The sequence below is a fragment of the Savagea faecisuis genome, assembly GCF_042675605.1.
GTDB classification, from domain to species: Bacteria; Bacillota; Bacilli; order Bacillales_A; family Planococcaceae; genus Savagea; species Savagea faecisuis.
The window spans coordinates 678-58348 of record NZ_JBHTJF010000021.1 but is presented as its reverse complement, the minus strand read 5'-3'; the positions used below and the strand labels follow the sequence as shown (position 1 = coordinate 58348).

Genomic DNA, 57671 nt, shown 5'->3' with positions numbered 1-57671 from the left:
CTGTCTTTCCAACAGAGTGCGACGGGTCGATTTGCACTTCGACATGCAATTGATGATGTTCTAACAAAACGGACGTTAAAGAGTCTTGGCCCAAATAACCTACGAACTGTTCATCACGTTGTAAAGTCGTTTTTTCTTCATTCGCTAACGTGACGATTAACGTCCCAGACTGAACTTCATAGTGAACCGCATCCGCATGGCTTCCTTTTTGAAGCGGCGCAATTTGATCGAGAAACTTCTTCCCGAACTCAATCACTTTCCCGCCACGTTTCGGGTTGTAGCTGTCGCCTTGTTCGTATCCAGGTTCTTCTGGAATAATGTCAGAGCCGTACAATGCATCGTATAAACTTCCCCATCGCGCATTCGCTGCATTCAATGCATAACGTGCATTATCGAGCGGTACGACGAGTTGGGATCCTGCTTGTTTCGCAATTTCATCGTCGACATTTTTCGGGTCAACAGGCTCCGCACTTTTCGGCTCTTCTAAGTATCCGATGTCTTTTAAAAACTGACGATACTCTTCTTTTTGCGCACGCCAATCATTTTTTTCATGCCACGATGAAATTTGACGCTGTAATTCATCTCTTTTTTCAAGTAATGCACGATTTCGCGGTGTGAATGTCGTAATGAGCTTCTCAAAATGTGTCCAAAATGTTGGCGCTTCCATTTGTAGCCCTCGTAACACATGCTCATTCACCCAATGATACAAAGTTTTTTCAATCTGAATGGAACCGTGATCTACATATTCCATATTCTCCTCTCCTTTCCATCAATGAAAAGACTCCCCACCCTCACCGTCAATGATCATGTGGGCGTGGATGGGCAGTCTTTCAATGTATATTAACCTTCATGCTTTCCAACACAACGCTCACATTCTGTATGAAGTGATTCAATTTCTTCACGAATCGGTTGGCCACATTGTTGACAAATTTTTTCTGAGTATTTGTAAGTTGTATTCATCATAGTTCATCATCCTTTTTTTATAGTAGTGAATCACCTCCACTTTCGAGAAGGCGATTATGTTGTTTGACCATTAAAACTGCTCTGCTTCTGTCGATCCTGCCATCGCTGTCGTTGAAGACATGCCGCCGCTAATGACTTGAGTTACTTCATCGAAGTATCCTGTTCCTACTTCACGTTGGTGACGAGTTGCTGTGTATCCTTTTTCTTCACTTGCGAATTCCGCTTGTTGTAATTTTGAATACGCTGCCATTCCGTGATCTTTATATTCGTATGCAAGTTCGAACATGCTATGGTTTAACGCATGGAATCCTGCTAACGTAACGAATTGGAATTTATACCCCATTTTCGCGATATCTTGCTGGAAGCTTTCAATTTCTTCATCAGATAATGCTGCTTTCCAGTTGAATGAAGGTGAACAGTTGTAAGCAAGCATTTTGTCTGGGTACTCTGCGTGAATCGCTTCCGCAAACTTGCGTGCTTCATCGATATCTGGCGTTGCTGTTTCACACCAGATGAGATCCGCATACGGTGCATAAGCGAGTCCTCGTGAAATCGCTTGGTCGATGCCAGCTCTCGTACGGAAAAATCCTTCCGACGTTCGTTCTCCTGTAATGAATGGGTGGTCGTTTTCATCAACATCGCTCGTCACCATGTCAGCCGCGTTTGCGTCTGTTCTTGCGACGATGACTGTCGGAACGCCCATCACATCTGTTGCGAATCTCGCTGCGATGAGATTACGAATTGCGTTTTGAGTCGGAATTAATACTTTTCCTCCTAAGTGACCGCATTTTTTCTCACTCGCTAACTGATCTTCTAAATGGACGCCTGCTGCTCCTGCTTCAATCATCCATTTCGTCAGTTCAAAGACGTTTAACGGACCTCCGAACCCTGCTTCCATATCTGCTACAATAGGAGCGAACCAGTCAAAACCGTCTTCGCGTCCTTCCGCTTGATCGATTTGATCCGCTCTTTGGAACGCTTGATTAATTCGTTTAACGACTGCTGGTACACTATCTGCTGGATATAAGCTTTGGTCTGGGTACATTTGACCCGCTAAGTTTGCATCTGCTGCAACTTGCCAACCACTTAAGTAAATCGCTTGAAGTCCTGCTTTTACTTGCTGAACCGCTTGGTTTCCAGTTAATGCTCCGAGCGCATTAATGAAATCTTCTTCTTGTAAAGATTCATATAATCTTTCTGCCCCACGGCGAGCGAGTGTATGTTCAATTTGAACACTTCCTCTTAAACGAACGACATCTTCTGCTGAGTATGGACGTTCAATTCCTTCCCATCGAGGATTCGTTGACCATTCTTGCTGTAATTGTTGAATTTGTTCTTGACGACTTGTCATGTCATTTCCCTCCAAATCATTTTCAATGTATTAAACTGTTTTACAACAGCTATGTTTCTTGTATACTAATCTATAACAGAATTTCATTTCTGTCTTCATTTTCCGACAGAACGTTGTAAAATGAGATGAAATAGTCTATTTTCAGATAACTCAAATAATCTGTAGTAAGACAGATGATCGAAAGGGGATAAAGATCAATGAATGAATCAATTGAACAACTACTCATGATGCTCAGTGAATGGATTCCGAGTGAAGCTTCTATCGCCATTACCGATGAACAGCAGTTTTTGCAATTTTATTCTGGACGAATCGATTTACAATTAAAACGAGGGATGCCGATTTTCGATGGGAGTATCGCAAGTGAAGTATTGAAGAAAAATGAAATTGTTCAATCCGTCGTTGAATCACCAACGACTGGCGAAACGTATTTCGGAATCGGCTATCCGATTTCTTTCCACGAAGAGCGCTTCACGGTCGTCATCGTTTTACCAGTAGCTTATGCGACGAAAATGAACGAACCGATCACATTCATTACCGGTCGACTCGACGACTGTTGGTATCCGATCGCTTTTCACGATATTACCTATTTCGAAAGCTTCGAAAAGAAAACATGGTTCGTCGCTAATGGAGAGACGTATCAAAGTATGTATAAATTAAAAGAACTCGACTATATATTACCGAGTTACTTTTTAAGAGTTCATCGTTCTTATATTATTAACGTCCATTTCATTAAAGAAATTTCACGAGACGTGGCGTCAAAACTTCAAATTGAAATGAACGATCAATTTACAATTCCCGTCAGTCAAACGTACGTCCCTCATTTACGAAAAAAATTAGGGTTTTAAATAAAACAAAAAGAAAGAGCAGATGGAATGAATATTTTCCAATCTGCTCTCTTTTTTATAATGGCATAAATGATAGTAATACGTAATTCATCATAATCGTAAATACGACGTAAGCTGAAGCCATCAATATATTTTTCGTTAACACTCTTCCTTCTTTTCCAATCATCCCAATCATAGCGGTCGCACTAATAATGTTGTTAATCGACAACATCGTCCCTGCGCTCGCTCCCCCCATTTGCGTTGCAAAAATAAGATCTTTCGGTAACTGTAACTGCTCGGCTGCTACTTCTTGAATCGGCGCAAACGTTAATGTCGACACGGTCGCGCTTCCTGTAATAAACGTTCCAAGCAAACCGAGAAGCGGTGCCATGATGAGCCATACACTTCCGAAATGATCCATCAACGTATAGGCAATTTGTTCCGGCATGCTCAGTTGACCGATCATGTTCATAGAGGAGTTAGAAAATAATTGCACGAACATTAACGTAATGATTAAAACAAGACTCGGCCTCGACACTTTTTTAAAGGCAGTGGAAACCGATGTTTTAAAATGACGAACCGATTGTCCCATCACGACAATTCCGAGTAAAGCTGCAATGATTAAAACGAGACTTGGCGAATAGAAAAAATCTACTTCCGCATGAATATTCGCTTGCCCTAAAATATTTTCCCATACGTATTTTTTCTCCTGTAAAAATTGTTGAACCGGTGCTACTGTGCGTGTTAATAATAAAAGAACGACGACAATTGCATACGTTGACCAACTGCGACACACCATACTGTATGAAAGTGTCGTCGTTGGTACAGCTTCTTTCGGAACGAATATTCCTTTTTTAATGAATACGATGGCGAAAATAAATACAGTAATCGGTGCTAAAATCGAGACGAACTCAAAGCCGACATAATGAATATAAACGTAACCGAATATCGCATAACTGATACCGACCATTAAACTGAATACGACATAACGTTTAATCATCGCATACTGTTTCGTAAATAAGACGTGGTAAAAAATGATGAGGAGCAACGGAGTTATAGCAATATTCAGAAAATCAAGAATCGATAACACTTGTGAAATTTCTTGAAATGCTCCCCAATTCGCTTGTTTTATATTACTAAATCCGATAAAGGTCGGAACACCGACAGCCCCAAATGGAACGGCTGCTTTATTCGCCATTAACGTTAACACGACCGCAGCGAAAGGTGAAAATCCGACTGCGATTAAAATTGGAGCAGCGATAATGGCCGGTGTTCCAAACCCTGCGACTCCTTCTATGAGAGAGCCGAATAAAAATGCGATTAAAATGAGCAAAATATTCAAGTCCGTTGAAATAGCAGTGAAACTTTTTTCAACCCATCGAATCGCCCCTGTTTTTTCTAGCGTCTGTAGTAGTACAGTTGCGCCAAATAAAATAAAAATGATAGCAAATGCTTTAAATACCCCTTGAATCATCGAAGCCCCAATGACAGTCATCGACATTTTCCAATAGTAAGCTGCACCTAAAACAAAAAGTAAACTAATACTCATCCCTTTTAATGCATTCATTCTTAAAAAAACTAAACAAATAAGTGGTACGATAATTGCCGTTGAAGCGATCCAAAACATGACATCATCCCTTTTCCGATATGGTTCCTCTTTTCTAAATTGGTATGTTGTCAAGTTTAAAACGTTATTTTTCTTTGTCAACCCCTCATTCATCACAGCTCAGACGAGTTATTTTTCAAAAAAACTGCGTACCCTTTGATATATAACAGTTACAGTTCTTTTTGAAATTTAAATTTTTTCTTGAAAATTTTTTTGAAATTCATAGAAATGATACGAGGTTGACAAAAAAATAACACTCAATCATCCATTCTATATAAATGAAAAAAACCCTTGCCACAAATAATATTGTGACAAGAGTTTTAAGCAATTAACCGATTGAACCTTCCATTTCGTAGTTGATGAGGCGGTTCATTTCGACTGCGTATTCCATTGGGAGTTCTTTTGTGAATGGCTCAATGAAGCCCATGACGATCATTTCTGTCGCTTCAAGTTCTGAAATTCCGCGGCTCATTAAGTAGAAGAGCTGCTCTTCCGAAACTTTCGAAACTTTCGCTTCGTGTTCGAGTGAAATGTTATCGTTTTTAATTTCGTTATATGGAATCGTATCTGATGTCGATTTGTCGTCCATAATTAACGTATCACATTCGATGTTCGCACGAGCGCCGTCTGCACGACGTCCGAATTCAACAATTCCGCGGTACGTTACTTTACCACCGTGGTGAGAGATTGATTTCGATACGATTGTTGATGACGTATTCGGTGCGAGGTGAATCATTTTCGCTCCAGCGTCTTGGTGCTGTCCTTCTCCTGCTAATGCGATAGAAAGTGTCATACCACGTGCGCCTTCGCCTTTTAAAATACATGCTGGGTATTTCATCGTTAATTTCGATCCGATGTTTCCATCGACCCATTCCATCGTTCCGTTCGCTTCAACGACTGTACGTTTCGTTACTAAGTTGTAAACGTTGTTCGCCCAGTTTTGAATTGTCGTGTAACGGCAGTATGCGTCTTTTTTCACGATGATCTCAACGACAGCTGAGTGAAGTGAGTTCGTCGTGTAAACAGGTGCTGTACATCCTTCTACGTAGTGAACGCTTGCGCCTTCGTCTACAATGATGAGCGTACGCTCGAACTGTCCCATATTTTCCGAGTTAATACGGAAATATGCTTGAAGTGGTGTATCTACTTTAACACCTGGTGGTACGTAAATGAATGAACCACCTGACCAAACTGCTGAGTTTAACGCAGCGAATTTGTTGTCCGTATTCGGGATGACTTTACCCCAATGTTCACGGAATAATTCTTCGTTTTCTTTCAATGCAGAGTCTGTATCTTTAAAGACGATTCCGAGATCTTCTAAATCTTCTTTCATGTTGTGGTAAACAACTTCAGATTCATACTGAGCTGAAACCCCTGCAAGATACTTCTGTTCCGCTTCAGGAATTCCTAATTTATCAAACGTACGTTTAATTTCTTCAGGAACTTCATCCCATGAACGTTCTGTCGCTTCTGACGGTTTTACGTAGTACGTAATTTCGTCGAAGTTTAATTCATTTAAGTCTCCGCCCCATTGTGGCATCGGCTTTGAATAGAAAATATCGAGTGATTTCAAACGATATTCTAACATCCATTCTGGCTCTTCTTTCATGCTTGAAATTTCTTCTACAATTTCACGCGTTAAGCCACGTTCTGAACGGAACACCGAAACGTCTTTGTCATGGAAACCATATTTATAATCGCCAACATCTGGCATCTTTTTAACCATTGTTATTCCTCCGTTCTTATTTTTGTTGAACGCCTTGTTCCATCGCCTTCCATGCGAGTGTTGCACATTTAATACGGGCTGGGAACTTCGCAACTCCTGATAGAGCTTCAGCGTCATCAAAATCTACGTCATCGTCCACATCTTCCCCGAGCATCATTTTCGAAAAATTGTCTGCATAGTGCAACGCTTCTTCGACTGTTTTGCCTTTGACGAGTTGTGTCATCATCGATGCTGACGACATCGAAATCGAACATCCTTCTCCTTCGAAGCGAGCATCTTTTACGACACCGTCTTCTACTTGAAGTGTTAAATGGATGACATCTCCACACGTCGGGTTATTCATGTCTACTGTAATATTGTTATCCTCGAGTACCCCTTTATTGCGCGGGCTTTTGTAGTGATCCATAATGACCGAGCGATACAGTTGATCGAGTTTGTTATTCATACTCATCCGAAATACTCCTTTGCCATCTTGAGTCCTTCAACGAATTGATCGATATCTTCTTTCGTATTGTACAAGTAAAAGCTTGCACGTGCTGTCGCCGACTGCTCTAACCATTTCATCAATGGCTGTGCACAGTGGTGACCTGCTCGAATCGCGATACCGTTCATATCGAGCACTGTCGCTAAATCATGTGGATGCACTTCTTGAAGATTGAATGTAATGAGTCCTGCACGACGCGTTGGGTCGAGTGGACCGTACAATTCGATTCCTTCAATCTCTTGCATACGTTCAATCGCATAAGCGACGAGCTCTTGTTCATGATGTGCGATATTGTCGAGACCGATTTCTTCTAAATAATCGATCGCTGCACCTAAACCGACCGCTCCTGCAATGATCGGTGTGCCCCCTTCGAATTTCCAAGGAAGCTCTTTCCACGTTGAATCATGTAAACCGACGAAATCGATCATTTCGCCACCGAATTCAACAGGTTCCATCGCATCGAGCAATGCACGTTTCCCGTACAATACCCCAATTCCTGTCGGTGCACACATTTTGTGACCAGAAAATGCGAGGAAATCACAGTTGATGTTTTGTACGTCAATTTTTAAGTGAGGAGCTGCTTGCGCTGCATCGACGACCATCACTGCGCCGTGTGCATGTGCAATTTCAGCAATTTCTTTCACTGGGTTGATCGTACCGAGCACGTTTGATGCGTAAGCGACGGAAACGATTTTCGTTTTGTCTGTCACTTGAGCTTTCACTGCATCTAGCGTAATCTCGCCATCTTCTGTTAACTCGATATATTTCAATGTCGCTTTTTTCGCTTTTGCGACTTGTTGCCACGGAATGATGTTGGAATGGTGTTCCATGTAGCTGATGACGATTTCATCGCCTTCTTCTACATTCATCATGCCGTAACTTTGAGCGACGAGGTTTAAAGAAGTCGTCGTACCACGTGTGAAAATAATCTCCGCTGCTTCATTCGCATTGATGAAGGCGCGCACTTTATCGCGCGCTCCTTCATATGCGTCTGTCGCTAAGTTACCGAGTGTGTGTACACCGCGGTGAACGTTCGCATTCGATGTTTCGTAGTAATGACTCACTGCATCGATGACAGCTTGTGGTTTTTGACTCGTCGCCGCACTATCTAAATAAACGACCGGTTTGCCGTTCACTTCTTCTTTTAAAATGGGAAATTGTTCGCGAATTTTGTTTGTTAACATTAGCGCACTTTCCTTTCGATAACCTCCGTCAACTGCTTCTTAACACCTTCAATTGGAAGTTTGCTCACAACTGGTTCTAAGAAACCGTGAATGATGAGGCGTTCTGCTTCTTCTTGTGAAATCCCGCGGCTCATTAAATAGTAAAGTTGCATCGGGTCTACACGACCGACAGATGCTGCGTGACCTGCTGTAACATCGTCTTCATCGATTAATAAAATCGGGTTCGCATCGCCACGTGCTTTTTCGCTCAACATGAGTACGCGTGATTCTTGTACAGCGTTTGCGCGTGTTGCACCTTTTAAAATACGGCCGATTCCGTTAAAGATCGACGTTGTCGCATCTTTCATTACACCGTGTTTCAAAATGAAAGCATCCGTATCTAAACCGATGTGTACGATATCTGTCGTGAAGTTTTGTTTTTGATCTCCGCGACCGATCGTTACCATTTTGAAGTCACTTGAAGAGTTATCTCCTACTAAGTGTGTAATGTTTTCTGCGATTGTATCTGAATCGTTCATTAAGCCGAGTGCCCATTCGATACGTGCATCGCGGCCTGTTACTCCGCGGCGTGTCACATATGTCGTGAATCCTTCAGCTAAAACGTCTACTGCTCCGAAAATAACTTTTGCATTATCTTTCGCTACAACTTCAGAAACGATATTTGCTAAACCTTTCGCTTCTTCTACTGTCGATAAGTAGTTCTCCACATATGTGACAGAACTGCTTTCTTCTGCAACGACTAATGTATGGTTAAAGAGGCTCGCTTCAGCATCGTCATGTAAATACAATACTTGAATCGGCTCTGTAATCTCAACGTTACGTGGTACGTAAAGGAATACGCCACCGTTCATTAATGCAGCGTGCAATGTCGTTAAACGGTGTTCGTTCACTTTCACTGCTTCTGTCATATAATATTTTTGAACGAGATCTGCATGTTCGCGTGTCGCTGTGAAAATATCCGTCAAAATAACACCTTGTTCTTTTAATTCATCTGACAATGAAATGTAAGCAGGTGTGTTGTTATGTTGGATGTAGAGGTTTTGTTGTTTCTCTACGTCTACTAATTCTTTCGCTTCACCGACAAGCTCTTCTAATGAAGAGAACGTTGCACTCTCGACTGTATGTTTAGGGAATTGTGTAAAATTCCATTTATCGATTTTCGTTTTATCTGGTGTTGGCATTGCGACATGCTCAACTTTATTCAATGCGTCTGCACGGAAGTCCGCCATCCAATCTGCTTCGTTCATTGCTTTTGAGAAAGCGCGGACGTCTTGCTCGGTCATGTTGATTTTTGTTTCAACCGTCATCCTTATTCGTCCCCTTTCTTAAGCTTCTTCGCCGACTGTCTCGTCTTCAATGCCGAGTTCTTCTTTAATCCAATCGTATCCTTCTGCTTCTAATTTTTGAGCGAGTTCTGCTCCACCTGATTTCACTACTTTACCTTGCATCATCACGTGTACGTGATCTGGTTCGATGTAGTTTAATAAACGTTGGTAGTGAGTGATCATCAATGCGCCGAATCCTTCTCCACGCATTTTGTTAATGCCTTTTGAAACGATTTTCAATGCGTCGATGTCAAGACCTGAGTCAATCTCATCTAAAATCGCAAATGTTGGCTTGATCATCATCATTTGAAGAATCTCGTTACGCTTTTTCTCTCCGCCTGAGAATCCTTCGTTTAAATAACGTGTCGCCATTTGCTCGTCCATTTCTAACAATTCCATCGTTGCGTCGAGTTCGCGGATAAATTTCATAAGTGAAATTTCGTCCCCTTCGTCACGACGTGCGTTAATTGCTGAACGTAAGAAGTCTGCGTTTGTTACTCCTGCAATTTCGCTTGGGTATTGCATTGCGAGGAAGAGACCTGCTTTCGCGCGCTCGTCAACTTCCATTTCGAGCACATCTTCTCCGTCTAACAAAATTGTACCTGATGTTACTTCATATTTTGGATGACCCATAATTGCCGATGCAAGTGTCGATTTACCTGTACCGTTCGGGCCCATAATTGCGTGAATTTCGTTCGTGTTAATGCTTAAGTTAACACCCTTTAAAATTTCTTTCCCTTCAATAGCAACGTGAAGGTCTTTTATTTCTAATGTCGCCATTTCATTACCTCCATAATGATCACGATGAACGTTTTCGTTCATTCTTATTTTAGTATCATTCTAATCTTAACCCATTTGAGTAGTAGTTGCAAATCATTGAGAATCGTCTTTTCTCAATCGTCCAAAACCTTTAAAACCATTGACAAATCAGCATTTACATGTTTTGCATCTCATTAGAATTATCAATTGTTTTTCTTTAACTGATAATCAGTCCTTATCATTGCGAATTGCGCGCATGCAAAAATTACTCCGTCAACTTTTCTACTAAGTGCGGAACGGATTGAAAAGCATATATTTTATGCGTAATTTCACCATTTTTTTGAATGAGCAAACAAGGGACACTTTCAATTTCATAGTCATATGCGACTTGTTCGACATAATTCAAATCCGCTTCACCGATCGGAATATTCGGCACGACTTGTTCGGCAATGGTAAGCATTTTCGATGCGACTTGGCACGTCCCACACATTTTCGCATGTAAATAAAACGCCGACTTCTCATCGCGCTCTAAAGAACGTTGAAAATCTTCCAATGTCCATGACTCCATTTACAATCCTTCTTTCTTTTTAAACGTCGTCTTCATAATCGAGCTTAATACAAGCGGGGGTATGTCTGCAACTTCGATGACTGGAGGTGGAACGTGTAAATGCGTCGCATCAATAAATAACGCATCGAATTGGGCACGCAAGCGATCTCCGCTTTTGTCTCGGTCAAAAAATGTATACAATGCAGCTCCTTCATACGGTTCAACAAGTTGCTCTAAATCGTACTCGCTCATCGTTCCATTCGTACAGACGATTTCAATGTCCGGATAGACCCGATGAATCGCTAAACGATCCGAACGGCCTTCGACGAATAAAATAATCCCTTCCATCCAATCACCCCTTTACAAAAAATATCGCATGTAGAATTCTACATGCGACACAAAATTATTCTCCGCTCGTCATTTTATCATAGTCTGTTGCTGACATTAATGACTCTACTTCTGTACGGTCTGATGGCTCAACGATGATCATCCACGCTTGCTCATATGGTGATTCGTTCACGTATTCCGGGCTGTCGTCTAGTTCTTCGTTCACTTCGACTACCTTCCCGCTAATTGGCGCGTACAACTCAGATACTGTTTTTACAGATTCTAAGCTACCGAACGGATCTCCCGTTTGAATCGTTTCGCCGACTTCTGGTAATTCAACGAAAACGATGTCGCCTAATTCAGATTGTGCGAACTGTGTAATTCCGAGGCGAAATTGTCCATTCTCTTCTTTCACCCAGACGTGCTCTTTTGAATAAACGTATTGTGTTGGTGTTGTCATCTTATTCCCTCCATGAAATAATCTTTATACTTTACGTAAGTGTGACATAGTAAATTTCAAATTACAAGCGACTCACTACGCCTTCCAAACGTTTTCAAACTCCGCTTCTTTAAAGCCTACCGTCACATGCTCGCCATCTGTCGTAATCGGACGTTTAATGAGCATGCCGTTCGATGAAAGAAGCGCTAATTTTTCTTCTTCTGACATGTCCGCTAAACGATCTTTCAAACCGAGTTCACGATACACTTTTCCACTCGTATTGAAAAACTTTTTAATATCTAATTGAGAACGGTCTAGCAACGTTTTCAATGTTTCAGCCGATGGTGTCTCATCGACAAGGTGCACCTCGTTAACCGTATGACCAGCTTCTTCTAACCATTTCTTCGCTTTCCGACATGTCGTACAGCGAGGGTATGTATAAAATGTAATATCCACATAAACCTCTCCCTTCATTTACGATTATTGTAACAGAAAGTAATACGATTGCATGAAAAAAGTGCTGCCCGAGAGCAACACTTTTTCAAATGACCGTCTAAATTATACGATATATTTTTCCGCTTCAATTAAACGAGCTGCCGCTTCGCGTTTTTTCGCGATGAGGTTATGTGGCTCGAAACGTGTTAATTTGCGTAATGCTGATAACATCATACGACGGTTATCACCATCTGTTGATGCGACAACGATTTCTTTCGCTTCCGCTTCAATGCGCGCTAACGCTTCTTGTGCGAAAATTTCTGTATATAACACTTTTTGTTTCGCTGCTTCTTCTCCGCTACGGTCGATCGCTTTTAACGTACGTGCAACTGCTGAGTCAATCGCGAATACATCGTTCGCAATGTTTGCGATGTTGACGAGAATTTCTTGTTCTGCGTCTAATTTTTTACCGTACGTTTGCGCTGCGAGTCCTGCTGCTAAAATACCGAGCTTTTTCGCATTTTCTGCAATGGCTGCTTCTTGTGCTAAAGGCTCGTTGCCTGGAGCTTCTGGCATCATCATGAGCAATTCTTCTTGTAAGCTTTGTGCTTTTTGAAGCAATGGAAGTTCACCTTTCATCGCTTTTTTCAAGAATGTACCCGGTACGATCATGCGGTTAATTTCGTTCGTACCTTCGAAAATACGGTTGATGCGTGAGTCGCGGTACATGCGCTCAACTTCGTACTCTTGCATGAATCCATATCCACCGTGAATTTGAACCGCTTCGTCTACGATATGGTCTAACACTTCTGAACCGACAACTTTGTTAATTGAACATTCAATCGCATATTCTGCAATTGCTGCTGCGATCGCTTTTCCGTCTTTCTGTTCTTCTGGGCTAAGCGCACCTTGACGCTCGTCGAAGTAACCTACTGTACGGTAAATTAAGCTTTCCGCTGCGTACAATTCGCTCGCTAATGTCGCGAATTTTTCTTTCGTTAAGTTGAAGCTTGAAAGTGGTGTATTGAACTGTTTACGTTGGTTCGCATACTCAATTGATAATTGAAGTGCACGTTTCGAGCTTCCGAGCGTACCTACTCCTAATTTGTAACGACCGATATTTAAAATGTTGAACGCGATAATGTGACCGCGACCGATCTCACCGAGTAAGTTTTCTACTGGAACTTCCGCATCTTCTAAAATGAGCGTACGCGTTGATGATGATTTAATTCCCATCTTCTTCTCTTCCGGACCGACTGAAACCCCTGGGAAATCTTTCTCTACGATGAATGCTGTGAAATGTTCACCATCGATTTTCGCATAAACAACGAATACATCAGCGAATCCTGCGTTCGTAATCCATTGCTTTTCACCGTTCAATACGTAGTGCGTACCTGCTTCATTTAATTTCGCTGTCGTTTTCGCACCGAGTGCGTCAGATCCTGAGCTCGGCTCTGTTAATGCATAAGCTGAAATCTTTTCACCTGTTACTGAATTCGGTAAATATTTTTTCTTCTGTTCTTCGTTACCGAATAAGACGATCGGTAACGTTCCGATTCCGACGTGTGCACCGTGTGTGATTGAGAATCCGCCAACAACTGCGAATTTCTCTGCGATGAGCGCTGAAGAAATTTTATCCATTTCGAAACCGCCATAAGCTTCTGGAACGTCCGCTCCGAGTAAACCTAACTCTCCTGCTTGACGCATTAATTTTACTGAATGTTCGAATTCGTGGTTTTCTAATTTTTCGACGAGTGGTAATACGTCGTTCATCGCAAACTGTTCTGCTGTGTTCGCGACCATTTTCTGTTCGTCAGAGAAGTCCTCTGGCGTAAATACGCTTTTATAATCTGTTTCCTCTACTAAAAATTGTCCACCTTTTACGAGTTTTGTCATTGTTGTTTCCTCCCTTTTATAACATTTCGAAGACGCCAGCTGCACCCATTCCGCCACCGATACACATCGTGACGACACCGAATTGCGCGCCTCTTCGTTTTAATTCATTCATCATTTTCACTGTTAAAATAGATCCTGTCGCTCCGAGTGGGTGACCGAGTGCGATCGCTCCACCGTTGACGTTCACTTTATCTGTATCTAAATCGAGATGGCGAATGACTTCGAGTGATTGAGAAGCGAATGCTTCGTTCAATTCCCAAATGTCGATATCATCTTTCGTCAACCCTGCGAGTTCTAACGCTTTCGGAACCGCTACGATCGGACCGATTCCCATCACTTCTGGTGGAACGCCTCCTACTGCGAAACTTCTAAATTTCGCAATCGGTGTTAAACCGAGTGATTCTGCATATTCACGGTCCATGACGAGCACACTTCCTGCTCCATCTGACGTTTGCGATGCGTTACCTGCTGTTACCGTACCTGTCATAGAGAATGCTGGACGCAATTTTGCTAAAATTTCCGTCGTCGTTCCTGGACGTACTCCTTCATCCATTTCAAATGGTACGACACGCTCTTCCCATTCGTTTTTGTCATTGACAAAACGGTGATGCACATCAACAGGTACGATTTCGTCATCGAATTTTCCTGCTTGAATCGCAGCGTACGCACGTTTATGCGACTCGACAGCGAATGCGTCTTGGTCTTCACGGCTAATGCCATATTTCACAGCGACTTGTTCTGCTGTATGACCCATTCCCATATAATATTCTGGCGCATGTTCGACGAGCGTCTTATTCGGACGAATCGTATGACCCGTCATCGGAATCATACTCATCGACTCCGCACCACCTGCGATGATTGCTTTCGCATGGCCGAGCATAATTCGCTCTGCCGCATAAGCGATCGACTGAAGTCCTGAAGAACAAAATCGGTTAATCGTAATCGCTGGTACTGTATCTGGCAATCCAGCGAGTGCTCCGATTTGACGCGCCATATTTAACCCTTGTTCTGCTTCTGGCATCGCACACCCAAAAATTAAGTCATCAATCGGTCCATCGTATCCGTTCGCGCGTTTTAATGTTTCTTTCACTGTGATTGCGCCTAAGTCATCCGGACGAACCGTCGCTAATGAACCGCGCCCTGCTTTTCCTACTGGCGTTCGTGATCCTGCTACAATTACTGCTTCACGCATATCGTCTCCTCCTATCTTAGTTGCGTAATGGCTTTCCTTTTAAAAGCATATGTTGCATGCGTTGTAATGTTTTCGGTTGTTGTAACAACTGTAAAAATGATTGACGTTCTAAGTCGAGTAAATATTGTGGGTCCACTTTCGTACCGAATGGTAAATCGCCACCTGAAAGTACTTTCGCAATATGTTTCGCAATCGTCATATCATGTTCGCTAATATATCCTGATAATTTCATAGCTTCTGCTCCGAGCATGAGTGCTGCATAACCTGATGCACCTGTCACCGCAATTTTCTCACGTTTTGGCGCTGTGTAGCCACGCTCGTATAAATCGAGAGCTGCCATTTTCGCATCGTAGAAACGGTGATCTGCGTTTAAGCTAATGCCGTCTGAAGGACGTAAGAAGTTCAACTCACGCGCTTCTTCTGCTGATGTCGATACTTTCGCTGTTGCGATCGTTTCGAACACTTTGTTTGCGATAAACTGGATGTCGACCGGCACGCCGTTCGGCAATCCTTGCATATGTTGATAAAGTAAACCGTAGTTTCCGCCTCCACCTGGGAGTAATCCGACACCGACTTCAACGAGGCCCATGTACGTTTCCATCGACGCTTGAATGTGCGCTGTCGGTAAACATACTTCCGTTCCTCCACCGAGTGTCATGCCGTGTGGTGCTGCGACGACTGGACGGCTTGAATATTTGATCTTCATCATCGTTTCTTGGAACATTTTCACTGTGTAATCGAGTTCGAATAGATTATCATCTTGCGCTTCCATTAAGATGAGCGCTAAGTTCGCTCCGACACAGAAGTTTTTCCCTTCGTTTCCGATGACGAGTCCTTTATAGTTTTTCTCTACCTCTTCAATCGACTTTTGAATCATTTGTAAAATATCTAAGCCGATCGCGTTCGATTTCGAATGGAACTCAAGCAATGCGACACCGTCACCGATATCGATTAAGCTCGCTCCGCTATTGCTTAAAATCGTACCGTTTTGTTTTTTCAATTTTTGAATTTGAATTTCTTTCGGATTCACTTGTTGCTTCGTAAATCCGTCTCCGTTGAAGTAATACGTATCGCCATCGATTTCTTTATAAAACTTCGGCTCTTTTTTATCGAGTAAGTTTTGGACGAGTGTCGGGATTTCGTACCCCTCATTGCGCAAACGTTCTACTGATTGCTCTACACCGATTGCATCCCACATTTCAAACGGTCCGAGGTCCCATCCGAATCCCCATTTCATCGCTTGGTCAATCGATACGATATCGTCTGCAATTTCTCCATGCAATTCCGCTGCATAAAGCAATGTCGGCATTAAACTTCTCCATAAAAATTGTCCTGCGCGATCATTCGCTTGCAGTAAGAAAGCTAAACGTTTCGAGCGGCTCACTTGCTTCGCCTGTTCGAGTGAAGGCGCTTTCAGTTTTTCGCGTGGTTCATACTCAAATGTTTCTAAATTTAATTGTTTAATTTCTTTACCATCTTTAAAGTAAAATCCTTTTTTTGTCTTCGCTCCGAGTCGTCCTTCTTCTAACATTTTCGTCATGAACGCCGGAATTTCGAACATTTTTTGTTCGTCTCCTGTCGTTTTGTCGTAAACGTTTTTCGCAACGTTATTAAATACGTCCAATCCGACAACATCTAATGTACGGAACGTTGCAGATGACGGACGTCCAATTAAAGGACCTGTAATCGAGTCTACTTCTCCAATCGAGTAGCCACCTTTTACCATCTCATCCACTGTGACGAGCAAGCCGTACGTTCCGATACGGTTTCCGATAAAGTTCGGCGTATCTTTTGCGATGACGACACCTTTTCCGAGTCGATCTTCACCAAATGTGTGCATAAATTTCACGACTTCTGGTGATGTTGATGATGTCGGAATAATTTCTAACAACTTCAAATAACGAGGGGGGTTAAAGAAGTGTGTCCCTAAGAAATGTTCTTTAAAGTCATCAGAGCGACCTTCAGCCATCGCTTCAATTGAAATACCTGAAGTATTCGAGCTGACAATCGTTCCTGGACGACGGTATTTTTCGATTTTTTCATATAATGATTTTTTAATATCGAGTCTTTCAACGACGACTTCAATGACCCAGTCAACATCTTTAATCTTTTCGAGATCATCGTCGATATTCCCTACTTCAATTAATGACGCGTTACGCTTCGTTGTGAAAGGTGCAGGCTTTTGTTTTAATGCGCGTTGCACTGCTTCTGACGCTAGTCGATTGCGCACCTCACGCGATTCTAGTGTAAGCCCTTTCGCTTCTTCCTTGTCTGTTAATGTCGTTGGCACAATATCAAGCAAAAGTACGGGTAGACCGACGTTTGCTAAGTGTGCTGCGATACTCGCTCCCATGACCCCTGAACCGATAACTGCTACTTTTTTCATTTGATAAGTCAATATCGTAACCTCCTCTATTTAATTTGAATGAACAATCATTCATTTTTATTCCAAAAAAATATAAGGTGTTCCTTTACTGCATTCAGTGTAAACGATTTCTTCCGAGTGCGCAACTATTTTCCACTATTCAAAACGATTTTCTTGTCCCTCGCTTCACTATCGTTGTATACTGAATGTAAGAGATTAAAGGAGGAAATGCAATGATTTCTATTGAAACAGAAGAACAATTTTACGATGTGATTCAAGGTGAAAATGTACTCGTCAAATTCCAAGCTGGTTGGTGTCCAGACTGCGTTCGCATGGATCACTTCATCGATCCCATTATGGAAAAATACGACATGTACACATGGTATGACGTCAACCGCGACGTACTTCCAGAAATCGCTCAAAAGTATGAAGTAATGGGTATTCCAAGCTTGCTCATCTTCAACAACAACGAAAAAACAGCACATTTACATAGTGCAAAAGCAAAAACGCCAGAACAAGTAACACAATTTCTCGACGAAGTTACGAAGTGAATATACATCCCTTTCGACTTTTCGTCATTGTCGGATTCATCTTTATACTTTCAGCATGTCAAAATCAGCAACTAAACTTTGACTACTACATTAAAGATTTACAAGATGACATCATTTATGAAATCGTTGACGAAACATCCATTCAACCATTTCAAAATCAATTTCAAAACGGTTCTCTTCTTCAAGATACAGCTGTTCAAAAGATGGAGTACGAATTCCACTTTCATAAAGAAAGCATTTCGTTCTATATAGAAGAACCTTACATTATTTTTGAACGAGCGGACGAACTGTTGATCAATGAACTTACCGTCCCATTGGAACCGATTCTTGAAGACGCTATTCTCTACGAACCTTAAAATCCCCATCCGAGACGATTTTTGTCGTCAGATGAGGATTTTTTTCATTTAATAAATCGCAATCGGTCCGTACGGGCCTTCAATCACTTCAATTTTCGTTTCAAAAATGGACGTTAAAATTTCAGGGTCCATAATTTCTTCCACTGTTCCATAAGCCGCAATTTGACCGTCTTTCATCGCACAAATGCGGTCAGAATATTTCGCCGCAAAGTTAATATCATGCATGACGGTCACAATCGTCCGCCCGAACTCTTGAGCGGCAGCGCGTAAATGTTCCATCATTTGTACGGAACGTGCAATATCTAAGTTATTAAGCGGCTCATCTAATAAGACATATTCCGTCTCTTGGCAAAGAACCATCGCAACATACGCACGCTGTCTTTGTCCACCTGACAACTCATCCAAATAACGATTTTCTAATTCCGTTAAATCTAAAAAATCGATATACTTCGAAATGATCGCTTCATCTTCTTTTGTCAATCGGCCATCCGAATAAGGAAAACGTCCAAAACCGACGAGTTGACGAACGCTCAGCCGCGTAACGAAATGATTTTCTTGGCGTAAAATCGTAATAATTTTCGCTAAGTCTTTCGATTTCGAAGAGCCGATATCCATATGCGCAACTGCAATTTGCCCTTCATCGATTGACAATAAGCGACCGATCATCATCAATGTGGTAGACTTCCCCGCTCCGTTCGGACCGATTAACGAAGTGAACCCCGCTTTCGGAATTTCGATATTTAATGGGCCAATTTTCACTTTTTCTGTATATTGTTTTTGAACTTCTGTAAGTTTTATCATAGCGACCTCTTCCTTAATACGACAATTAAAAAGATAATCCCACCGAATAACTCAATGATGACAGATACGACCGCTTGTGAATCGAAGACGTGATACATTAAAAAGTAAGCAGTCGTTAAAATACCGAATGCGAGTGCTAAAGCCATCGGGAATATGTAGCGATGATCATACGTTGGCGCCGCTTGGTAACTTAACGTCGCCACTAAAAATCCGTAAAATGTTAAAGGTCCGATGAGCGATGTTGAAATAGACATGAGTACCGCAACGAGTACGAGAATGTAAATGATGCTCGCTTGATAGTTCATCCCGAACGTCGTCGCCACATCACGACCGAGCGATAACACATTTAACTTTCGCGCAAACAAAAATAATAAAATCGCAATGACGATAATAATTGGAATGACGATTGGAAAATACGAAGAATCAGCATTGTTCACAGAACCGAGTAAGCGAGCTTGCAATAAATCGAACTCGGACGGTGCGAGCAATTTTCGCATGAATGTCGACACTGAACTTAAACCCGTTCCGATAATAATTCCAACAAGCAACATTAATTGCAGATCGCCATACTTTCCAGATAAAAGCCATCCGTACAAAATTAAACTCATACATACCATTAACACGACTTGGAATAAATAAGAACCGATTCCGACGAAATTAATGAGCGCTCCTGCCCCGAAGAAAAAGATTGTACCCGTTTGAATGACCGAATAGAGCGCTTCAAATCCGAGTAAAGACGGTGTAATAATGCGGTTATTCGTCACCGATTGAAACGATACGGTCGCTAAACTATGACAAACTGCCGCAATTAACATCGCGATTAACGCATCCACCCTTCTCATAACGACAGGGATAAAAGAGGGTGAACTGACAGGGACTGGATTATTGTAAACGAGTAAACCATAAGACGCCGTGAGACCTAATGCAATCAAAGAAATTAAGATGATCCAATAGCGTCTCACATCTTTTTTCGTGCGAAACGCTTTCGCAGAACGATTTGACTCATGTCGCTCAGAAGGCATCGCGATATGTTCTTGCTTCGTTGAATAAGGCATTGTACTCATGATACCCTCCTCGTTTTTCTTTGTCGTAATAAAATGACGATAAAGACGACAGCACCCATCGTTCCTAAAATTAAAGAAACTGGCACTTCAAACGGCATAATAATCGTTCGCGAAATAATGTCAGACACCATAATTGTCCCCATGCCGATGACGCACACCCACGGCAAATTCGTCCGTAAATCATCGCCCCTAAAGAGTGACACGATATTCGGCACAATGAGCCCGAGAAACGGTAAATTTCCAATGACTGCTGCAACCACTCCGACAGCGACCGCAATTAATGCATTCGCCAATAAAATTAACCCGTTGTAATTTACCCCTAAACTCGTTGAAATATCTTCTCCTAAGCCGGCTAAAGTCAATTTGTTCGCGTAAATGAAAATTAAAATCGTGACGATGACGATGATCCATAAATATTCATAACGACCGACTTGAACCGATGTGAAAGAACCGACGAACCAGTTCTCTACAACTTGCGACATTTGGAAAAACAAACCTAAAAATGTCGAAATCGATGAAATGACCGCTCCTAACATTAAACCGATAATCGGTACGATTAACGATGAACGTAAACGAACGCGGCGCAAAAATAAAAAGAAAATCATCGTTCCGATGAACGAAAATAAAATAGCGCCAGACATACGAAGAACTAAACTCGGTGCAGGGACGAGCAAGTAGACGAGCAACAGTCCGAGACCTGCCCATTCAATCGTTCCTGTCGTCGTCGGCTCAACGAAGCGGTTTTGTGTAATAAGTTGCATGACGAGTCCTGCCATCGCCATCGCCGCTCCCGTTAAAATGAGCGCAATCGTTCGCGGAACTCGTGTAATGAAGAACATTTCCCAACCATCTTCCTGGCCTCGAATGTCGTATACACCTGTAAATAATGAAATGACTGCTAAAATACTAACCACGAAGATGGCTAGTATGAAAGATTTCGTCCATATTTTACTCTGTTTAGAATACTGGAGCTGGGCGTCTTGCCCAACTCCAGCGATCGCATGTTTTCGCACGATTCGTTAACTCCTTTGCACTACTTCCCTAAAGAATCCGCCATGTTTTGGAAAATCTTCATAAATGTTTGTAGTGATTCGTTTGTGTACGTATCTGCTGGTGCGTATAATACGTGTTTTTCTGTAATAGCTGTTGTATTTTGTAAAGCTGGTGAATTTTCAATAACATCTTTTGCTGGCACAGCATCTTCTACTGAACTAACTGCTGCATCGCGGTCTAAAACGAAAATCCAATCTGGATTACTTTGCGCAATCGCTTCAACAGACACTTCATCCCCTTGATGATCTGCTGATGTGTTTTTCACTTCTAATGCGGGTACCCAACCGAAAATGTCGAACATCGGTCCCCAAACACGACCGTGGCTCGGCGCTGAGAAGCCGATATCTCCACCTGAAACGATGACACCCATCACTGTATCTTCTCCGTTGTACGCTTCTTTTGCAGATGCGATCGTTTCGTCGAAGTCAGCGACTAATTTTTCAGCTTCTTCATTTTTGTCAAAGATTTTTCCTAACATTGTCGTTGCGTCTTTTAATCCGTTTACTAAGTTTTCACCTGGTGTTGCCGCTTCTTCTGAAACGTCGAAGCTTAAGTCGATCACTGCTGCATTTGGCACTAATTTTTTAATATCTTCGTAATAGCTTCCGAAACGTTGTCCAACGATGACGAGTTCTGGGTCAACCGCTGCAATCTCTTCTAATTTCGGTTCGCGGTGATTTCCGATATCGACTACATTTTCATCCGCAACGTACGGTGAATCTGATGGCATAACTGCTTTTGGAACTGCTGCAAGTTCAATATTCCAATCCGCTAACGTTTCAAACGTACGGTTATCTAATGCGACGACATTTTTCGGATTAACAGGTACTGTCACCGTTCCGTGTGCATCTTTCACTTCAACTGTCGTCACTTCTTCTGTTGCATCTTCTTTATCTGTCGGTTCTTCTGTTTCTTTACTTTTGTCGTCTCCTGAATTGGAACACGCTACTAAAAATACGGCCAAAACCGTTAACATAAGAAAAGCTTTAAAATTCTTCATATCCATAATCTCTCCTAATTGGCATTTTGATTAGAACGAAGAACATTGCACGTCTGCAATCGACATCGGCAGATCTACTTTACATTCTCAGTGATAATTATTCTCAATGGAAGTGTAAAAAATAGACCGACGCGATGTCGGTTCCTTTTGTTCTACACCCTTATTGTAAAAAAGATTAAGAAAATACACTATGGACAAAATCACTTTACTTCTTTGCATTTAAAAAACAACATCTTCATTTTGTAGAGGTTCGACTCTACGAAGATGTTGTTTCGCATTATTTCATTAAAGAATCGCGGTAGCGCAATACGAGTGAGTATCCTGCTTCTTGAAAGGCTTCTGCGATTTGTGGTGTCCATTTTGGTACACGCATTTCTTCTTCTTTTAACTCGATGTCTACTTCACAATGGATTGCAGCGAGCTTATACGATATGTGCAACATCTCTTCATCTGCCGCAAGCTTCGTTTGAACACCTTTCGTCAACTCTTCTCGATGTGCTAGTACGCCTTCAATCGAACCGTACGTTTGAATGAGCTTCGTCGCTGTTTTCGGGCCGATCCCTTTCACACCTGGATAACCGTCCGCATTGTCTCCGATAAATGCTTTATAATCGATATATTGTTCGGGAGAAAATCCATATTCCTCGGTAAATCGCTCTTCCGTATATAAGTCATATTCGGAATATCCTTTTTTCACAATGGCGATCGTCACGTTCGGACGCAGTAATTGGAATAAATCTTTATCCCCCGAGACGATTGTAATGTCATACGTTTCGCTATATTTTTCGACGATTGAACCGATCACATCGTCCGCTTCGATATTGACGAATCCTGTATTGTAGTAGCCCATCTGTTCCGACGCTTCTCGTGTCATATCAAATTGTGGCACGAGTTCTGGCGCTGGCTCTGGTCGATGCGCTTTATAGCCTTCATAAATATCATTGCGGAACGTCTTCGCTCCCATATCCCAACAAACGACGAGATAATGAGGAAAAAATAACTTTTCCGCCGTCATGACGTGACGTAAATATCCTTGTACCGCATTCGTCGGCACACCCGCTTCATTCGGGAAAAAATTCCCCATCGCTGCCGTCGCAAAGTACGACCGGAACAATAACGCCATTCCGTCTACAATTAATAATCGCTCTTTCTGTTCATTCATGCCAATCCCTACCTCTTTCTACTATCTCGTCTAGTATACAGGAAGGGAGAGAGACAATCGAATGCTTCCATTTAATTAAAAAAATATACCGACAATGACAATTCCGGCAATGATAAGTCCTCCGATTGTTCCTACGAGTTCTACGATAAATTCCCCACGCTTCTTATTGAACTTCTCTTGAAAGCCATCAAGAAACTCCAAATCTTTTTGAAGTTCCGAAACTTCTTTTCTCAATGATTGCACTTCATGTTCTAACGTTTCAATTTGGGCTTGTTGATGAATGACGACAACTTCCGTTTCACGCGTCATCACTTCTGTACGCTCTCTTTCCATTCCGATCACTCCTATCGCTCTTTTCCTATGTACGAGCCATTTCACGGAAAGTTTCATAACATGACATTTTCTATGTTTATAATAAAGAAAAAAGAAAATGATGATGATATAAGGTTAGCGATGTAAAGACGTATATTCGCAAAATAAAACCCGTGCGATAATTTTCGCACAGGTTTCTTTATAAAATATCGTGATAATTTGGGTTCGCATCAATTTGTTGTTTGGCGAACGGACAGAGCGGAATAATTTTTTTATTCGTTTCACGCGCATAGTGCACGATGCGTTCGACTAGCAATTCTCCAACGCCTTGCCCTCTCAACTCATCCGACACGAAAGTGTGATCGACAATGATGCGATCTTTTCCTGTCGGAACGTAATGAATTTCCGCTATATTGTCTGATTCAGAATCTCCCACATAAAAGCGCTGTTTCCCTTCTTTAATCTCTACCATTCCAACACCCCTTCTCCTTAATTTTGTCCATTATTTACGCGTGTATTGTAAAGCACCGCTCGGACAACGTTCAATCACTTCTGCCACTTCATCTGCACTTGCTCGTTCTGGCTGAATCCAAGGACGATTTTCTACATTAAAAACAGCAGGTAATCCTTTCACACATTCCGCAGCATGTTCACAACGCCCAGCATAAAAACGAACTTCAATTTCATCCGTCTCATACGCTTTATATTTTTCTTTTGTCATGTACATAACCCCTCTCAAATGAAAATCATATTTTCATTATGATACCCACATATCTTGAATTCAAACCTTTCACTTTAAATATTTTTCATAATACGTTTTCCTTCTGCAAAGGTCGCAACACTCGAATATCCCGCTCGCTGTAAAGCGCGCTTCCCATCTTCGACATGACGGCCGAGATCATCAGGAAAATGCGCATCAGACGATAAAGTTAACGGCACTTCATAACGAGCAAAATAGTCTAACAAGGCATCACTCGGGCACGCTTCACGGACGGGATAGCGGTAATAAAGTCCAGCATTCCATTCACTCGCTACATCATATTGTGCCAAAACTTGCGCAACACGCTCATAAAATGAGTGTAATATAGAAGATTGTGGACGATGACCGAATACTTTTAAATTATCGACGTGCGCAATAAAAGAAAATAATTCACTTCTAGCTGCTTGTTCAATCGTCGTTGCGACTTCATCGTAAACGACCGATAAATCAAGATTTTCAAAGCGTCCTTGCGTTTCTGGATTATCAAATCCCCAACCACGCCAAAAATGAATAGAACCGATAACAAAATCAAAAGGATATCGCTTTAAAAACTGATGCAACTCTTCTTCTTGTTCCGGAAAATAATCTGCTTCAATGCCTAACCGTAAAGTGACTCCTTCTTTTTCCCATTTTGCTTGAACTCGTCGAACACCTTCTATGTATTGTTCAATCGACTCACTCATCACACTATTAAGCCACGTTTTTTGCATCGAACCGAGGGAAGGTGATGTGAGATCTAAAGCGCTCTCAAAATAAGAACGCATCTCTCGAAAGCGATATAGATGATCGACGATTCCTACTTCTGTCAATCCTCTCTCTTTCGCTACTGTTAAATAACGATTGAGCCACTCTTCACTATAGCACCCTTGTTCAAGACGTAGGCGCAATGCTTCCATCGCTCGTTCAAACGATTCCTTCGTCGTCCCTTTCTCTACTTGCAGAGCTTTTGCTGTTCGCTCTAACCAACGAAATGTGTAAGGACCTTCCTCCACATGAAAATGAAAATCAACCATCTCATTCGCCTCCTATTTCTATCCATTTTGTATACTCATTCCAATCGTTTGGTTCGGGAGCATTTATGAGAAGCCCGTCCACATCTTGCAATAATCCAACTTCATAAAAAGAAACACAGTTCCATTTCGTCGCGTCCGCTAATATCCAGCGGTGACGACTTTGTCGAATAAAACGTCCTGAAACGAGCGATTCATTCATTTCATAGTCATAGAGACGATTATCCTTCACACCTCCACATGATAAAAAAGCATGATCAATAACCATCGGGCGCAACTGTTCCAAAGTAACCATTCCAGAAACTGCACGTTGAGCAGTGTGTAATGTCCCTCCGAGCAAAATAACTTCCCCTGTCATTCTTCCCTCTTCGATTGCATCACTCCAACGTAGTGCAGCAGGCAATGAATTAGTAATGACCGTTAAACGTTCAATTTCTGAAATAAAATCAGCGATATGTACGGTCGTCGTTCCGGTATCAATCGCGATGACATCTCCACTTCGAATTAAAGTTGCTGCATATTTTGCTATAGCACGTTTCGCTTCATATTCAATTTCTAATTTGCGGACGTAAGCGAGTTCTTTTTGAACGATATGTTTCGGTACAGCTCCACCATGAACACGATGTAATTTTCCTTCTGCTTCTAGTTCGACTAAATCACGTCGCACAGTTTCTGGTACGACGCCAAGAACCTCTGCTAGCGAAGCGACATGCACACGCCCTTCTGCCGTTAGTCGTTTTTCAATATAATGCCAACGCTCCACTTTCGAATACATCATTGTAATGCGATCACCTCGCGATAAGGAATCCAACAAGTAAGCATCTCTCCGCGTTGATAGGAATGTGCATCTTGATGGAGTTGCTCAATGACAAATTGTTCTCCTTCACAAGCTAATGTCGTCCGCACAATGTTACCAGCCATCGTTTCTTCAACGACAGTCCCTCGCAAAACGAAAGAGTCCGGAATTTCTTGTAGACGAAATGCTTCTGGACGCATTGCATACATCGTCGCCTGAGCTAAAGTAGAAGCATCTCCTTCTAAATGATGAAGCACTTGTTCTTTTGTCCATACGTTATAATGACCAATGAAACGCGCCACAAACTCCGTAGCCGGTTGACGATACAATTGTTTCGGCGTTCCAATTTGTGCAATCTGTCCACTATCTAACAAAACAATTCGATCCGCTAAAGCCATCGCCTCTTCCTGATCATGTGTGACGAGAATCATCGTAATCTTCAACTGTCGTTGAATGTCGCGTAATGTCCGCTGTAAATGCTTACGAATTTTAGCATCCAATGCTGACAGGGGCTCATCTAATAACAACACACGTGGCCGTACGACGAGCGCACGTGCGAGAGCAACTCGCTGTTGTTGTCCTCCCGACAATTCATTCGGATAATGTGATGCACGATTTTCTAAACCGACGAGCGCTAACATTTCTTGAACTCGTGTGGCTCGCTCATCTTTTTTCACTTTTTGCATATCAAGGCCGAACGCGACATTTTCCGCTACTGTCATATTCGGAAAAAGCGCATACGACTGAAAGACCATACCGACACCACGGTCTTTTGGAGCGACATCGTTCATCTTCTCATCCCCGATATATACCGCTCCTTCCGTCACTTCCGTCAATCCTGCAATCATGCGAAGTAATGTACTTTTACCACAACCACTCGGACCGAGCAATGTTAAAAACTCTCCATCTTTTACCGTTAATTGAATCGGTGAAAGCACCGTTTGATCGCCGTAACGCTTCACAACATTTTCCAACGTAACATGTGCCATTTACATCGCTCCCTTTTTCATCTGTGAATGCATTAATCTTGCCGCTGCTCCAGTCAAACCGATAATTCCGACTAAATATACGACGACGATGGCACTCGCTAAATGTCCACTTGCACTCATTTTTTTCATTAAATACATTTGAATCGTTTCAAATTTCGACCCGACGACTAAATTAATTAAGACGAACTCTCCAACGAGAGCTGAAAAAGAAAGCAACGCTCCGACAAATAAACCTGTCTTTACAAGAGGTAAAATAACTTTGCGAAACGCTTGCCACTTCGTTGCTCCTAACAATTCTGCAGCATCCATTAAAGCTCGGGCGTTCAATCCATTCATCGTATTTTTTAAACTTTGATAAATGAATGGAACAACACTAATGACATATGCTCCACTCAAGATGAGGAGCATCGGAATTCCCGTACCATTATATGAACGCAATAAACCGACCGCCAAAATAATTCCTGGAAAAGCATATACACCAAGAATCAACAATTGAATCCAACGCTCATACTTCGGAAAATAGACGACGATATAGAGTAATGCAGGAACGATGACGACCATCGCTACAATAACCGAACCACCAGCTAACCATACGGTACGACCGAGCGCCTTCCAAAACATCGCATCGACAAATAAACGTTCATATGTTTGCAACGTCCAACCTTCAGGCAAGATTGACTGGTGCCACGTTGTCGCAAATGAATATAAAACCGTACCGATCACCGGTAAACTTAAATAACAAAACAATAAGATAAACATACTTTTCGGTAACCATTTCATTCAAGACGCCCCCTCGTTTTACGCAATGTCCACTCACTTAATACGAGCGTAATCACCATCACAACACCTAATAAGACAGCGATAGCACTCGCTAATTCTGGTTGCGCAAAAATATCACCAGAGAGTAATGCCCCAATTCGAATGGCGACTAAATTGTAATTACTTCCTGTTAAAGCGTATGCTGACGCATAAGCTCCCATCGCATTCGCAAACAAAATACTAAAAGTTCCGACGATACTCGGCCAAATAATCGGAATGCCAATACGGCGCCAAAACTGAAAAGGAGAAGCACCTAATAAACTGGCCGCTTCTTTCCAATCGTCCTTTAATCCTTCCATAACGGGATACAACAACAAAAGTGCTAAAGGCAATTGAAAATAAACGTAAATAAATAATAAACCTGTCCAACTATATAGAGAAAAAGAACCGATTGGTATACCCCAATGTTCAGCGAGAAGTAAAAACACGCCGCTATTTCCGAGTAACACGATAAATGCAAAAGCAAGAGGGATACCTGAAACATTCGATAACACATTTGTTACTAGTAGAGCTCGCGTACGAAAAGCCTCTCCAAATAAAGACATCGCATAGACCGCAAACAATGTCACAACGAGAGCGATAACGGCAGAGACGAATGATAGCTGAATACTATTTTGAAATGCTTGCAAAATGAAAGAGTTTTGGAAAATGGAAACGTAATGTTGAATCGTCCATCCTCCACTACTCGATACACTCGAACGTAATAAATCAACAAGTGGTACGATAAAAAATAACAGCACGAATAATGAGAGAGGAATAAAAATAAGTCTTTTACGTAACCAAACCATCCCGCTGTTCCTCCTTCAATGGTATCGATTGATGAGCTGTCATTGCTGGTGAATGAGGTACCCCTAACAATGTTGCGACAAATGGCGCGACGTCCACTTGCTTGACACACGTATCACTCACTTGTGGTACGTAACGAGACGAAGCGATAAATAATGGTACTTCTCGATCTGCTTGTGTCGTTCCTCCGTGATTGTGAGCTTCCGTCATCCCGTGATCCGACGTCACGACGATGTCATACCCTAACTCCATCCAACGGGGCAAACAATGAGCGAGGCATTGATCCGCTCGTAACACTGCATCTTGATATAGACGAGAATGCCCCCCTTCACGATGCCCCGCATCATCGATATTCATCGAATGAATGTAAACAAAATCTGGTCGTTCCGCTTCAATCCAACACGATGCTTCCGCAAATAAATGCGTATCTGGATAATGATCTTCGAAATAAAAAGACCCATATTGAATCGCACCGTCTGGATTATGTTGAATGCGGTCCGTCATCGGTTGAAAAGGAGCTCGACTATACAATTCACTCACCCAATGATAAGCAAAAGCAGCTGTCGTTCCTCCCGCTTGGACAACGAGATCGAATACACTCACTTCTGTTGAACGTCGTACCGTTGCATTCGTCGTAATTCCGTGAATATACGGTGGTGTTCCAGTGAGCAATGTTTCATACAAAGGGCGAGAAAGTGAAGGAAGCTCACTTTCTACCCGTAATCGACTCATCTTTTCATACTCTACTAAATGATGTAAATACCCCATATGAGAACAAGCGACATCATAACGTAAACCGTCTAACACGATGTAAATAACACGATTAATTTGCATGAATTAACACCTTCTCTTGCCATAAATTCGGCAATTGCTTCGTCGTTTCTTCCCATGCTGCTTGGTCATTTACTGGACGGGCATTTGCATACATCTGTTCTGGAAGTAATAAAGCACGAACTTCATCAGATAATGGCACATTGTCACGAATCGGACGAGCGTAGCCACGCGCTAAGTTTTCTTGTCCTTTATCCGATAAAATATGTTCACGGGCTAACATCGCTGCATATTTATTTTTTGAATATTGGTTAATGATTGTCGCATACCCTGACATAACAGATGCTTCTTCCGGAATGACAACCTCAAAACGAGCTTCATCGATTTGATTTCGGTAACCGAGTCCGTTGAAATCCCAAACGATTGCGACATCAATTTCCCCTTTTTCTAAATTCGCGACAGACGGATCACTCGTTCCGAGGCGACCTTCTTTCGCAAGCGTCGCGAAAAATTCAATGCCTGGCTCAATATTCGTTTCATCTCCACCGAATGCATAAGCTGCAGCTAAAATGGCGAAATGCGCTTGATTGGCTGTTAAAGCATCCCCAATACTTACACGATAATCTCCTTGCTTCAATTGTTCCCAAGAAGTCGGTGCGTCTTTCACATTATGTAAATCTGTCAAAAATGAAATTGTTCCCGTATATCCTACAACCCAATGGCCCTCTTCATCTTTCGCCCAATCTGGAATGTCATCCCAATAAGATGTTTTGTATGGGAATGTTAATCCGCGCTCTTTAGCGATCGGACCAAATGCGATTCCGACATCTCCAATATCTGCTGTCGCATCATTTTTTTCCGCTTCGAATTTCGCTAACTCTTCCGCACTCGACATGTCCGTATCGGTATGTTGAATGCCGTAATCATTTTTCAAATCTTCCCAAGTTTCCACCCAGTTCGCCCACGTATCAGGCATTCCGACAGAATGGACTTCTCCTTCTTCCTTCGCTCGCTCTACTAATTCATCGACTGATACCGAAGAATCTACTTCCTCGCTTCCACCCTGTTCCTCTTTCTGACAAGCTGCTAATACGAGTACGAATAAACTGACAACACTTAACAGCCCTAAACGCCAATTCAACTTTTTCATCTTTTGACACTCCTCATTTGTTTTATTGTTCATGTGTAGTATAAAAAACAAATATTAAAGAGAGAGAGGGGCTAACGTTAAGAGTTTGTAAAACAACAGATAAAAAAACAGGGTGTAAAGCGCTTTAAAACCTTTCTTATAAAGACTTTTCGCGATTCCCACACATTCCAAAAATATCAAACATTCCATCATCAAACATATTCTCTCCCCTCGCATACTTTAATGAAATTTAAGGTAAGCAACAGGTGAGCTTTACTTTTCGTCACGTATACTGAAGAAAGTAAATGAATTATTTTAGAAAGAAGGCGGTCGATTATGTTCGTTATCGCAACGAAAGAATTTCTTGAAATGATGAAAAGCTTTAAAGCGTTACTCGTCATCGCACTCCTTGTACTCTCTTCCTACTTTGCCAGCTCCTTCATCGCATCTGCAAAGTTTATGATGGGAACCGATGCATACACAGCTGTCATTCGACTCTTTTTATTAGGATTTGGCTTCGTTTTCGTACTCATGCTTTCTCACGATGTCATGAGCCGTGAAGTCGCTGCGGGTACGATGCGATTACTCATTACGAAAACGTCAAGAAGCGCGATTATCGGTGGTAAATTTTTAGGAATCGCAGCATTTTGGCTCTTTTCTCTCGGCGTCTCTTTAGCGATTATTTCTTTTTTCGCAAAAGAATTACCGTGGTTAGCCTTTTTACAGTTGTACAGTTTTTTACTATTCATTATCGGGCTTTGCTTACTCCTTTCGACATTAGCAAAATCGCCAAATGTCTCTTTACTCATCGGGCTCGCTGTAAGTTTTATCGCACCGATCATCGGCATTTGGAGTACATTTTCAGACAAAGCATGGCTACAACCGTTTAAATACATTTTGCCTTACCGTTACCAAACCGCTGAAAACATATCACTCTTTGTCCCTGTACTATTCGGCATCAGCTTTCTCACATTGGCTACTTTCCTTTTCAAACGAGGTGACTATTAATGACAACTGTATTAGAAGTACGTGATATTCAAAAATCTTTCGGAAAAACAGAAGTATTACGAGGTGTATCGTTCTCGATTGAACGGGGAGAAATTTTCGGATTTCTCGGACGAAACGGGGCGGGGAAAAGTACGCTCATTCATATTTTAACCGGCGTGAAATATCCGACGAGCGGATCCTTTCAAATTCTCGGTCTCCCGATTGAAGAAGCGAAACGACATATCGGTGTCTTTCCAGACATCGACCAATTTTATAATGAGTGGACGGCGATGCAACATTTAACCTTTTTCGCCAAATTACAAAAAATTCCATGTTCCAAAGCTGAACTGGAAGCGTTACTGCGCCAAGTCGGATTGCAAAACGAAATGAAAAAGAAAGTGAAACAATATTCGTTCGGAATGAAAAAGAAATTAGGGGTCGCTCAAGCATTAATCGGCCAACCCGATTTCATCATTTTAGACGAACCGACATCGGGTCTCGATCCAGAATCAGCCATTCATATGCGTCAACTCATTCATCAAATGGCAGCAAACTGTCAAACCGTTTTCGTCACGTCTCACAATTTAAACGAACTTGAAAAAATGAGCGATCGCATCGCTATTTTAAAAGAAGGCCACATTTCCAACATCGGGACGATGGAACAATTGCGCAACGTATCCAACTATGCGATTGAAATTCATATAATGCTTGACCGCACACCGGAAGAAGCCTTCCTTCAAACATTGACGACGCGGTATGAAGTGAACGATACGAACGTGACCCTTTTCCTCCAAAAAAAAGAAGACGTCGCCGAATGTATACGAGCGCTCGTCTTCGCTAATTATGCCATTTATAAAGTGACGCAAAAAGAACAAACTTTAGAAGAAATTTTTTTACAAACCGAAAGTTAAAATAAAAAGATGATCTTTCCAAAGCGAAGGTCGCTGAAAAAGTCGTTGTTACTTAGTTTTTTCTAGATACTGTTGATTTCCGCTACAGGTGGACGCTTTCCACGGGCACGGCCTCAGCCTCGGGCCTACAAGATGTAGGTCATGCAGTCGTTGCAATAGGATGTTGTGAGATTTTAGACTACCTTGCTACGCCCGGGGTCTTCGGCTCGTGCTGTTCCCGTAGGAGTCGCCACCTTTCGCTCCAATTAACAGAGAGTACTTAAAATTAAAATTTCAAACGGAAAAGAAGCCAATTCGTTCAAATTCGAACAAATTGACTTCTTTTTGAATTTCAAAACGACTATAAATAAAAAACTCAAGCTTTTCAGTAACTTTGTAAAACGAGAAACTACCTTTTTTATTGCAGTCCTAAATGTTCGCGGAATGTGTGGCCTTCGTAATCTTGACGATAAATGCCACGCTTTTGCATTTCAGGAACGATTAAATCAACGAAGTCGTCTAAACTGTTCGGTAAAACAGGTGGCATTAAGTTAAAGCCATCCGCTACCCCTTCGTTCATCCATTTCTCCATCTCATCTACAATCTCTTCCGCTGTGCCGATCAATGTTAAATGACCGCCACCTGCGCTTAAATAACCGAGTAACTCACGGACGGTCGGGTCTTTATCTCGAATGATTTCGAGCACCGTTTCATAGCGGCCGACTGGTCCTGTAAATTGTTCGACGGGAGGAAGTTCAGGTACTTTCTCATCCAATGCCCAATCCGAACAATCTTGTTGAACGAAAAAGCTCAATTGTGCTAACGCGTTATCGATCGGCAACATTTCATCGAGTTTGCGCTTTTTCTCGTACGCTTCTTCTCGCGTCTTACCGACATATGTGACGAGTCCTGGCAACACTTTAATGTGACCGTTCGGACGCTCGCTTTTCGCAATCGCTTCATCCAATCGGTTGCGGAACTTTCGCGCTTGGCCAATGTTCCAAGAAACCGAATATACGGCCTCCGCATATTTCGCAGCGAGCGCGACACCTGGTGCCGATGCGCCTGCCTGCATAGCGACAGGACGTCCTTGTGGACTGCGCGGTGCGGTAGATGGTCCTTTCACTTGGAAGTACTTCCCTTCGTGATGGAATGGTTCGATTTGAGAAGGGTCGATAATCTCTCCCGTTTTACGGTCGTGAATGAACGCCTTCTCGTCCCATGAATCGAATAATTGATTCATTACCGTCGCAAATTCATCCGCCTTCTCGTAGCGCTTCGCATGTTCCGGCAATCCTTCCATACTATGGTTTTGAGCTTCCCAATCCGTCATCGACGTCACGAGATTCCACCCGACGCGACCGTTCGTCATATGGTCCAAACTTAACAACTGACGCGCTGCGGTGAATGGGTTCGAAAACGTACTCGAAATCGTCGAAACGAGTCCGACACGCTTCGTCACTTGCGAAATCGCTGTTAAATTGACGATCGGGTCTAACCAAAATGCCGGCATCTCACTCGGCTGTTCCCCCGCAAACGCCTGACTATCTGCGAAAAAGACCGCATCGAAATAGCCACGCTCCGACGTTTGAGCGAGTTCTTGATAATACGTCACATCTCCAACACGTTCAACGCTCGAATCCGGCATCATCCAAGCTGCTTGGTGATGACCGCACCCGTACAATAAAATCCCGATATGGAGTTGCTTCTCTTTCTTCTCTGTCATCATAGACACCTCAATGTACATTGATTTATGGAAAAAATCCGTTTAGCCAAATTAGTTCATCGTCAATCCGCCGTCGACTGTAATGTTTTGTCCTGTTACGCCGTCCGCTTGTTCTGAAGCTAAGTAAGCGACCATGTTCGCCACATCTTGTGGTGTTGTCACTTTGCGAATTGGCGTTGACTGTGCGATTAAGTCGAACACTTCTGGTGTCGTCACAGAACTTGCGTTTGTCGTCTTCAACAATCCGCCCGATACGACGTTCGCCGTAATGCCGTGCTGTCCTAATTCTGCCGCGATATTACGTGTAAATCCGATCAAACCAGCTTTCGCCGTCGTATACTCGTGGTATGGTACGACAGGGTTTTGGTATAAGTTCGTTCCGATGCTAATGATGCTTCCTTTTTTACGCTCGATAAACTGTGGCACAACACTTTGCGCAACGTTAAATGCTGCTTTTAACGTACCGTCAATTTGCTGTTGGTAATCTTCCCAATCTAAATCTGCGAAAGACTTTTGTTTGACAGGGTCAAATTTGAAACCGACTAATGCGTTGTTCACGACAACGTCGATTTGACCGAAACGTTCTGTCCCTTGTTTCACCATCTCTTCTACTTCTTCACGATTCGTTACGTCTGCGTAAAGTGCAATCGCTTTCTCTTTACCGATCTCTTCTACGAGTGCTTCTGCTGCATCTTTACTTTTATAATAGTTAACGATTACATTCGCTCCTTGTGCTGCTAATGTTTTCGCAATTGTCGCTCCTAAACCTTGACTACTTCCTGTTACTAATACTGTTCTTGCCATCTTCCATTCCTCCTAAATTTTTATGATGATCCTTAAATAATTGAGTAGGGGACGAAAAAAATACGCAACCTCCCGAATGGAAAGTTGCGTACACATAAACGATGCATCACGAAACAAGACGTCTTGACGCCTCATCGCACGCATGCGGATGTATAAAATTCGACACTTTCCTACGCTAGTGTTAACTAGTTCAGGTTCAAAGGGTTCGAGTAAAAACTCATCTCAGTGCAACGACACCCCTAGTGAATACTATTTAAGTTACCTTCAATTTATAGTTTAAAGCAATCGTTGTCAAGTCATTCACGTCATTCCAACTGTTTCACCCACTATACATTTTTAAACTATTTACTCGCATACGTGGACATCTGTATGAAACACTAGAAGTACGATAAGGGAGATATTATCAAAAAACAATAAAATTAAAGTTTTTAAGTCCATGCTTGTCGATTAATATAAAATAGAGCTGGTTTATCTCGCAATTGAATCTTACTTTAGAGTCTAGACTTTGGAGTTTTTTCACTAATTCTACCGAACGATAACTAGGAGGTAGGACAATATTAACCGTAAATGCTAAAAAGCTAAAATATTTAAGAAAATCATATCAACATTCTCCTAGATACCATATGTTAACATTCAACTCTCTTTCTCTTTAATCACCAGCTATTATGCCCCTTTTATAAGGTACATAATGACTCAAGATTAACTCCCATACCGCGCTACTAAGATACTTAAAGTATCATTAGACTCTTTATAAGTATCTTGATAATCAAAAAAATCATCTATCCCTCCCTTAATCATCGAATAGCTGTTCATTTTCATTCCGGTTTTTATTTTCTCGGAAGACCTTAATATATTCTCTCCGTAGTCATACATCTGATTAATGTAATCATTAATATCAGGGTCATCCGACTCTATTGAGAATCTCCCAAGTCTTACTCCAGAAGTTCTAAAATTTTCAAGATGCATTTCCATACCTTCATTCCAATCCTTCTTGTAGAGGAAGGATTTGTCTTCTTTCGCCAGGTTAGAGTGATAGACAATTCCTTTAATAGCATCAAGAGCTAATACCTGTGCTTTATATACTTTGTTTAGATAATCCTCAAGCTCTTGAGATCCTGGAATAGATTGAGAGGATAAACTAGACTCTGAAAAATCTTCTGAGGGAGTAAAATCCGTATTATTCTTTTCTGAGTTGTTTGAAAATAGAGAATAGGTTATAACTAAAATAGCAAGTAATGCTAAAATAAGTAAAGATACAAGTATTCTTATCATTGGTTTTTTCATAAGAAAGCTCTCCTTTTAAAAGTAATTTTTATCACTTTGATTTTACTATATATAAGTTTTTATTTTGTTAAAAAAGTAATTTATTGTTATTATTGTATTTGTTAAACATAAAATGGTTCTTACGCATATTTGGTGAATACAAATATGGTGTTGTAAGGAGATTTGATAATATTCTCTGAACATAACTCTACATCCAATAGAGAATCTGTTTTTCTAACAATTTCAATTCTGCTCTTCCGTACATCATCCGTTTAATTGTTTTCAAACGATTGATTTGTCCTTCTAATCTTCCATTACTGTAAGGAGAGAATGTTGAATCGCTTTGAAGGTCACTGCGTATTCGCTGAGCATAACGATAAAATGGTGAAATGATGTCAGAGAGTTGGTCTTGTCTCCACTTTGAAAACAATTTTGCTTTAGGATCGTTGATGGAATCACGAAGCTTTTGAACAAGTGATTTAAACTTTTTTAGAGGAGAGTTCAATAAAAGAACAATGAACATTCGTCTGGAAATAGAAACCTGTTTGCATGGTTGTAGCATTCTATTTCCTTCTTTCCTTTTTCACCGCATCATATCCTCCTTCGTATCCTAACTGTTGAAGATGAAGATAAATAGCCATCGCTGAATGACCTTCTTTTTTCCACTCAAGTGATTGTGTGATATAATCGTCGATTGCTTTTCTCCGCACTTGACGACTTGGCGATTAAGTGTGTAAATGAATATTTTTTGACAGTATGGAGATCCAATCCGAATGTTCGAGCAAGTTGAGCTATCGTTTGTCCCTCTTTATATGCATTCTTCGCTTTTGAGTTTGACAGGCGAACATTTCTTTTTCAGAACGAGTTGAAGAAACTGTTGATGTTTATTTTCTGAGGGCTAGACCCAATAATCGTAGTGGGGAGAAGAGTAGCGATATAATCTGTGACTTATTTCTTTGCATTTTAGATAAAGTGCTACCTGTCATACATTTGTTGGATTACAGGGCTCGCTTTGGAAATAGCTTTTCGAAAGGTAAAATCATCAATTCCTATAAAAAGGCGCCCCCTCCCTCTCAAACTCCGGGCGATAGATACCTTGGTGACGACCAATACGAACTACGTAATACTTGCTCATATTAATCACTCCTTAGTTTTCCATAAGTAAGGATTCTCTTTCAAGTAGTAGATGTCGGACTCTTGGAAACCACCATACAAGGATTCTTTATCTCTTAACATCTCAAAAATTTCTTCTTCTTTCTCGCCCGAAAGATAAAGAGAGTTCGCATTATTAACAGCAGCCTTTCTATAGTCTACTTTTGAATAAAAAAGAACTTTAGATGCTTGTTCTTCTGTTAAATTATATGTATTTGACATCAAAATTTCTTTCATTTTGTACTCTGAGTAGTTTGAGTTACTAACAGATAGCTCTACATGTTTGACAAGACGGTCAAACTCCTCTTCAAAGGACGGCTTTTTCGATTCATTGTAAAGAAATATTCCTACTAGAATAGTCGCAACAACAGTAACAACAACTAATAAACGAGAGATAAATTCTAATAAAGTATTCAACAGATCACTCCTCAATATAACAGTATTCCCCTACAAATATACCATTTTATAGAAAAAGGTCAAGACGCACAAGAGAATCTGACTGATAGAGATTTGTTGCAAAGAGTAAGGTATCTCCCATGTTACTGTTAAAATATTTTGCTTCATTATCAAATCAATATCTCAAAGATTCTTTTGAGTAATATCAGCTAATTGTGATTCTTAATAACTACAATCGATAAGATCATGATTCCCCTAAGATACTCCGTCAACAAACTCCTTTCTTGAAAGAGTAATCTTCAACTTTACGTCCTCATTGAGAAGTGTTACATTTTCTTTATCAATCAAAATAATTGTAGCTAACTCTTCGCCACAGAATACCAGATGTTCTTAAAGTGAATCTTATCAACTTCTGTAGAAATACAGAATAAAAAAGGAAGACAACCAATGTATTTTTCAATGAAACAATCAAAACTCCTCACCTTCTTCATATGGGGATATTTCGCATTGCTCATCACTGCCTACACATTCGGCAAAGAACCGATTGGCAATCAATTCATTTCCGCTACGCATCCACTCGGCATTTTATTCAGCATATTGAGCGTCATCTTTTTACTCTCGCTTTTACTATGTTCTGGCTATACGTTAACAGACGAGACGCTCACGATTCACCGCGGATTTATTAAACAAAAAATTCCGCTCGATACGATGACCGATTGGACGGAAGATGGGGGGAAGCTAACGATACACTGTGGAACGTACGATACGATCGTCCTCACGCCGAAAGAAATGGAGCGCTTTTTAGAAACATTACACAACGTAAAAACACTCCCTACCGCAAACTAGCGATGGGGAGTGTTGCTATTTAAGCTTCGAGCGTTTGAATCGACGTTTCGTCAAATACGAGGCGAAGCGGTTCGTCTCCTTTAAACGTACTTCCTTCATGCGGCACTTCATACTGCACACGCACGTGTAACGTGTGAGGGAGCTTCGTTAAATGGAACAACTCCACACGGCGATTCATCTCTTCATTAATATGATGGTCCACCGCCTCAACCCATTCTCCCGCTTCATTTTGCACTTGAAACCCTGTAATCACGTCTTGGCTTTGCAACAATAACGACAAGCCGATTCCCTCTTCATAACGCTCGACCATCGCGACTTGCGACAAATATTGCAACATAATAGACGGCTCATCCGTCGTCTCCTTCAACGGTTGAATATCAATCGCAAACTTCGGAAGATCACTTGTAATATACGAATCCTTCATCTCAATTCCCACTTTCATTTCATCATTTTCTCCAGTGTAAAGGGAACAATAACGAAACAACAGCTTTTTGCTTCCAAATGCCAATCCAATATTTTAAGTAAATCCTCTCATTTTAAATACTAATTTTCAATTTTGGAAACAATCTTTTAATAATGTACATTTTTGTATTGAATTTTTAGTCTACCTTTCTTAGAATGAGAACAAACATTCTCATCCGATGAATGTCATACTCGCTTCTAAATAGTGAGTCACTTTAAAATATGTTATAATATGTAAACAACGAGGGGTAATGAATGAGCAAAAAAATATTACGAAATATTCAGTTGCATGAGTTAATGGACTTGAAAATTGATTATGCCTTCAAACAATTATTCGGTACAGAAAAAAATAAACAACTGACGATTGTATTTCTAAATGCTATTTTAAGAAAAACGCGACGCTCACCTATTGAAGATGTTATTTTTATCGCTCAAGAAGTTGGTGGCGAATACAAAGAAGACAAACAGTCACGTTTGGACATTGTCGTTCGCAATGAAGCGAATGAATTGATCAATATCGAGATGCAATTAGCGAATCAAAACGACATGATTCAGCGAACTTTGTACTACTGGTCTCGATTATATGCATCACAACTGAAACGCAGTAAAGGATATCACCTTTTACACCCGACCATTACGATTAATATTTGCGACTTTGACTTGCTTCCTACACCTAATTATCACAGCTCATACTACCTATGCGAACATGATACGAAACATCCTCTTTTCCAAAATAACCATATCTTTGAAATTCACTTCATTGAGATGAAAAAATTTATTAAGCTTTGGTATGAGCATCAATTAAATCCTTTCGATGATCTTCTCGTCCGTTGGTTACTCTTGTTAAGTATGGTAGATGATCGAAAATCAAAAGTTTACGACGACATTTATAAAGAATTGGAGGAGTTAACGATGACAGATTCACGTTTAGAACAAGCTTTTCAAAAATGGGAAGAATTGAGCCAAACCCCTGAATCCATCCTGGCATACGACGCACGACTAAAAGCAATCTTAGATGAAGAAGCGAGAATCGAATACGCTGAAACGAAAGGGTTTGAAAAAGGGAAGGACAAAGGGTTTAAACAAGGGAAAGATAACGGATTACGCCAAGCGGCTCAAAGCATCTTAGACCAAGGCTACTCAATGCAAGAAGTATCTAAACTATTAAACTTACCAGTGGAAAAAATTCAAAAACTAATAGAAAAAGAACCGTCCTAACTTCACTGTACAAAAAGAGAGTGTTCCTACTTAACACACTCTCTTTTTACACGACTTCCACTCTTTCCAAAATGCCTCATATCCCGCTCGTTCAACCAGATCATCGGGCAGAACGCGTTCTTTCGCTTCCGCATAAAAGGATTCGACCGCATTTGCGAAGCGAAGCACTTCAGTTTCATAATCCGCATACGCACACGTCACACGAACCCCTTCATCCGTCGTAATCGTCACACCCTCTCCGTCATGATGCACCGACCAATCGAGCCCGTCCTCACAACCGAGAATTTCAACCGTCTCCCCTTTCGGATCCGCCAACATCGTATGACCACAACACGGAAACAACTGCTCTCCCACACCCGCCACATGATCGTGAAACAACGACCGCAACAACCGCAATCCCGCTGCACTCACCGTCGCCGTCTCCTTCACCACAACATCCCCAATCCGAATGACCACATCCCCATGCAAACAAAGATCATCGACATTCTCCTCACACTCATCAATCCAATACAAACGCTCGAGGTCCATCGCAAACGGCAAATTACGCGCATATACCATAAAAAACACTCCTTTCACGAACTCATAATGCAACAGTACTCCCATCACAACGAATCGACAAGTGAAAATCTCCCTCTTTTGCCACCTTGACTAAAAAAATAAAGAGATTCTCAGTAACCTACCTGAGAATCCCTTGCACTTACGTATTTAACTGTAAATAAACCGAATCTTCCATGTCGTAAAATTCCGCGAGTGAGCTGACGAAGTTGTAGATCGATTGAGCACTTAAATTCGTTTCAACATAAATGCCGTACCACTCAATCGGTTGACGATGCACCGTCTCATCATAGGACAATAATTTCTGAAATGCCTTTTGTTTAGGTAATGCCTGATATTGTTCTAAATCAAAATCAGCTAACCATGCTAAATACTTTTCTAACACTTCTCGCCAAGTCGAAACGCTATACTCTTGTTCTTCAACCCATAAACTTTTCGGTTTCTTTCCCGTCACTTTTAAAGATTCAAAAACAGAATAATACGTATCTGCTTCAATCACTTTATTTTTCTTATCATCATACGGTTCACTCTCACATGGCCAAATCGCAATAATACTTTCATATAACTGTTGGCCTCGTTTTAAAATCGACTCTTTATTCCATTGTGAATACTGTGCACAAGCACGAGTGAGTTGAATATTCGACTTCTCATAATATGCTGATTTCTCTTCGAATGTTTTGTTCGACAGCTCGGAATTATAACTCGTGAGCGTCAAGTTTCCTAACACATGCACATACAATTTATGATCATCTATCGCACGATCTCCTAATTCAACCCGCCAACTCGGGGTTAACGTACGTGGCATAATATGCTCCACCGTCACCTCATCAAATTCAATCACTTCTTTATGTGACTCTCGTTCAATTTGAGTTAAGATCAACTTCACGAGACGAGTATTGCGATTATACATATCGCTATTTAATACACTTTCTTTCACAATTTCATCACGTGGAAATACTGCTTTTCCTGTACGCGTGTATAAATAAGCAGCGACCGCTTCTAACTCTGATTTTTGTTCTTTCACTTTTTCCGCTTCTTTACCGAGTGCACTAAATACTTTATTTAAAGAACTTGTCGGATAGCTCACAATCGCCCGTCGAATTAAATAACTGTTGATCAACTTCAAAACATTTAAAAATTGTTCCTCTTGAATATTTCCCTGTTCATATTCATGAAACAATCTCAATAAATATGGATACGTAACCGTTGATTTCAAATCAATGATGATGGAGAGATAATTTTGTGCTCGTTTGTTTTTGTGTTCTGCATTCAACAGCTGACGATAATAATTAGAGAATACGAGAAGATCATTCAGTATATCCGCACTAGAAATCCCTACCTCTGCCATATATGCTTTAAAGCTTTGATACACTTTATTTTTATTCGGGATTTGTCCCGTTTTCATCGTCAAATAATCACGAATGAAATCTGAAATCTTCGCATTCGTTAAACGTTCCTCGATATGTAACCAATAATTTTTATATAGATGTTCTTGCTTTTCTGGTTGCTCATTCATCAACAAATAATTACGTATTAAATCCGACTCTGTCAATGATAATCCTGTAGAGTTTAAACTCTCAAATATCACTTGTGGATTCTCTTCTTTTCTTCCCTGTTCTAACTCAATATAGACAATTCGAATTTTTTGCAACGCTTCATAAATTTCTTCACTACTCGCCTGAGAGTGTTGAATTAAATAAAGAAGACGCTTATAATTCATCTGTATTTTAGACGGTCGGTCGGATTGACGATGTACCAACAAATTAATAAAATCTCGTCGATCCTCTTCAACTGATATTAATTTGTACTTATACGCATCTTCTACATTTTGATTTTCAAAATAAGAATCTTGAATATCGATACAAGTGTGCTCATCTTCAATTGAATCGAACAACGCTTTCAACAATAAAAAAGCCGTCGTAATGCGCTGCTGACCATCGATAATAATATAATCACTTCCCATGCCGGGAAATGAAGACTTCACAAAAACGACGGTTCCCATGAAGTGTCCTTGTAACTGTTGATTCAACGCAAGCCGCTCAATGTCATAAAAGAACTGATCAACTTGCTCTTCCGTCCACTCATACCTTCTTTGATAGACAGGTATTCGAAAGACAGACTTCCTCGGCGACAAAAACTCCAACAACTTCACTGTTCCAGCATCCATACGCCCACCTTACCTTCCATAACCCGATAGTTTATCATAATATTACCTTTTATTGTATCTAACTCATTCAGGGCTTGCAAACTGTTTTGAGCAAGTAAGAAGTGATGATTAAAGTAAACTTCTTAACGGGAACTAAATATAATAAAAAGACACCTCGATAAGGTGCCTTATAAAATAATTTACTTAGACAAACATCTGTTGTAAAAATCCTACCTTTTGTTGTTGAAGAAAGTACAATTTCTGTTCTTGAGAAGATATTTTGTTATCCATAGCTTTAAAGAAAAGACCTATCTTTATTTGTTCTTCTTTTACTTTCGGCACTCTAAATTTAAAGTTGTTAACTTCTTTAGTGGAGACGTTAGGTTGGGCTCCTGCAACTAAAACTTTTTTTAATTGGTTAATAAATAAATTTGTTTCAACCAAGATTGTAACAAAATCATAATTAACCTTTGTAGTAGGCACAAAATATCCAACTCGTTGATTTTGATAAACTTTTTGCTCTGTTAAATTATTAATGACAGCAACTTTTCCTGTTGTTGCACCTGACATTGCTAAAACAACGGAGCTATGTGGTAAAATGTAATTTTGATCACTTTGTTGCTCTTTATAGTAAACGAAATCTCCTCCTACTTCTCCATTAGATAATATATTAGAAATACGAACAATAGGAATTCCAGACCTTTGAAATTCCTTACTTTTAAAAGCATACCCTCCTCTTAGCGGAGCGATTTCATCCATGCTCTTTTTCATCCACTCTCCTGTAAAGCCTTCAAACCTCAACTCTGGTTGTGTTTCTCCAGCTTTCGGGAACATCTTTTGCAAAAATCCTTTTTTCTGTTTTTGTAGCAAATCAATTTTTTCTTGTTGGAGTTGAATTTTTTGATCTAACTTTTCAAAAAATATTCCTATCCTTTTCTGTTCCTCAATACAAGGTATCTTTACTTTTATCTTTCCTAAATCTCCTAAATAAATTCCTGGCTGAGCAGATACTACTTGTTTTACTTTTAATTGATGTTGAAAGCTTTCTGACTGAACAAGATATAAAAGATATTTTGAAGTCACCTTTTCTCCTCTTAGTATGGCTACACTTCGCTGAAAGGCAATGAAGCTCTCGTCATGTACTATAGCCGTTCTTCCTATAGTACCAACTACAGATAATAAAACATCTCCTTGTTTAAGTGTATAACTTTTATAAATAGAATTATATTCTTCATTAGATATTTTTCTATCATTCTCACTAATTTTTATTTCACCATTTACAATATTTTTAGCACTTAAAAGATAAGGCCCTTCTGATACATCTTTATGCGTACCATGAGTACCATCTTTCAATAAAGATAGTATTTTTTTTAACTGATGATCTTCCCATTCACCTTCAAACCCTTTAAACCTTAACTTTGGTACGTTCATTGTTTACACTCCTAACTCTTTGAAGTATTGTTCGAGTTCTGCGTCGACTTTGGCCATTTCTTCGTCAATCGCTTCGAGTTGTTTGGCTACTTCGTCTAAGTCGATCGGTTCTTCTTCCTCGAACGTGTCGACGTAGCGTGGAATGTTTAAGTTATAGTCATTTTCACGAATTTCTTCTAATGTGGCTGCGTAAGAATATTTATCGATCGTTTCACGGCTATTATACGTTGCGACGATTTTTTCGACGTGTTCGTCCGCTAAGATGTTTTGATTTCGTCCTTTTTCAAATTCATTAGAAGCATCAATGAATATTACATTGTCGTCTCGTTTACGATTTTTCTTGAAGACGATAATACATGTCGGAATACTCGTTCCAAAGAAAATATTCGCAGGTAAACCGATAACTGCATCTAAATAGTTTTGATCTTCAATTAAGTATTTCCGAATGACACCTTCTGCCGCTCCTCGGAACAGGACACCGTGCGGTAAAACGACCGCAAATGTACCATTGTCGTCCAAATGATGAATATGATGCTGAACGAAAGCAAAGTCTGCACGTGATTTAGGTGCGAGTCTTGCGTACTGACTGAAACGTTCATCGTCTTTAAATTTATCGTCACTACTCCATTTTGCGCTATATGGCGGATTCGCTACAATCGCTTCGAATGTTCTTCCGATATGCTGCGGTTCTTCTAACGTATCTGCATTTCGAATATCAAATCGTTGGTACGGAATATCATGTAATAACATATTCATACGTGCTAAGTTGTATGTCGTCGATACTTTTTCTTGTCCATAGTAATTGTATACTTTCGCTTCTCGCCCGACACGGAGTAGGAGCGAGCCTGATCCACATGCGCCGTCATAAACGTCTCGAATTTCAGTTTTACCTGCCGTTACAATTTTCGCTAAAATGCGTGATACTTGTTGGGGGGTATAAAATTCTCCCGCTTTTTTACCCGCATTTGCTGCGAATTGCGAAATCATATATTCATACGCATCCCCTAATACGTCAATCTCCACATCATCTTGTAAAAATGGGATGTCTGCAATACTGACGAGAACTTTTGCGATGAGTTCTGAACGCTCTTTCACTGTTCGTCCTAATCTCGATGAGTTTAAATCCATATCATCGAATAAGTTTTCGAAATCTGCCTGGCTATCTGCTCCCATCGTGGACGCTTCAATTGCTTTAATTCCTTCTTGCAACATTTCAATATCGAAATTCCCTTTATCACCACTTGCAATTTCTTTCATGAGCGAAGAAAATAAATACTTTGGCTCAATGACATATCCGAGTTCTTCAATTAAATATTGTCGCAAATCTTCATGATAGTCTTCATCTTCCCACGCTTCTGCGAAAGTCATTTCATCTTCCTTCAATAACACATTCGCACGAAACTCTACTTTTTCTGATAAGTAACGGTAAAAGATTAATCCTAATATGTAATCTTTAAATTCATACGCATCCATTTGTCCGCGTAAATAGTTCGCCATCGCCCACAACTTTTTATGTAATTCTGCTTGTTGTTGGCGTTGTTTTTCACTTGTTGACATCGTTGTACACTCCTTCATACTATCTCAATCTCTCGTAAATCATACCATAATAAAAAGAGGGAAAACCTCCCTCTTTTGTTAAGCACCATATTTCTCTGCTTGTTCGTATATAAAGCGTTTAATCGCTTGAATCGCTTTATTTTTCTTTAAAAAGGAACCTGTCAAACGGTCCATAATGGTGCTATCTTCAATAATATTCGCGTATTCATATGTCGCGACTTGTTCTTTCAATACGTCTTGCGCTAAACCGACTTCATCTGCAAACGTAGTCATTTCACGCTCTTGTACTTCTTCTTCGTATTTATTGTAAGCATCAATAATCGAATCGCTCTCATTTAACTGTGGAACGACTTGATCTAAGAAGTTGTAGATGAGTTCGACTTTCAGACGTAATTTTTTATCAGAGGCATGGTCTAGTTCTTGTTTAATTAATTTAATTTCTTGCTCGCGTGTTTTTTCATCATCCATCGTCAACTGCGCGATTAAATTCATAATATAGCTAACATTAATTCGATCTGTATGCATAAGTTCAAGTTCGAAATCAATGTCTTGTAAAATAGACTCTTTACGTGGATCTTCTTTTTTCAATGTGTCATGAATTTTAAAATATTTACTTTTGTAGTCTTCATATGTTTGCTCGGCAATTTGCAACTCGTCTTCATTGAATTCAAAGTCAGAAAACGATTGTAGACGCTGCAACATCTTCGTCACGTTTTTGAATGCGATAATAAATTCCCGCTGCTCTTCTTCCGTTTGAAGGGCATCGACATCTGCCGGAATGGTTGCAATAGCTTTGAGCTCTTGTAATGCTTCTTGAAACTTCTCTAAGTAAACATCATAGCTTTGCATAAGCACGTCATCGACTGAATCTGTTTGAGAAAAGAGACGAATCGTCGCATCTGTCTGTTCTTTCAAATTACGATAACAAACGATATTTCCGTAAGGCTTTGTCGCTTTTTCCACACGATTCGTACGGCTATACGCTTGTAATAAATTGTGATATTGCAAGTTTTTATCGACATACAACGTATTGAGCGGCTTACTATCAAAGCCCGTTAAAAACATATTGACGACGAGCAATATATCGATTTGCGCTTGTTTCATTTTTTTAGAAACGCTCGCAAAGTAACGATCCCACGTATCTGTCGAATAGTCTGTGCCAAACATTTCATTGTAGTCTGCAATCATACGGTCTAATGCTTCTCGTGAATGTTCTGCTGTACCGTCGCTTTCTTCATTCGCTCCGAAAGAATAAATGCCTGCAATTTTTAACGAATGATCTTTCGACTTAAAGAAATCATAATAGTTTATTAACGATTGAATCGAATCGACCGCAAAGATGCCACAATACCCTTTACTTTTGGAACGACGTGTATGGTTATCAATGATGTGATCAGTGATCATATTTAAGCGCGCTGGATGTTGAAGTACTTCTTCCTTATCAATCGCTTCTACTTTCGTGTCATCATTCTCGTCTACGCTCGTTTGAATCGTGCGAATGTATTCAACGGAGAAACCGAGTACGTTCCCATCTCGTATCGCATCTTTGATTAAGTAATGATGCAAACATTTCTCAAATAAATCAGCAGTCGTTCGACCATCTTGGCTTTTATTTTCTTCAAAGCGTGGAGTACCTGTAAATCCGAAGTATTGCGCATTTTGGAAATGATGGTCAATATCTTTGCGCATATCTCCAAATTGACTGCGATGACATTCATCAATAATAAAGATGACGCGTTCTTCTCGGTAAGGAGCCATTACTTGCTCATAATTCGGATTTTTTACCGCATTACTCATCTTCTGAATTGTCGTAACGATAAATCGTTTCATCGGATTTTTAATTTGTTTAATTAAAGCGTCTGTATTATCGGTACGATCGACCGAACCTTTTTCAAACTTATTAAACTCTGCCGTCGTTTGGCTATCTAAATCTTGGCGGTCAACGAGAAAGAACACTTTTTTAACGCTTTCTTCATTCGCCAAAATTTGTCCTGCTTTAAATGAAGTTAACGTTTTCCCTGATCCTGTCGTATGCCAAATATAACCGTTCTTATCAGTTTCATTCGCTCGTTTCACCAATGCTTCAACAGCGTACACTTGATAAGGGCGCATAACCATTAATGCCTTGTCTGTATCATTGATGACCATGTAACGACTAATCATTTTCGCTAAATGATTCGGCTGTAAAAATGTTTTTGTAAACTCATGTAAGTCCGTAATGAGATTATTTTCTTCATCTGACCAGAAAAATGTGAAACCGAATTGAATGTCATAGTCTGAGTTAGAGAAGTATTTCGTATCGACTCCATTACTAATGACGAAGATCTGTAAGAAGTGATAAAGACCTTGGAAAGAGTGACGACGATATCGTTGAATTTGATTAAAAGCTTCTTTAAAATCGAGCCCTCTACGCTTCAATTCGATTTGTACAATCGGTAAGCCATTTATCAAAATCGTAACGTCATAACGATTCTCATACTTCCCTACCATCGTCGTTTGTGTTGTCACTTGAAATAAATTATCTTCCCAATTTCGCGTGTTCATCAACTCTAAATAAACATGATTGTCATCTTCACGTTCAATAAGGAGCTTATCACGCAAAATTTTAGCTGATTCATAAATGCTCTTTCCTTCAATTTCTACAAGAACTCGTTTAAACTCTTGATCAGTTAACGGCTTCCCGAGTAACTTTGACTCATTAAATTTATTGAGTTGTGCACGAAAGTTGGCAAGCACGTCATTGTAATCTTTGAGGTGAACCGCTTCATACCCTTGATCTTGCAATCGTTTGACTAATTCATTTTCTAACTGTGCTTCAGACTGGTACCCCATCATAAGTCCCCCCTTACACTTCAAACTTTACTTATATGTAAAATACGACCAAAAACCACTTATTATAGGTATTCTACCGCCAAAAATGGTTTTCATCAAATAAACCATTACTTTTTCTGGATAATCAGTCGGATTATTATAATAAGAAATTAGGAAATTACAGTGCTTAAGATTGATTATAATCATCATACTAGACCTTCTGTACTCATTCATGTCATGTTTTCATAATAAAAAAATCGGCACCTCATATTTGAGTATGCCGATTTCTTTTGTTTCTACGATTATTGGACTTTCGTGGTTATTTTACAATTTACGATGACCTTCACTACTTTTTACATGTTCGACAATGTAGTGTATTTCGCAATTGAATTTTGAGCCACTTCGCAATTTAACGCGGGTACTTTTCCAGTGTACAAGATAGCGGAAGCAGTTTGTTTGATTCTTGGCTTGACATGGAGCCTCTGCGAGCATGATTCACCCTTAAATGGCATTAGATTAGGGATTTAATGCTCCAGCAAGGTATCATGCTCGCCGCTCCATATAAAGCCGACTTGTCTTTTTTAGGAAGACAAGATTTTCAAAGTGGCTCACTGGCTCATGTAATAATTGGCTCACTTTTCAGTTGCTATATACAACCAACGAGGCATAGTAAGGCTCCTTTTCTATTCGTAGTTGTACATTAATATTATCATAGAAAAATTTCTAAGTGCGACTGATTTGACTTCCAAAATTGTGACATCTTTATGTTCGACTAAGCGTTGAAGCGAAACGCCTCTTTTAATGCCTATACATATAAGGTTTAAGTCCATGAGAAAAACTATTTTGCAGAAGTATTAAAGCTTGAATGAAAGAGAGCATGGCAACAAAATCATTGAAGTAGTGTAAATGCAAAATATAGAAGTAATTTAAGTGTTGTTTATTGCTTTTATTGAAGATAATACGTTTTGCTAAACGATGGCAATAGCGTCCAACGGTCCAATCGTAAAAAAATGATAGACGTCTATCGTTTTAGTTGCACAATTAAGTTTAAGCGTTTACGATGAAGGTAAGTTAACAATTAGGAGGTAATAGAAATGACACGTTTAGACAATAAAATTGCAATAATTACAGGTGGAGCGAATGGGATTGGGAAACAAATTGCGACTCGCTTTGCGGAAGAAGGGGCGAAAGTAGTACTAGCAGACTTCAATGGGGAAGCACTTGAGGCATCTGTAAATGAATTTAAAGAAAAAGGCTACGCTGCACACGGAGTAAAAGTAAATGTGGCTGTAGAAGAAGATATAAATAAAATGGTTGATGAAACAATTGCAACTTTTGGCCGTGTAGATATTTTAGTTAACTGTGCGGGCGTACTTGATTTAATGCAAGCAGCTCACAATGTAGAGGATGATATTTGGAACCGAGTAATGGATATCAATGTTGGTGGAATTATGCGTGCATCTCGTAAGGTATTACCAATTTACATGGAGCAAAAATCGGGTATCATCATTAACTTATCTTCAATGGCGGGTGTAACAGGTGGCCGCGGTGGCTTAACTTATACGGCTGCAAAACACGCAGTGACAGGAATGACAAAAAATATTGGCTCTCATTACGGAGAGTTTGGCATCCGTTGTAATGCCATTGCACCAGCACAAGTGAATACAGGCTTAACAACAAGCATTGACGGCTGGGATCAATTTGGCTTAAAGCAATCGACAAGAGGAGTAGCGACGATGAACCGTCCAGCAGAGCCAATTGAAATTGCGAACATTGCTCTTTTCTTGGCGAGCGAAGAGTCTTCTTACGTGAATGGTGTTGTGTTAGCGGCAGATTCAGGTTGGAGTGCTTACTAATTTATTGAAATCCTTTGTAACCTTTGCATTTGATACAATGAAAGCAATTAATTATGAAGGAGAACAAATGTGAATAAAAGAGAGCAACAAAAGCAGGAACGCCGCAATACGATTATTGAGGTCGCTAAAGCAATGATTTTAGAAAAAGGGATACAGGAATTGCAGCTTCAAGATGTGGCGGATGCTGCAGGTATTGGAATCGCTACGTTTTATCGCTCTTTTCCGAATAAAGAGTTGTTGATCATTGCGGTCAATAATCAAATTGTGGAGCAGATGCTTGCGGACATTGAACATCGGATTAAAGGAGCGGTAAATGCGTATGAAGAAATTGAGCGAGTGCTTGGTTATTACGTAGATATAGTGGAAGAGCCAGAGCAGCAATTTGTTCGTTTTGTAAGATCGATCGAAGCATATAGACCGATGGAAGTAGAAAGTGAAGAGTATCAGCATTACGTTTCGATTCGCAAAAGGTTTTCTGAATTGTTATTAGCCATTGCGACACGTGGTCAGCAAGATGGTTCGATTCGCTCTGGGGTGGATCTCAGTTTTTACTTATTTACGATTGTGCAAAATATTAGCCATTTCGCATCGGAAAGTAAGTTAACTAAGCATGATCCGTCCTTACCTCTAGACTTAAATTCTTCTCAGCAGGTCATACTATTAAAGGATGTATTTATGGCTCACTTGAGAGCAAATAATTGACCGTAAAATAAATCATTGATAAAGTAAAATTATTAAATGATAGTTGACTATCATATTTTAGGAGGGCTATTTCATGGCACGTTTAGAAGGAAAAGTAGCAATTATCACAGGTGCAGCTCAAGGTATGGGAGCAACACACGCAACTGAATTTATTAAGCAAGGTGCAAAAGTTGTTCTAACGGATTTAAATGAAGAAAAAGGTGCAGCATTAGCGGCAGAGCTTGGCGAAAATGCACTATTCATTAAGCATGATGTAACAAGTGAGCAAGGTTGGGCGGATGTTGTTGCGAAAGCGGAAGAAGCATTCGGTCCAGTGAACGTATTAGTGAATAATGCGGGTATTTCTTTAAATAAATTTATGCTTGAAATGTCATTAGATGATTATATGAAAATTGTTAACATCAACCAAGTATCGGTATTTTTAGGAATGAAAGCTGTAGCTGGTTCAATGCAAAAAGCGGGCGGCGGTTCAATTGTGAACATTTCATCTATCAACGGTTTAGTTGGTGGTGCAATTGGTTATACAGATACGAAATTCGCAGTTCGCGGTATGACGAAAGCAGCTGCACTAAACTTAGCTCACATGGGCATCCGTGTAAACTCAGTACACCCAGGCGTAATCGCGACACCAATGATTATGCAAGAGGATGCTAAAGCAGCAATTGAAGAGTTTGCAAAACAGATTCCATTAAAACGCGTTTCTCAGCCAGAGGAAGTTTCTCAATTAGTAGTTTACTTAGCATCTGACGAATCAAGCTATTCAACAGGCTCAGAATTCGTAGTAGATGGTGGTATTACAGCGATGTAATTTAAAATCCCCTCCGAGGTTATTTACTTGGAGGGGATTTTTTAGAATAAATATAGACAAGGGGACGATTCTCACGTCACATTTCGTTCATATTACAAAGGGATATGATAAAAAGGAAATATTATGAAACATTTTCATGATTGTTACGTAGATGAGTAAAGGGAGTGAGGGTACTGTCAATAATTTTGTGTAAATGACCATTCACCCATTCAAGGTAGCTCATCACCTGTGTATTCAATTGTACTTGTTCGAAGTGTTGATTTGAGTGTGTAGGAAAAAGCTAGCCCTTTCCTACACACTCAAATTTCGCGCTGGCGCGTCCCGGTCTAGTTTGCCGGTTCGTGCAGCAAGCTCCTGCTGCATTTCGACCGAGTACTGTTGTTGATTGTTTATTTGTATATACAGTACATGTAGCATTTTAGCTACGTCTAATTGGCGGTCGTGATCAGCTGACGGTAACATCTTTGAAACCGCTACCTGTGACCCGGCTTTCGTGCAAAATAGCACTGTATTTTGTGCCTTCCTTACTACTTGTAAAGCTAGTTCGACTGTTTGCTGACGATAAGTTGTGGCAGTCTGTAATAATTGTTGTTCTTTCAATACTTCTTGCTCAAGCTGCTGTACTATTACCATGCAAAATACCACCTTTCCCTGTTTTAATAAGCGCCTGTGTCCAAAGAAATTTAGTCATTCTGAGCAATCTTTTGTTTGATACTAGCATACATGCACGTTTCACTGCAAAATATGGGAAGTTGCTTTTATTGATTCTATATAAGTAATCGATAGGTGTGGTCATAATGGAATCAAACGGAACGAACTTTGAAACGATGCGTAGTTTACAACAAGAGTTAACATTCAAAGAAGCCACAGCGGTATTTGAAAAACAGGGCTTAAAATTTGGAGCAGAGCAACAACGTACACTTGGGCTAATCACAGAAGATGGCTATTATACGAACTTAGGGCTACTGTTCTCTGACCAATGCGAGCATACGATTAAATGTGCACGTTATTTAGGCAATGATAAGCTCAATTTCCAAGATCGTAAGGAATTTAACGGCTCAATTTTGACACAAGTAGAGGTAGCCTTTGAATATTTAAGCCTTTACAATGCCAAGTCTGCACACTTTGAGGGATTACAACGGATTGAACAAGAAAGCTTTCCATCGTACGCCTTACGTGAAGCATTAATCAATGCTGCAACGCACCGAGATTATAGCTTTAGTAGGAGTATATTAATTCATCTGTTCCAAAATCGATTAGAAATCGTTTCAGTTGGTGGATTAGTGAAGGGCTTAACATTAGAAGATATCGAACTAGGTATATCGCAAAGTCGTAATCCCAAACTTGCCAATGTGTTCTATCGCCTAAAATGGATTGAAAGTTACGGTACGGGCTTACAACGTATGAAAGAAAGCTACAAACAAAGTACCTTGCAACCATTTTGGACAGTGGGGCCGAATGCATTTGTTGTTACGTTACCGAAGCAAACGATCGAAACACCTACTTCTGAAGACAATCTGTTGAATGAATGGTTATAAGACAATCCTGAATTTACTACAAAAGAGCTCGAAACTTATTTAAATAAAAGTAAAGCCACTGTCCGTAAAATGATTGAAGATTTACTCGAGAAGAAGCGTATTATCCGTATCGGAAATGGTCCTTCAACAAAATATCAAGTGAATGATTCATCTCAATCAATTTAGAATGCTAAAAAGACTGCTTTTTAAAAGCTATTTGAGGTGGGAAAGGTTCCCCACGCGCTTCTCCTTGCGATAAGTTACTAGAGATCAGGATTGCCGCCCTGCAAATAGCTTTTAGTAGCAATACATCCTCCTTATCCAAACGGTTAAGGAGGATTTTTTCTGTTTTAAGATATAAATTCTTAAAATCATAAGAAAATAGTGAGTACGGCTAGTCCAAACGCTCCGCAGTACTTAGTAACAGCTTCAATCGTTACCATTCGTTTAACAGCAACAAACTTGTGTTGTCATACTACAATCTATCCGCAACCTATCTGTCAGCCATGATACGTTATTACGTATTTATCAAACAAACGTCACACCACGAGCGATTTCAACCGTAATAGGACTTGATGAGTTTACCTAGCGTAAAGGACATACTTATGGGACGATTATTTATGATTTTGTCACAATTAAAATTATCGCCGTTTTACAGAATCGTCAGCCAGAAACCGTATGCCAATCGAAGCAATTCGAAAAGCAAGTTACTTACAATTCGACGATGAAGATATTATGTGTTTAATACTTCAACTACTTTTGGATTTAAATTTTTACTCATAGTTAATGTTGGAATTTCATCGCCATTTTTATTTACAATCATTTCTTCTTTCACGATGTCATATCCTAATTTTAAGTAAAGAGCTATATTATATTTTTCACTTTTTCGAACTTTGCATTTTGAGGTAAATACATTGTTTTGCATGGCGTAGTCTTCTAAATGCTTGACCAAACTTGTGGCTATGCCTTTTCCTTGATTTTGAGGCAATACAGATAATCTTGAAAAATAAATATATTCATTATTTAACACGCATTTTACAATTCCTATTAATTTATTATTATCGCATACCCCGAAAAGTTCTGTCCCTTGATTTAACTCATTTTGAATTGTGTTTTCTGTTTCACTTAAGGCGCTTGAAGGTTGTGGGTCTGTTTCATAACGCTTAAACGCTTGGTGGATTACCTTAATAGCTTCAATGGGTTTAATATTAGTTTCAATCTTCAATAAAAACACTCCCTTTTCTTTCAATTATTTACTCATTTCACAGTATTCCAAGCCCTAAGTAAATCGCCATCGCAAAAATAAAGATTGCTGAGCTTTTATTAAACAATGTCATAATCGTTGTTTGATTACCAAAGTGCCTAATATGTGAACCGATAAACATGAGGCCAAAAAACCAAATCCATGACACGATAATACAGCTTGCTGTAAATAACACCAATGCAAAGCCATTATACTTTAACGCACTTGTTCCAATTACCCCAACAATATCTAAAAGTGCGTGCGGATTTAACAAGGACACCGAGCAGGCAAACAAAATTTGCTTTTTCGCAGGCATCGCTTCACCTTCGTTTACACTTGACGGGACAGAACGCCAAATCGTGATGCTCATATAAAATAAAAATAAAACGCCTGCAACCATTAATATCGTACGTAATGCCTCTACTTGCATAATGATGAGCGATAAGCCCCATACCGATAATAAAATGAGCACTGTATCACAAAATGCAGCTGTAAGTGTCGCTGGTAAAGCACGCATAAGTGACGGCTGTGTGGCTCCTTGCGTAAAAATAAAGACGTTTTGTACACCTAAAGGTAAGATCAAGCCAAACGCTAACAATACGCCATGTAAAATCGTTTCCATTTCATTCACTCCAATTCCTTTTTACAATAACGCACGTTATACTAATAGAAAACGACCAATTGGTTGGATTTTCACCCAACCAATTTAAATAAGGAGCAACGTAATGGATTGGAAGCCGGTTAAACAACAATATAAAACGTATCACCAGCAAATTATCGATTGGTTTACAGAACGTATTGCCTGTGGGGATTTCTTGCCTGGCATGAAATGCCCTACACAGCGTGCATTAGCGTTACAATTTGAGGTAAACCGAAGCACCATTAATACCGCTATGGAGGAATTAAAAGCAAATGGATTACTAGAAACGCGCGTCGGTGCTGGTACATTTATTGCAGAAAACCCGTGGCCGCACCTTTTAGTACACCCGAAATGGCAGCAGCATATTAATGCCAGTATTCATAAACCGAACATCGAGACAATTCAGCTCATTAATGATTACGAGCAACGTGAAGACATCATTCGTTTAGGAACAGGTGAACTGGCACCAGAACTATTACCTACAAAACAACTGGAAGACTCTCTTAAACTCATAAAACTGCCATCAAGAGCGATTGGTTATTCTGAGCCACAGGGTCATTTAGCGCTACGTGAAAGCCTTTGTAACCATCTACATAAGCGTGATATCGATACTACGCCCGATAATATTTTAATCGTCTCAGGTGCACTTCAAGCCTTTCAACTCATTGCACTTGGACTGCTTGAAAGAGGATCGCTCGTTTTCCAGCAACCGGCGTCCTATTTAAACTCAATCCATCCATTTCAATCTGCGGGTATGCAAATGGTGGATCTTGATTTACAGTCAAATATAGTTGAAGCATTACAACGTACAAAGAAAAATCGACCGGCTATCGTTTATAGCATCCCTACGCTCGATAATCCCACAGGACGCAATTGGTCGCAAACAGATAAAGTATCGATTTATGAAGCGTGTAAAAAACTTTCGATTCCGATTCTTGAAGATGATGTTTACGGGGAATTACAGTTTGAGGAATCGAATGAGCTGCCAATAAAAACGCTCGATACAACTGGTCATGTATTATATACAGGTAGTGTTTCTAAAACGATCAGTCCTGGCCTTCGAATTGGCTGGGTAGTTGGTCCAAAAACAGTCATTCAACGTTTAGCAGATATTAAAATGCAGACAGATTACGGGTCGAGTGCCCTTTCCCAAGCTGTTGTCACGCATTGGCTAACATCAGGCTTATACGATCAGCATCTAAAAAACCTAAAAGTATCGTTACAACAACGTGCTCGCTATATGGAGCAGCTGCTGGAGTGCGATTTCAAAGATATTGCGACTTGGGAAACCCCTATAGGTGGCTTTTATATATGGGTCCGATTTGAGCAACCTGTCATTACAAAAGCGTTATTCCTTGCGGTATTAGAGCATAAAATCCTCATTAACCCTGGATACATTTATCAACCAAACGATTTTCATCATTTACGCTTGTCCTATGCTTATGCATCTTTTGAGCAGATGGAAAAAGGACTCCAACTACTAGCGAAAATGATTAAAAAACTACTCTTAGCTGAGATATCATAAAAAATGAAGGAAAGCTCACAAATCATAACCGTGACTGGTAAGCTTTCCTTCAGTAGAATCGGATCCCCTATCAAAACGGTAACTGGGGTTCTTCCTCTAGCTTCATTTTAACAAACACTTTTATTTTAATAAAATACCCTAAAACATATAGCTCCAAAAACTCCATTTATCGCTCGAATCAATTATTATTTTTTGATAAGAAATATTACAATAAATTGAAATTCAAATTAAAAAGACGAGAGTATAAAATATTTTGTGTAAATAGAAAATTCCATAGAAAAAAGAAGCCCCTTTCTTGGTAGAATTAAGTCATCATAACCAATCCTAGAAAAGAGGTCTTCCCTATGAATCAGT

General features: G+C 40.3%; 57 protein-coding genes and 1 riboswitch (1 of these 58 only partly in view). Of the genes, 12 read left to right on the top strand and 45 right to left on the bottom strand.

The genetic code is table 11. The annotated features are described in order from the left end of the window. From ACFQ0V_RS04720 to aceA, 3 genes are all read right to left on the bottom strand, one after another. On the bottom strand, positions 1 to 751 hold the beginning of the coding sequence (locus ACFQ0V_RS04720; protein WP_381010334.1) for a malate synthase G. Its footprint begins 1427 nt before the window's first position; 751 of the gene's 2178 nt are visible here — the first part of the coding sequence; it begins with the start codon at positions 749 to 751; the stop codon falls past the left edge of the window. Between the two features lie 89 nt (positions 752 to 840). Next, on the bottom strand, positions 841 to 963 hold the full coding sequence (locus tag ACFQ0V_RS04715; RefSeq protein WP_381010331.1) for a YhfH family protein: 123 nt from the start codon (positions 961 to 963) through the stop codon (positions 841 to 843). 70 nt (positions 964 to 1033) lie between these two features. Next, on the bottom strand, positions 1034 to 2314 hold the full coding sequence (gene aceA / locus ACFQ0V_RS04710; RefSeq protein WP_381010329.1) for an isocitrate lyase: 1281 nt from the start codon (positions 2312 to 2314) through the stop codon (positions 1034 to 1036). A 197-nt stretch (positions 2315 to 2511) separates the two neighbouring features. Here aceA and ACFQ0V_RS04705 point away from each other — a divergent pair, with 197 nt between their 5' ends. Beyond that, complete coding sequence (locus ACFQ0V_RS04705; RefSeq protein ID WP_381010326.1) at positions 2512 to 3159, top strand: LytTR family DNA-binding domain-containing protein; 648 nt, start codon at positions 2512 to 2514, stop codon at positions 3157 to 3159. A gap of 55 nt (positions 3160 to 3214) precedes the next feature. Here ACFQ0V_RS04705 and ACFQ0V_RS04700 read toward each other — a convergent pair whose 3' ends face one another. The 13 genes from ACFQ0V_RS04700 to ACFQ0V_RS04640 form a co-directional block, all read right to left on the bottom strand. Beyond that, a complete protein-coding gene (locus tag ACFQ0V_RS04700; RefSeq protein ID WP_381010323.1) occupies positions 3215 to 4765 on the bottom strand; it encodes an L-lactate permease in 1551 nt (516 codons plus the stop codon). Positions 4766 to 5072: 307 nt separating this feature from the next. Then, positions 5073 to 6470, bottom strand: a complete 1398-nt coding sequence (gene sufB, locus ACFQ0V_RS04695) for a Fe-S cluster assembly protein SufB (protein WP_194563380.1) — start codon at positions 6468 to 6470, stop codon at positions 5073 to 5075. Between the two features lie 16 nt (positions 6471 to 6486). Further along, positions 6487 to 6921, bottom strand: coding sequence for a Fe-S cluster assembly sulfur transfer protein SufU (sufU, locus tag ACFQ0V_RS04690; RefSeq protein WP_381010320.1), 435 nt, complete (start codon positions 6919 to 6921; stop codon positions 6487 to 6489). Next, positions 6918 to 8138 carry a cysteine desulfurase gene (locus ACFQ0V_RS04685; protein ID WP_381010317.1) on the bottom strand — a complete coding sequence of 407 codons (1221 nt, stop codon included), beginning with the start codon at positions 8136 to 8138 and terminating at the stop codon, positions 6918 to 6920. The genes sufU and ACFQ0V_RS04685 overlap by 4 nt, the downstream gene beginning before the upstream one ends. Continuing rightward, a complete protein-coding gene (sufD, locus tag ACFQ0V_RS04680; RefSeq protein ID WP_381010314.1) occupies positions 8138 to 9445 on the bottom strand; it encodes a Fe-S cluster assembly protein SufD in 1308 nt (435 codons plus the stop codon). Before sufD ends, ACFQ0V_RS04685 begins: the two co-directional genes overlap by 1 nt. An 18-nt stretch (positions 9446 to 9463) precedes the next feature. Further along, positions 9464 to 10243, bottom strand: a complete 780-nt coding sequence (sufC, locus tag ACFQ0V_RS04675; RefSeq protein ID WP_381010311.1) for a Fe-S cluster assembly ATPase SufC — start codon at positions 10241 to 10243, stop codon at positions 9464 to 9466. 244 nt (positions 10244 to 10487) lie between these two features. Further along, a complete protein-coding gene (locus ACFQ0V_RS04670) occupies positions 10488 to 10790 on the bottom strand; it encodes a thioredoxin family protein (protein ID WP_381010308.1) in 303 nt (100 codons plus the stop codon). After that, positions 10791 to 11117, bottom strand: a complete 327-nt coding sequence (locus ACFQ0V_RS04665; protein ID WP_381010305.1) for a toprim domain-containing protein — start codon at positions 11115 to 11117, stop codon at positions 10791 to 10793. A gap of 55 nt (positions 11118 to 11172) precedes the next feature. Next, the gene (gcvH, locus tag ACFQ0V_RS04660; RefSeq protein ID WP_381010302.1) at positions 11173 to 11556 is read right to left on the bottom strand and encodes a glycine cleavage system protein GcvH; all 384 of its coding nucleotides are present in this window, start codon (positions 11554 to 11556) and stop codon (positions 11173 to 11175) included. A gap of 75 nt (positions 11557 to 11631) precedes the next feature. After that, the gene (locus tag ACFQ0V_RS04655; protein ID WP_381010299.1) at positions 11632 to 11991 is read right to left on the bottom strand and encodes an arsenate reductase family protein; all 360 of its coding nucleotides are present in this window, start codon (positions 11989 to 11991) and stop codon (positions 11632 to 11634) included. Positions 11992 to 12093: 102 nt separating this feature from the next. Continuing rightward, positions 12094 to 13866 carry an acyl-CoA dehydrogenase family protein gene (locus ACFQ0V_RS04650; RefSeq protein ID WP_381010296.1) on the bottom strand — a complete coding sequence of 591 codons (1773 nt, stop codon included), beginning with the start codon at positions 13864 to 13866 and terminating at the stop codon, positions 12094 to 12096. A 16-nt stretch (positions 13867 to 13882) separates the two neighbouring features. Then, positions 13883 to 15058 (bottom strand): acetyl-CoA C-acetyltransferase, encoded by a 1176-nt coding sequence (locus ACFQ0V_RS04645; RefSeq protein ID WP_381010293.1) that lies wholly within the window; start codon positions 15056 to 15058, stop codon positions 13883 to 13885. 16 nt (positions 15059 to 15074) lie between these two features. Further along, positions 15075 to 17456 carry a 3-hydroxyacyl-CoA dehydrogenase/enoyl-CoA hydratase family protein gene (locus ACFQ0V_RS04640; RefSeq protein ID WP_381010290.1) on the bottom strand — a complete coding sequence of 794 codons (2382 nt, stop codon included), beginning with the start codon at positions 17454 to 17456 and terminating at the stop codon, positions 15075 to 15077. A 200-nt stretch (positions 17457 to 17656) separates the two neighbouring features. Here ACFQ0V_RS04640 and ACFQ0V_RS04635 point away from each other — a divergent pair, with 200 nt between their 5' ends. Together ACFQ0V_RS04635 and ACFQ0V_RS04630 are read left to right on the top strand one after the other, a co-directional pair. Beyond that, positions 17657 to 17974 (top strand): thioredoxin family protein, encoded by a 318-nt coding sequence (locus ACFQ0V_RS04635; RefSeq protein ID WP_381010288.1) that lies wholly within the window; start codon positions 17657 to 17659, stop codon positions 17972 to 17974. Beyond that, positions 17971 to 18330 carry a hypothetical protein gene (locus ACFQ0V_RS04630; RefSeq protein WP_381010285.1) on the top strand — a complete coding sequence of 120 codons (360 nt, stop codon included), beginning with the start codon at positions 17971 to 17973 and terminating at the stop codon, positions 18328 to 18330. Before ACFQ0V_RS04635 ends, ACFQ0V_RS04630 begins: the two co-directional genes overlap by 4 nt. Before the next feature lie 48 nt (positions 18331 to 18378). Here the strand turns inward: ACFQ0V_RS04630 and ACFQ0V_RS04625 are convergent, their stop codons facing one another. From ACFQ0V_RS04625 to ACFQ0V_RS04555, 15 genes are all read right to left on the bottom strand, one after another. Next, positions 18379 to 19131 carry an iron ABC transporter ATP-binding protein gene (locus ACFQ0V_RS04625; RefSeq protein WP_381010283.1) on the bottom strand — a complete coding sequence of 251 codons (753 nt, stop codon included), beginning with the start codon at positions 19129 to 19131 and terminating at the stop codon, positions 18379 to 18381. Then, positions 19128 to 20186 carry an iron chelate uptake ABC transporter family permease subunit gene (locus ACFQ0V_RS04620; RefSeq protein ID WP_381010354.1) on the bottom strand — a complete coding sequence of 353 codons (1059 nt, stop codon included), beginning with the start codon at positions 20184 to 20186 and terminating at the stop codon, positions 19128 to 19130. Before ACFQ0V_RS04620 ends, ACFQ0V_RS04625 begins: the two co-directional genes overlap by 4 nt. Positions 20187 to 20191: 5 nt before the next feature. Continuing rightward, a complete protein-coding gene (locus tag ACFQ0V_RS04615; RefSeq protein WP_381010352.1) occupies positions 20192 to 21193 on the bottom strand; it encodes an ABC transporter permease in 1002 nt (333 codons plus the stop codon). A gap of 35 nt (positions 21194 to 21228) precedes the next feature. Continuing rightward, positions 21229 to 22248 (bottom strand): siderophore ABC transporter substrate-binding protein, encoded by a 1020-nt coding sequence (locus ACFQ0V_RS04610; RefSeq protein WP_381010280.1) that lies wholly within the window; start codon positions 22246 to 22248, stop codon positions 21229 to 21231. Positions 22249 to 22525: 277 nt separating this feature from the next. Continuing rightward, positions 22526 to 23410, bottom strand: a complete 885-nt coding sequence (locus ACFQ0V_RS04605; protein WP_381010277.1) for a 5'-3' exonuclease — start codon at positions 23408 to 23410, stop codon at positions 22526 to 22528. Positions 23411 to 23485: 75 nt separating this feature from the next. Further along, positions 23486 to 23743, bottom strand: coding sequence for a hypothetical protein (locus ACFQ0V_RS04600; protein WP_381010274.1), 258 nt, complete (start codon positions 23741 to 23743; stop codon positions 23486 to 23488). A 178-nt stretch (positions 23744 to 23921) separates the two neighbouring features. Further along, positions 23922 to 24194, bottom strand: a complete 273-nt coding sequence (locus ACFQ0V_RS04595) for a GNAT family N-acetyltransferase (RefSeq protein ID WP_381010272.1) — start codon at positions 24192 to 24194, stop codon at positions 23922 to 23924. A 30-nt stretch (positions 24195 to 24224) separates the two neighbouring features. Further along, a complete protein-coding gene (locus ACFQ0V_RS04590) occupies positions 24225 to 24443 on the bottom strand; it encodes a (4Fe-4S)-binding protein (RefSeq protein WP_381010269.1) in 219 nt (72 codons plus the stop codon). Positions 24444 to 24517: 74 nt separating this feature from the next. After that, on the bottom strand, positions 24518 to 25495 hold the full coding sequence (locus tag ACFQ0V_RS04585; RefSeq protein ID WP_381010266.1) for a histidinol-phosphatase HisJ family protein: 978 nt from the start codon (positions 25493 to 25495) through the stop codon (positions 24518 to 24520). 1 nt (position 25496) lies between these two features. Beyond that, a complete protein-coding gene (locus ACFQ0V_RS04580; RefSeq protein WP_381010264.1) occupies positions 25497 to 26270 on the bottom strand; it encodes a DeoR/GlpR family DNA-binding transcription regulator in 774 nt (257 codons plus the stop codon). Beyond that, a complete protein-coding gene (locus ACFQ0V_RS04575) occupies positions 26267 to 27277 on the bottom strand; it encodes an ABC transporter ATP-binding protein (RefSeq protein WP_381010261.1) in 1011 nt (336 codons plus the stop codon). Before ACFQ0V_RS04575 ends, ACFQ0V_RS04580 begins: the two co-directional genes overlap by 4 nt. After that, entirely contained in the window at positions 27278 to 28057 is a 780-nt protein-coding gene (locus tag ACFQ0V_RS04570) for an ABC transporter permease (RefSeq protein ID WP_194563410.1), read from the bottom strand. It abuts the gene before it with no gap. After that, positions 28054 to 28884, bottom strand: a complete 831-nt coding sequence (locus tag ACFQ0V_RS04565) for an ABC transporter permease (RefSeq protein ID WP_381010258.1) — start codon at positions 28882 to 28884, stop codon at positions 28054 to 28056. The genes ACFQ0V_RS04570 and ACFQ0V_RS04565 overlap by 4 nt, the downstream gene beginning before the upstream one ends. After that, the gene (locus ACFQ0V_RS04560) at positions 28868 to 29716 is read right to left on the bottom strand and encodes an alkaline phosphatase family protein (RefSeq protein ID WP_381010255.1); all 849 of its coding nucleotides are present in this window, start codon (positions 29714 to 29716) and stop codon (positions 28868 to 28870) included. The genes ACFQ0V_RS04565 and ACFQ0V_RS04560 overlap by 17 nt, the downstream gene beginning before the upstream one ends. Beyond that, positions 29706 to 30803 carry an ABC transporter substrate-binding protein gene (locus tag ACFQ0V_RS04555; RefSeq protein WP_381010253.1) on the bottom strand — a complete coding sequence of 366 codons (1098 nt, stop codon included), beginning with the start codon at positions 30801 to 30803 and terminating at the stop codon, positions 29706 to 29708. The genes ACFQ0V_RS04560 and ACFQ0V_RS04555 overlap by 11 nt, the downstream gene beginning before the upstream one ends. Before the next feature lie 315 nt (positions 30804 to 31118). On the opposite strand from ACFQ0V_RS04555, the gene ACFQ0V_RS04550 reads away from it, so the two are divergent. Further along, a complete protein-coding gene (locus ACFQ0V_RS04550) occupies positions 31119 to 31790 on the top strand; it encodes an ABC transporter permease (protein WP_381010250.1) in 672 nt (223 codons plus the stop codon). Further along, entirely contained in the window at positions 31790 to 32680 is an 891-nt protein-coding gene (locus ACFQ0V_RS04545) for an ABC transporter ATP-binding protein (RefSeq protein WP_381010248.1), read from the top strand. The genes ACFQ0V_RS04550 and ACFQ0V_RS04545 overlap by 1 nt, the downstream gene beginning before the upstream one ends. 397 nt (positions 32681 to 33077) lie before the next feature. Here the strand turns inward: ACFQ0V_RS04545 and ACFQ0V_RS04540 are convergent, their stop codons facing one another. The 5 genes from ACFQ0V_RS04540 to ACFQ0V_RS04520 form a co-directional block, all read right to left on the bottom strand. Beyond that, on the bottom strand, positions 33078 to 34385 hold the full coding sequence (locus tag ACFQ0V_RS04540) for an LLM class flavin-dependent oxidoreductase (protein ID WP_381010245.1): 1308 nt from the start codon (positions 34383 to 34385) through the stop codon (positions 33078 to 33080). 51 nt (positions 34386 to 34436) lie between these two features. Beyond that, positions 34437 to 35189 (bottom strand): 3-oxoacyl-ACP reductase, encoded by a 753-nt coding sequence (locus ACFQ0V_RS04535; protein ID WP_381010242.1) that lies wholly within the window; start codon positions 35187 to 35189, stop codon positions 34437 to 34439. 150 nt (positions 35190 to 35339) lie between these two features. Continuing rightward, a riboswitch (TPP riboswitch) is annotated at positions 35340 to 35440 on the bottom strand. Between the two features lie 448 nt (positions 35441 to 35888). Continuing rightward, positions 35889 to 36473, bottom strand: coding sequence for a hypothetical protein (locus ACFQ0V_RS04530; RefSeq protein WP_381010239.1), 585 nt, complete (start codon positions 36471 to 36473; stop codon positions 35889 to 35891). A 187-nt stretch (positions 36474 to 36660) separates the two neighbouring features. Beyond that, positions 36661 to 37014, bottom strand: a complete 354-nt coding sequence (locus ACFQ0V_RS04525) for a hypothetical protein (RefSeq protein WP_381010236.1) — start codon at positions 37012 to 37014, stop codon at positions 36661 to 36663. Between the two features lie 578 nt (positions 37015 to 37592). Beyond that, positions 37593 to 38021, bottom strand: coding sequence for a hypothetical protein (locus tag ACFQ0V_RS04520; protein WP_381010233.1), 429 nt, complete (start codon positions 38019 to 38021; stop codon positions 37593 to 37595). Between the two features lie 426 nt (positions 38022 to 38447). Here ACFQ0V_RS04520 and ACFQ0V_RS04515 point away from each other — a divergent pair, with 426 nt between their 5' ends. Then, entirely contained in the window at positions 38448 to 38846 is a 399-nt protein-coding gene (locus tag ACFQ0V_RS04515) for a PH domain-containing protein (RefSeq protein ID WP_381010230.1), read from the top strand. Between the two features lie 19 nt (positions 38847 to 38865). Here ACFQ0V_RS04515 and ACFQ0V_RS04510 read toward each other — a convergent pair whose 3' ends face one another. Further along, positions 38866 to 39288, bottom strand: coding sequence for an NEAT domain-containing protein (locus tag ACFQ0V_RS04510; RefSeq protein ID WP_381010229.1), 423 nt, complete (start codon positions 39286 to 39288; stop codon positions 38866 to 38868). Between the two features lie 275 nt (positions 39289 to 39563). Between ACFQ0V_RS04510 and ACFQ0V_RS04505 the strand changes: the two genes are divergently transcribed. Continuing rightward, the gene (locus ACFQ0V_RS04505) at positions 39564 to 40526 is read left to right on the top strand and encodes an Rpn family recombination-promoting nuclease/putative transposase (protein WP_381010228.1); all 963 of its coding nucleotides are present in this window, start codon (positions 39564 to 39566) and stop codon (positions 40524 to 40526) included. Between the two features lie 30 nt (positions 40527 to 40556). Here the strand turns inward: ACFQ0V_RS04505 and ACFQ0V_RS04500 are convergent, their stop codons facing one another. From ACFQ0V_RS04500 to ACFQ0V_RS04480, 5 genes are all read right to left on the bottom strand, one after another. Continuing rightward, positions 40557 to 41084, bottom strand: coding sequence for a hypothetical protein (locus tag ACFQ0V_RS04500; RefSeq protein ID WP_381010226.1), 528 nt, complete (start codon positions 41082 to 41084; stop codon positions 40557 to 40559). A gap of 139 nt (positions 41085 to 41223) precedes the next feature. Further along, positions 41224 to 43248: a DUF262 domain-containing protein gene (locus ACFQ0V_RS04495; RefSeq protein WP_381010223.1), complete on the bottom strand. Its 2025-nt coding sequence runs from the start codon at positions 43246 to 43248 to the stop codon at positions 41224 to 41226. Positions 43249 to 43431: 183 nt separating this feature from the next. Beyond that, on the bottom strand, positions 43432 to 44658 hold the full coding sequence (locus ACFQ0V_RS04490) for a restriction endonuclease subunit S (protein WP_381010220.1): 1227 nt from the start codon (positions 44656 to 44658) through the stop codon (positions 43432 to 43434). 3 nt (positions 44659 to 44661) lie between these two features. After that, entirely contained in the window at positions 44662 to 46215 is a 1554-nt protein-coding gene (locus ACFQ0V_RS04485) for a type I restriction-modification system subunit M (RefSeq protein WP_381010217.1), read from the bottom strand. Positions 46216 to 46293: 78 nt separating this feature from the next. Beyond that, on the bottom strand, positions 46294 to 49047 hold the full coding sequence (locus tag ACFQ0V_RS04480) for a type I restriction endonuclease subunit R (RefSeq protein WP_381010349.1): 2754 nt from the start codon (positions 49045 to 49047) through the stop codon (positions 46294 to 46296). A 1073-nt stretch (positions 49048 to 50120) separates the two neighbouring features. On the opposite strand from ACFQ0V_RS04480, the gene ACFQ0V_RS04475 reads away from it, so the two are divergent. The 3 genes from ACFQ0V_RS04475 to ACFQ0V_RS04465 all read left to right on the top strand — a co-directional run bounded on the left by ACFQ0V_RS04475 (position 50121) and on the right by ACFQ0V_RS04465 (position 52392). Then, complete coding sequence (locus tag ACFQ0V_RS04475) at positions 50121 to 50882, top strand: glucose 1-dehydrogenase (protein WP_381010214.1); 762 nt, start codon at positions 50121 to 50123, stop codon at positions 50880 to 50882. A gap of 69 nt (positions 50883 to 50951) precedes the next feature. Continuing rightward, positions 50952 to 51584, top strand: coding sequence for a TetR/AcrR family transcriptional regulator (locus ACFQ0V_RS04470; protein WP_381010212.1), 633 nt, complete (start codon positions 50952 to 50954; stop codon positions 51582 to 51584). Positions 51585 to 51657: 73 nt separating this feature from the next. Then, positions 51658 to 52392: a glucose 1-dehydrogenase gene (locus tag ACFQ0V_RS04465; RefSeq protein WP_381010209.1), complete on the top strand. Its 735-nt coding sequence runs from the start codon at positions 51658 to 51660 to the stop codon at positions 52390 to 52392. 291 nt (positions 52393 to 52683) lie between these two features. Here the strand turns inward: ACFQ0V_RS04465 and ACFQ0V_RS04460 are convergent, their stop codons facing one another. Continuing rightward, positions 52684 to 53025: a hypothetical protein gene (locus tag ACFQ0V_RS04460; protein ID WP_381010207.1), complete on the bottom strand. Its 342-nt coding sequence runs from the start codon at positions 53023 to 53025 to the stop codon at positions 52684 to 52686. Positions 53026 to 53189: 164 nt separating this feature from the next. Between ACFQ0V_RS04460 and ACFQ0V_RS04455 the strand changes: the two genes are divergently transcribed. After that, positions 53190 to 53930 carry an ATP-binding protein gene (locus tag ACFQ0V_RS04455; RefSeq protein WP_381010346.1) on the top strand — a complete coding sequence of 247 codons (741 nt, stop codon included), beginning with the start codon at positions 53190 to 53192 and terminating at the stop codon, positions 53928 to 53930. A 712-nt stretch (positions 53931 to 54642) separates the two neighbouring features. Here the strand turns inward: ACFQ0V_RS04455 and ACFQ0V_RS04450 are convergent. Together ACFQ0V_RS04450 and ACFQ0V_RS04445 are read right to left on the bottom strand one after the other, a co-directional pair. Then, positions 54643 to 55134, bottom strand: coding sequence for a GNAT family N-acetyltransferase (locus ACFQ0V_RS04450; RefSeq protein ID WP_381010204.1), 492 nt, complete (start codon positions 55132 to 55134; stop codon positions 54643 to 54645). 37 nt (positions 55135 to 55171) lie between these two features. Beyond that, the gene (locus tag ACFQ0V_RS04445; RefSeq protein ID WP_381010201.1) at positions 55172 to 55774 is read right to left on the bottom strand and encodes a LysE/ArgO family amino acid transporter; all 603 of its coding nucleotides are present in this window, start codon (positions 55772 to 55774) and stop codon (positions 55172 to 55174) included. A gap of 103 nt (positions 55775 to 55877) precedes the next feature. On the opposite strand from ACFQ0V_RS04445, the gene ACFQ0V_RS04440 reads away from it, so the two are divergent. Next, complete coding sequence (locus tag ACFQ0V_RS04440; RefSeq protein WP_381010199.1) at positions 55878 to 57317, top strand: aminotransferase-like domain-containing protein; 1440 nt, start codon at positions 55878 to 55880, stop codon at positions 57315 to 57317. Positions 57318 to 57671 lie beyond the last annotated feature (354 nt).

Coding starts and splice junctions, on each gene's coding strand:
- ACFQ0V_RS04715 (WP_381010331.1), bottom strand. CDS start 963: ATGATGAATACAACTTACAAATACTCAGAAAAAATTTGTCAACAATGT.
- aceA (WP_381010329.1), bottom strand. CDS start 2,314: ATGACAAGTCGTCAAGAACAAATTCAACAATTACAGCAAGAATGGTCA.
- ACFQ0V_RS04705 (WP_381010326.1), top strand. CDS start 2,512: ATGAATGAATCAATTGAACAACTACTCATGATGCTCAGTGAATGGATT.
- ACFQ0V_RS04700 (WP_381010323.1), bottom strand. CDS start 4,765: ATGTTTTGGATCGCTTCAACGGCAATTATCGTACCACTTATTTGTTTA.
- sufB (WP_194563380.1), bottom strand. CDS start 6,470: ATGGTTAAAAAGATGCCAGATGTTGGCGATTATAAATATGGTTTCCAT.
- sufU (WP_381010320.1), bottom strand. CDS start 6,921: ATGAGTATGAATAACAAACTCGATCAACTGTATCGCTCGGTCATTATG.
- ACFQ0V_RS04685 (WP_381010317.1), bottom strand. CDS start 8,138: ATGTTAACAAACAAAATTCGCGAACAATTTCCCATTTTAAAAGAAGAA.
- sufD (WP_381010314.1), bottom strand. CDS start 9,445: ATGACGGTTGAAACAAAAATCAACATGACCGAGCAAGACGTCCGCGCT.
- sufC (WP_381010311.1), bottom strand. CDS start 10,243: ATGGCGACATTAGAAATAAAAGACCTTCACGTTGCTATTGAAGGGAAA.
- ACFQ0V_RS04670 (WP_381010308.1), bottom strand. CDS start 10,790: ATGGAGTCATGGACATTGGAAGATTTTCAACGTTCTTTAGAGCGCGAT.
- ACFQ0V_RS04665 (WP_381010305.1), bottom strand. CDS start 11,117: ATGGAAGGGATTATTTTATTCGTCGAAGGCCGTTCGGATCGTTTAGCG.
- gcvH (WP_381010302.1), bottom strand. CDS start 11,556: ATGACAACACCAACACAATACGTTTATTCAAAAGAGCACGTCTGGGTG.
- ACFQ0V_RS04650 (WP_381010296.1), bottom strand. CDS start 13,866: ATGACAAAACTCGTAAAAGGTGGACAATTTTTAGTAGAGGAAACAGAT.
- ACFQ0V_RS04645 (WP_381010293.1), bottom strand. CDS start 15,058: ATGCGTGAAGCAGTAATTGTAGCAGGATCACGAACGCCAGTAGGAAAA.
- ACFQ0V_RS04635 (WP_381010288.1), top strand. CDS start 17,657: ATGATTTCTATTGAAACAGAAGAACAATTTTACGATGTGATTCAAGGT.
- ACFQ0V_RS04625 (WP_381010283.1), bottom strand. CDS start 19,131: ATGATAAAACTTACAGAAGTTCAAAAACAATATACAGAAAAAGTGAAA.
- ACFQ0V_RS04620 (WP_381010354.1), bottom strand. CDS start 20,186: ATGCCTTATTCAACGAAGCAAGAACATATCGCGATGCCTTCTGAGCGA.
- ACFQ0V_RS04610 (WP_381010280.1), bottom strand. CDS start 22,248: ATGAAGAATTTTAAAGCTTTTCTTATGTTAACGGTTTTGGCCGTATTT.
- ACFQ0V_RS04605 (WP_381010277.1), bottom strand. CDS start 23,410: ATGAATGAACAGAAAGAGCGATTATTAATTGTAGACGGAATGGCGTTA.
- ACFQ0V_RS04600 (WP_381010274.1), bottom strand. CDS start 23,743: ATGGAAAGAGAGCGTACAGAAGTGATGACGCGTGAAACGGAAGTTGTC.
- ACFQ0V_RS04595 (WP_381010272.1), bottom strand. CDS start 24,194: ATGGTAGAGATTAAAGAAGGGAAACAGCGCTTTTATGTGGGAGATTCT.
- ACFQ0V_RS04590 (WP_381010269.1), bottom strand. CDS start 24,443: ATGACAAAAGAAAAATATAAAGCGTATGAGACGGATGAAATTGAAGTT.
- ACFQ0V_RS04585 (WP_381010266.1), bottom strand. CDS start 25,495: ATGGTTGATTTTCATTTTCATGTGGAGGAAGGTCCTTACACATTTCGT.
- ACFQ0V_RS04580 (WP_381010264.1), bottom strand. CDS start 26,270: ATGATGTATTCGAAAGTGGAGCGTTGGCATTATATTGAAAAACGACTA.
- ACFQ0V_RS04575 (WP_381010261.1), bottom strand. CDS start 27,277: ATGGCACATGTTACGTTGGAAAATGTTGTGAAGCGTTACGGCGATCAA.
- ACFQ0V_RS04570 (WP_194563410.1), bottom strand. CDS start 28,057: ATGAAATGGTTACCGAAAAGTATGTTTATCTTATTGTTTTGTTATTTA.
- ACFQ0V_RS04565 (WP_381010258.1), bottom strand. CDS start 28,884: ATGGTTTGGTTACGTAAAAGACTTATTTTTATTCCTCTCTCATTATTC.
- ACFQ0V_RS04560 (WP_381010255.1), bottom strand. CDS start 29,716: ATGCAAATTAATCGTGTTATTTACATCGTGTTAGACGGTTTACGTTAT.
- ACFQ0V_RS04555 (WP_381010253.1), bottom strand. CDS start 30,803: ATGAAAAAGTTGAATTGGCGTTTAGGGCTGTTAAGTGTTGTCAGTTTA.
- ACFQ0V_RS04550 (WP_381010250.1), top strand. CDS start 31,119: ATGTTCGTTATCGCAACGAAAGAATTTCTTGAAATGATGAAAAGCTTT.
- ACFQ0V_RS04545 (WP_381010248.1), top strand. CDS start 31,790: ATGACAACTGTATTAGAAGTACGTGATATTCAAAAATCTTTCGGAAAA.
- ACFQ0V_RS04540 (WP_381010245.1), bottom strand. CDS start 34,385: ATGACAGAGAAGAAAGAGAAGCAACTCCATATCGGGATTTTATTGTAC.
- ACFQ0V_RS04535 (WP_381010242.1), bottom strand. CDS start 35,189: ATGGCAAGAACAGTATTAGTAACAGGAAGTAGTCAAGGTTTAGGAGCG.
- ACFQ0V_RS04530 (WP_381010239.1), bottom strand. CDS start 36,473: ATGAAAAAACCAATGATAAGAATACTTGTATCTTTACTTATTTTAGCA.
- ACFQ0V_RS04525 (WP_381010236.1), bottom strand. CDS start 37,014: ATGCTACAACCATGCAAACAGGTTTCTATTTCCAGACGAATGTTCATT.
- ACFQ0V_RS04515 (WP_381010230.1), top strand. CDS start 38,448: ATGTATTTTTCAATGAAACAATCAAAACTCCTCACCTTCTTCATATGG.
- ACFQ0V_RS04510 (WP_381010229.1), bottom strand. CDS start 39,288: ATGAAAGTGGGAATTGAGATGAAGGATTCGTATATTACAAGTGATCTT.
- ACFQ0V_RS04505 (WP_381010228.1), top strand. CDS start 39,564: ATGAGCAAAAAAATATTACGAAATATTCAGTTGCATGAGTTAATGGAC.
- ACFQ0V_RS04500 (WP_381010226.1), bottom strand. CDS start 41,084: ATGGTATATGCGCGTAATTTGCCGTTTGCGATGGACCTCGAGCGTTTG.
- ACFQ0V_RS04495 (WP_381010223.1), bottom strand. CDS start 43,248: ATGGATGCTGGAACAGTGAAGTTGTTGGAGTTTTTGTCGCCGAGGAAG.
- ACFQ0V_RS04490 (WP_381010220.1), bottom strand. CDS start 44,658: ATGAACGTACCAAAGTTAAGGTTTAAAGGGTTTGAAGGTGAATGGGAA.
- ACFQ0V_RS04485 (WP_381010217.1), bottom strand. CDS start 46,215: ATGTCAACAAGTGAAAAACAACGCCAACAACAAGCAGAATTACATAAA.
- ACFQ0V_RS04480 (WP_381010349.1), bottom strand. CDS start 49,047: ATGGGGTACCAGTCTGAAGCACAGTTAGAAAATGAATTAGTCAAACGA.
- ACFQ0V_RS04475 (WP_381010214.1), top strand. CDS start 50,121: ATGACACGTTTAGACAATAAAATTGCAATAATTACAGGTGGAGCGAAT.
- ACFQ0V_RS04465 (WP_381010209.1), top strand. CDS start 51,658: ATGGCACGTTTAGAAGGAAAAGTAGCAATTATCACAGGTGCAGCTCAA.
- ACFQ0V_RS04460 (WP_381010207.1), bottom strand. CDS start 53,025: ATGGTAATAGTACAGCAGCTTGAGCAAGAAGTATTGAAAGAACAACAA.
- ACFQ0V_RS04455 (WP_381010346.1), top strand. CDS start 53,190: ATGGAATCAAACGGAACGAACTTTGAAACGATGCGTAGTTTACAACAA.
- ACFQ0V_RS04445 (WP_381010201.1), bottom strand. CDS start 55,774: ATGGAAACGATTTTACATGGCGTATTGTTAGCGTTTGGCTTGATCTTA.
- ACFQ0V_RS04440 (WP_381010199.1), top strand. CDS start 55,878: ATGGATTGGAAGCCGGTTAAACAACAATATAAAACGTATCACCAGCAA.